Raw genomic sequence first — 50,806 nt, 5'->3', positions numbered from 1 at the left:
TGCAATAGCTCGCGGGCGGCTTCGATCGCTTCCTCGCGGCCGGCTACGGCCAGCACGTCTCCGGCGGCCAGTCGCTCGTGGCCGGCCGGCACCGGCACGACTTGCTCGCCCCGCTGGATGGCCAGCACCGTGGCGCCGGTCAGCCCGCGGAGGTCGATGTCGGCCAGCGTCTTGCCGACGACGGGGCTCGTGTCGGCCAAGCGGACGGGAATCGGCGAGCCGAGCCCTGCGAGCACGCGATTCACGTCCGCACTGCGCGTCTTGGCGGCGACAGCCTGCGAGTGTTGCGTCTCTTGCACCAAGGCCTCGGCCAGGGCCTGGGCCACGGCGCGCGTATGCCCCTGGAAATTCGTCGCCTGGCGCCACAGCCGCACGGCCAAGAGCATCAGCAGTAAGAGCAGCACCACGGCTCCCTGCAAGCGCGGCAAGAACGGTTGCGTGATCGCGACGACCGGAATGCCGACCAGCACGACCATGGCCATTTGCAGCGTCACGACGAACAGCCGCCGCGGCGCGTCGGCCATGTCGGCCTTGTCTTTCCTGGTGCGCGGAAAGGCGCGCTCGGCCAGCTCGAATCCCAGCGCGCGCGACATGCGAATCATGCCCAGCCAGAACGGCGCCGAGAGCGCGGCGGCGCCGAGCACGATCACGAAAATCGCCGCGCGCGGAGCAAGGTTGAATCGGCGTTCCAGCCAAGTCGCCAGGTCGACCATTTCGATCGAGGCCACGATGACGATGGCGGCAAACACCGCGGCATCGGCGACGAGCCACCGCGCCAGTCGCCGCACGCGCGACACCTCTCCGGCAGGCGCGGTGGCGCGCAGCTTTTCGAACCACGAGCCGTACAACGCGGCGTACGTTTGCAGGCTGTGCGGCAGCTTGCGATCGACCAGAGCCGCCGTCGACGCGGCCGAGCGAATCAGCCACGGCGTCAGCAACGTGGTCAGAGCCGAGACGGCCACCGCGATCGAATACAGCACGTGATCCGTGGCGTGCGTCGCCATGCCGATGCCGGCAATGATGAAGGAAAACTCGCCGATCTGCGCCAGGCTCATGCCGCTCTTCAGCGAGGCCTGAATGCTCTGCCCGGTGAGAAAGGCGCTGAAGGTCACCGAGCAGACTTTGCCGACCACGACGGCGCACAAAAACACCGCGACCTCGAACCAGTGCTCCGCGATGTCGGCCGGATCGATGAGCATGCCGACCGAAACGAAGAACACGGCCGCGAACACGTCGCGCACCGGCTGCACCAGATGTTCGACCGTGCGCTCGACGCCCGATTCGGAGACCAGGCTGCCGGCGATAAACGCACCCAGCGCCACCGAATAGCCGAACGTCATGGCCAAAAGCGCAAAGCCGAACGCCAGGCCGACGCTGGCCACGACGGTCGTCTCTTGCCGGCCGAGGCTCACGATCGAGCGCATCGCACGCGGCACGGTGAGCAAGCCAATCACGACCAGCGTCGCGAGGAACAGCGCCAAGCGGCCGCCCTGCATGGTCAGGTCGACGGGCCCCAAGCTTTGGCCAGACGATAGCGCCGTCAGAATAGCGATCAGCAGAATCGCGATCATGTCTTCCACGATCAGGACGCCGAACACGATCTGCGTGAAGTCTCCCTTGATGCCCTGCTCTTCGAAGGCCTTGACGATGATCGTGGTGCTGGAAATCGAGATCACGGCGCCGGCGAACAGGCTGGCCAGCCAACCCCAGCCAAACACCTGGCCAATCAGGTAACCAAGCCAGACCATCAAACTGCATTGCACGATGGCCACGAAGCCGGCCGTGGCCCCCACGCGCGCCAGCTTGCGCAGACTGAACTCGATGCCCAGCGAGAACATGAGCAGGATCACGCCCAACTCGGCCAGCTCGCTGACAATATGGCTGTCGGCCACGAGCGGCACGGGAATGTAGGGGCCGACCAGCATTCCGGCCAGCAGGTAGCCCAGGATGACCGGCTGGTGCAAACGCTGAAAGACGACGGTCGTGACCGCCGCCACGCACAGGACCATCGTCAGCGTTTGCAGAAATTCTTGCGCTTCGTGCATCAGGATCGGCGGCTCGAGGTCATCTATCGTTGGTACAAGGGGTGCCACTGTTGGCTTGTCCAACAGTGCCGAATCACCGTCGTTCGGCAGACCGGTGATGGCTCCTGCAAAGCATACTGCCGGGTGCCATGCTCACGCTTGCGTGAGCATGGAGGTTCAAAACAGTTGCTTGATGATTCCCCAGATCGACATGGCCCATGGCACCCGAACTCCGCTTCGAATACGTAGCATGCGCTAGCTCCTGCAAAGCATACTGCGCGCGGGCCAATGCGGCAGGAGCCCTACAGTCCAGAGGGCGCAGATGCAGGATTGTTCGCCCGACGCCGAAGAATCGTTCGCGGCGCGTCAGCCCGCACGCGGCTCTTTCCCATCGGCCAGTAGCGCCGCGACCTGGGCGTATAGATGCGGCGGGATCGGCTGCTCGGGCTCGGTCGCGGCGAACAGGTCGCTGGCCAATGCCTCGCGCGCGGTGGTTCGAACGCGATGCCGCGCGGCCAGAGACAACAAGCTTTGTCCGCGCGGCCCCTCCCCCTTGGCCGCAACGATCGGTGCGTCACCCGTCTGGTTGTTGTATCGCAGCGCCACGACCTGACCTGAGGAATTGCGAACGACGAGGCTGGCCGCTCGCACCGCCGCGAGCGCGTTGTTTTGCCCCAATTGCCGCCACAGCGCACGGCGGCGACTGGCCGTTTGCGGATCCCCCTGTGTATTGCGCATTTCGGCACGCAGCTCCTGCGGGCTCATGCGCAAATCACGCTCGTGCCGCAGCCGCTGATACGCATAATCCAGACCGGCGAGCACCGCCAGTGCGATGCCGATCTTCAGCACCGTGCTGATCGTGATCTCGGCCATGAAGGCCGCCAGATCGGGCAGTGGCAGTTGCCCACAATGGAGGATTTTGTCTCTTTCGGCCGCGAGGCTGAAGCACGCAACCCCCGCGACGACAACCAGCTTCAACAAGCCGAACCCGAGCCGGCTGAGGTTCGCGAGCGAAAACAAGCGTCCGACGCCCGCCAAGGGATCGACGCGCGAAAAATCGGGTGTCGCCTTGGCGGGAAGAAATAACCATCCCACTTGGACCACGTTACCCAGGACGACCAGCACGAGCATCAGGCCCAAAAGTGGCAACAGGGCCACGCTCAGCGAGCTCATGGTTTCGTGCCACGCCCGCATGACGAACGGAATATCGGCAGCCAGCCACGCTTCACCCCCTAGTTGCCGCACCATCAGGCGGCCCAGGAAATCGACCAGCGGGCGTCCGAGCCACAGGAGCAATCCGCAACTCCCCAACAGCAGAATGACCGAGCCGACATCCTGGCTGCGCGCGACATGCCCTTGCTCACGCGCCTGCTGGCGGCGATGCGTGGTCGGGTCGAGCGTTTTTTCGTCGTCGAGCTCAGCCATCGTGCCCGTTGAGTTTTAGTTTTCGTGATGTCGGCCGGGCGTCATTGCGCGCGGTCCATCGTGGGCGTTGCCTGCAGGGTATCGATCATTTGCTTCACCGTCGGCTGCACTTGATCCTCCAACAGCCATGCCGCGCTGCCGAGCGACATGGCCAGAGCGAACAGCGCGACCACGACATTCAAACCGAAGCCCAGCGACATAACATTCAATTGCGTGATCGTGCGACTGACGAGGCCCAACATGATCGACGCCAACAGCAGGGCCAGCACGGCCGGCACCGCGATACGGATACCCAGCGAGAAACTTTCCGAGACCAGCGACACCAGTACGTGAGGCACGGCTTCGGGCAAGTGGCAACCGCCGATCGGCAGCGCCCGGGACGAATCGAGCAAACCGGCCAGCAGCCAGCGATGCCCACCGATCAGCAAGTACACCGCCACGCCGAACAGGCCGAGCAGTTGAGAAAGCAGCGGCGTCTCGGCGCCCAGGTTCGGATCGAAAACTTCGGCCAGCGACAGACCGCTCAGTTGCGCGATCAATTGGCCGGCCAGTTGCGCCCCGGCGATCAAAAGCGCCGTGCCCAGGCCCAGGGCCAGGCCGATAAGAACTTCGACGCCAACGGCGAGCGCTCCCGCGACGAGACTCTCAGGCTGCGCGGCCGAATGCGCAACCTGAGCGGGCGCGAGCAGCACAGCCAGCGCCAGCGCCAAGATCGCGCGGATATTCTTGGGCACCGCGATCGCCGAAAACAAAGGCGCCGTCGTGACCAGCCCACCGACGCGCCCCAGCACGAGCAGCAAGACATACAGGTGTGTCGAAATCAGCTCGATCGGCGCTGGCATGGCAGCTCGTTTGCCTGCAAGAAGAGATGATTGCCACTGCGGGTGTTGGCTTGCTTGCGTGTGCCACTGGTAGCTTGTCTACCAGTGTTTGTCGAGAGTTCCGCACTGGTGGGCGAGCCACCAGTGGCACCACATTGCGGTTTCGAAACTGCGCCTTGGCAATTTGCGCACGCTCACAACGACGCCGGAATATTTTCTACCAGGTCGCGAAAGTATTCGACCATCCGCGATACGACCCAGGGCATGGTCACGGTCAACACGGCGAGCGCCGCCACGACCTTGGGAACGAACGACAACGTCTGCTCTTGAATCTGCGTCACGGCCTGCAACAGGCCGACGACCAGCCCCACGCCCATGCCGACGATCAAAACCGGCGCACTGACGACGAGCGCCATCATGATCGCCTCGCGTACCAGGTCGACCGCCGATTGAGGATCCATGACTGAGACTCCGTGCGGAAATGGTCTGCGCCGCGCGCCGCGAAGCGGTCAGCGATACGCTTGAAAACTGTTCAGCAGCATGCCCACCACCAGGTGCCAGCCGTCGACCAGCACGAACAGCATCAGCTTGAAGGGTAGCGAGACGAGTGCCGGCGGCAGCATCATCATGCCCATCGACACCAGCACGCTCGATATCACCATGTCGAGAATCAAGAAGGGCAGATAGATCTGAAAGCCGATCAAGAACGCGGTCTTCAGTTCGCTGAGCATGAAGGCGGGCAGTAGCGCGGTCAGCGGCACGTCCTCGTAATACTGATAGTCGCGCTCCTCGGTATTCGGCAGATAATCGAGAAACAGCCGCACGTCGTCGGCGTTGCCCGTCTTTTCCAATTGCATGGTCATGAAGCGGCGCACGGGCTTGCTGCCGATGTTGCACGCTTCTTCCAAGCTGATCTGCCGATTGCTGTAGGGCATCACCGCCTGGTCGTAAACGTCTTTCCACACTGGCCACATGGTCAACATGGTGAGGAACAACGCCATCGAAGTCATCACCTGGTTCGGCGGCAATTGCTGCGTGCCCACCGCCTGCCGCAGCAGGCTCAAGACAACCGTGATGCGCACGAAGCTGGTCGTCATCAATAGCACCGCCGGCGCCAGGCTGAGCACCGACGTGACGAGCATCACCTTCATGGTCGAGCTCAAGCCCTCGGGGCTGGTCCAACTGTCCGGCCCGGCGAGCAAACCTTCGGCGAGTTGCAAGCTGGCCGGCGCGTTGGCGCCGTCCTCGGCAAACACGGGGCGCGCGGCGAACGAGCCGAGCACGATCGTCGCGGCAAGCATTCGTGCAACGCACGAAAAGCCGAATGCGCGGCGCCACGACGAATGGACCGGCTCAGCCATCGGCCACCTCGCTTTTGCCGATCGGAAGTTCCGGAGAGCGTTGCTTGGCGGCCGCGGTCGTCACGCCTGGTCCGCGAAACTGTTGCAGCACGTCGCGGAAGCTGGGCGTTGCGCTCCGCGATGACGTACGGCGACAGAGTGCCGTCAAGCGGTCGACCTCGGCCGCATCGGTCACTTCGGAGAGCGTCTCGGCACCGCTGGGCGACACGTTGATCAGCAGCAGCTTCTGCCCCAGCCGCACGAGTTGCACCTGCTGCCGGTGAGCCAGGGTCGCCTGGCCGAGGACGTCCAGCACTTCCTGGGGCAAACGTTGCGACGAAACTTTCGGCATGCCACGACGCATCATCCACACCACGGCAGCGAACAGACCCAGCACGAGCGCCAGGCTCGCGCCGGTGGCCAATAGTTGCCGGATTCCGCCCGATGCCGAACCCGTCCGCTCGCGCGTCGGCCCCTGGGATGCGAGGCGCGTCTTTTGTTCAGTAACCGGCGCGGCCGACGGCGCGGCGCGCTGGGCCGCCACCGGCGGCTGCGCATTCGCGAATTTTCGATCGGCCGGAACGATCTCGGCGTGCGAAGCCTGCTGCACGTCACGCGCAGGCGGGCTCGCGGGCGGAACCGTGTTGTTGGGGGGCGCGGCAAGTGCCGGCTGCAAAGCCACCAGCATCCCAACGGCAATCCCCAGCGCTGCAACGTGGCGCGCTCGAAGAATAAGGCCGCCCTGGCAGGTTGGCGAAGCAAATTGAGTCTTACGCTCGATGCTCACGCGAGGACTCTCGATCCGTCGGCGCTAAAAAGTTCCGTGATCCGCACGCAAAATCGCTCGTCGAGCACCATCACCTCGCCACGCGCCACGACCTGGCCATCCACGACCAGATCCACCGGCTCGTGTACGAGCCGGTCGAGCGAGATGACCGAACCGCTGCGCAGCTCGGGCAGGTCATCACGGCTGATCTGCGTGTGACCTAGTTCAATCCTCACATCGAATTCCCGATCCTGCTCCGCCATGCCGTCTGGCGTGATCGCGCGCGGCGGCACGTCGGAAAACTCTCGGAACTCGAAATGCCGCACGCCAGGGATGGCCTCTGCCTCCGACAACGGCAGCCCGGCCAGGTCGCTGGCACTTTCGGCAAGCACGCGATCGACGTGGCCCGGCCGTCGGTCCGCCGGACCGGTCTGGCTCGCATTTCCCGTGTCTGCAGACCGATCCGCGGGCTTCATGCCGATCTCTTTTTCATCGCAGAAGGAATGCTGCCAGAATAAAGCTGCGCCGAGCTCGCGGGCGGATAGTTGTCCCGCAATTCCGTGGTCGGATCAAGGTCAACCGCCCGGGACGCAGGCTTCCAGGAAGGGCACCGAGGCAGCGCAAGCATCCGGGGCGAATAGAGCTTCTGCGCAGGGCCGGTCCACCGCCGCTAGCATGCCCGGACGGGCCGATGGGGGCACGCCGCGGCTACGCGTCTTGTTCGGCCAGATGCTTGCGGAGCGCCAGTTCCTCCATGCCGCTCTGCTGGCGGCGGCGCTCCGCGGCCTCGAAGGCTTCGAGCTTTCGCTCGCGCAGGCGTTCGAGCATGCGCACTTCTCGGTCTGCTTCGACCAGCGCCGCCCGGCTCGAGTCGACTTCGGCCGTTCGCTCGCTCCGCTCGACGACCAGACGCTGCCGATCGCGCCGCAACGCGGCGGCGTACTGCTCACTCGCCACGCGACGGGCGATGTCGATGGCGCCTGTGGATCCGTCGTTCTCACGGAGCTTCTGCAATTCACCGTCACAAGCGATTATGCGGTCTTGCGCGAGCTGTTCGAGCCGCATGGCATCGGCCACCGCCTGCCGACGCTGGTCGCGCTCGGCAGTCCGCCAGCGCAGCACGCTATCGAGTGCGAAGGTGAATTTCGCCATGAGCACGTTTCAAAGGGGGAGCCAAGAAGCAGTGCCGGACGCCGACGGTCCGGCGGACGATCAACGAATGCTTTTTGCCAGGGGCTCGGTCGACATCTGCCCGCGCGCTCGTTGCAGCAATTCGAAAAGTTGCTCGCGCGACTGGTCCGCCGCCGAGCGCTCTGTGACGTCCTGCCGCAAGAATTGCTGAATCGGTTCGAGCATGTCGATCGCGGTATCCACCAGCCGATTGCTGCCGCGCCGGTAGGCGCCGATCGAGATCAGATCTTCGTGGTCGCGATAAGCCGCCAGCAGTTCGCGAATCATGGTGGCGGCCTCGCGCTCGGCGGGCGTGGTCACGTCCGACATCACGCGGCTGATGCTGCCCAAGATGTCGATCGCCGGGAAATGGCCACGATTGGCGAGCTTGCGAGACAGCCACAAGTGACCGTCGAGCAAACTTCGCACCGAATCGCTGACAGGCTCGTTCGGATCGTCCCCTTCGACCAGCACCGAGTAAAAGGCCGTGATACCACCGCGCGGGCTCAAGCCGGCCCGCTCGACCAGTTTCGGCAAGGCGCCGAATACCGACGGCGGATAGCCGCGCATGGCTGGCGGTTCGCCGGCCGCGAGGCCAATCTCGCGTTGCGCATACGCAAAACGCGTCAGCGAATCGACGAGCAACAGTACCTGGGCGCCTTGATCGCGAAAATACTCGGCGACGGCGGTTGCCGTATGCGCGGCGCGCGTCCGCAGCGGGGCCGGCTCGTCGCTCGTGGCCACGACCACCACGCTTTTGGCCAGCCCACTCGCCTGCAAATCGCGCTCGAGGAATTCGTTGACTTCGCGTCCGCGCTCACCGATCAGCGCGATTACGTTCACGTCGGCCGTGGAGTGGCGGGCGAGCATGCCTAAGAGGACACTTTTCCCGACGCCCGCGCCGGCCAGGATGCCCATTCGTTGCCCCTCGCCACACGTCAAGAGGCCGTCGATGGCCCGCACGCCTGTGGAAAACGATTTTGTGATGCGCGGCCGGGCCATTGCGCTGGGCGCGGCCCCTTCAAGGGAAGTTCGTTCGGAGAGCGCGGGTGCCCGGCGACCGTCGATCACCATGCCCTGCGCGTCGATCACACGGCCCAAGAGCCCGTCGCCGACGCGCAGCCAATTGCGCGTGCGCCGCAAGCGTACGACGCTGCCGTGATGTGTACCTTGCAGGTCACCCAGCGGCGCGAGCAAACTCAGTTGATCGCGAAAGCCGATCACCTCGGCCGGCACGGGCGGTCCGCCGGCACGCTCGATTTCGACCATGGCTCCCAGCGGCGCACGGAAGCCGGTCACCGCGGCGGCCATGCCGACGGTGCGCACCAACCGGCCGGTCATGGCCGTGGGTATGATCTCGGCGAGTTGCTCGCTCATGTCGTTCATGCGGCGCGTCTTTCCTGATCCGGTTTCAGGTTAGCTCCTCGCTGATGCGGGCCAGCTGCGCCGTAAACTGCTGATCGATGGCACCGAACTCGGTTTCCACGCGGCAACCGCCAGGCTCGATCGACTTGTCGCTGACGAGTTGCACAGGCACACCCGATGCATCGGCGCTGAGCACTTGTTGAATTCTGTCGGCCAGGCCCCGCACGTCGGCCGGATTCATCAGTAGCTTCATGCGCGTCGCGCCGGTCGCCAATTGCAAGGCCTCTTGGGCGAGCGTTACGGGGATCTCGGGTTGGGCGGCCAGTTCGCGGCGGATGACGCGCCGCGCGATGGCGAGCGAAAGCTTCAGACCTTGCTCCTGCCACGATGCCACCCAATCTTGCCGGGCAGCCTGCGCCTCGTTCTTGATGGATGCAAGCGCGCCCTCCAACTGTGCGAAGCGCGCGGCCACTCGCTCTTCCACCATGCGGTCGATCGCTTCGGCGGCGGCAGCGCGTCCGGCGGTCTCGGCCTGGGCGCGCACCGCTTCGGCTTCCTCGGCGGCTTGCGTCAGAATCTGCGCCGCCTCCAGCCGGGCTTGCGCCACGCAGGCCGTGGCCTGGGACGCGACGTCTTCGAAATTGAATTGCGCGGCCTTGTTGAGACCCGCGCGAATGATCCTTGGCATCAGTAAGCCGCCTGTATTGCCTGGTTGTGCGTGCTCAGGCGGGGTTCGGCAACTGGTGGGCAAGCCACCCGTGCCACCCACCCCATGCGAGTTGTGCAATTAGGTACTATTGACGTCTACTCGGCCGTGCTCAGCGGTAGCGGCGACACGACGGCGTCGTGGTCGTGGAAAAGTTTCTCGGCAATCCTCGTCAGTTCGCGCTGCGCGGCTTCCACGTCGGCCAACCGTGTGGGCCCCAGAGAATTGATCGCCCGTAACAGCTCGCGTCCGTCGACGGGCGACAGTTGTCGCGCCACGCGCTCGGCAAAGCTCTCGGTGGCGCCGGCCAGGGCCAAGACCAGCGTGCGCGGGTCAGCCTGCCGCAGCAAACCCGCCAGGCCCGTGCCGCTTAAATACTCCAGATCATCGAAAGCCAGTCGTGGCGTGCTGATCGTTTCGGCAGCGGCCGCGTCACAATGTGTCAGGGTTGCCAGCAACTTGCGCTGTGCCGCCGGATTGGCCATCTGCACGACGCCGGCAAGCTGAGCTAAGCCCATCCCGCGCCGCCCCGCAGCATCGGAATGTCGCGACAATCGCGCGCAAAGCTCTTGCTCGATCTCCTGCACGAGGATCGGGTCCGCGACGTCGAGCTCCATCCATCGCCGCATGACTTCCAACTGCACTTCGTCGGTCAAGGCTGTCAGTATGTGCAAGGCGCGCGGCTCGGAAAGCCGCGACAGTACCAGAGCGATCGTCTGCGGTCGTTCGACAGAAAGTAAATCGACTAGCTCGTCCGCTGGTACCCTGTCACATAAAGCCCGCACGTCACTGGCCGACGAACAAGCGCGGGCCATAACGGCCTGGGTCTCGACGTGCTCGGCGGCTGCCGAGAGGCAAAGCTCGACGCCGGCGTTTTCCTGGACGGGCGCGCGGCCACCGGCACTCTCAGCGTCGGGATGCAGAAAACGGGCAATAACTTCTTGTTCTTCGTGCGCGTCGACTTCCGCAAGCTCGAGAACCGCGCGGCGCACTTCGGCCGCATCCTCGGCCGCGAGTTGATCGAGCAATCGATCAGCGCTCTCGGCATCGAGCGTCGCGATGAGGATCGCTGCGCGTCGCAAGATTTCTGGTTCGAGTGCCATTTCCTAGTTTGCATTCCCCATCCAGGATCGCAGGACGCTGGCCGCCGCGGCCGGATCCTCGCGAACCAGGTCCGCCACTTCGTCCCGCATCGATTTGCCGCCGGCCTCGCGATCGCGCATCGCGGCGCGAAACCGAGCCGAAGGGGTGGCGCCCTCTCGGGCCGTATCGAGCGAAGCGCCGGCCCGATGTTCCGCGCGCTTCGTCGACCAGTCGGACGCGCCGCGCAGCGTCGAGCGCAGCATCAGCATGCCGACGACAATCGCGATCGCTGTCGCCAACCGCGGCCACGATCCGGCCAACCACTCCAAGAGCAACTCGGGCACCGACGGCGCAGGCGTTTCCGGCTCGTTGATCGTCGAAAACGGCGTGACGGTCACGGCGGGTCCGGATCCCACCTGGTCCGTCGCCGGAATCAGTCCGGCAACGTGCTGCTTGATCCGCGCGATTTCTTCCGCTTCCAACTGTGCCAGCGCGCCCGCGGGCGGCACCGAACGTTCGCTCTGGGGCGCGGTTCCGTGGCGCTGGCGCCAGACGGTTTCGAAATAGGTGACGGGTACGCCGACCGAGATCGCCACGCGCTTCGGCGTGAGGCCGGCGATCTCGATTTTCGTCTGGCTGTGCGGCGCGGCCGAATCGTCCGAGACCATCGACTCCGCACGTGGACCCTTGCCAAGATTCGCCGGCTGATTGGCGTCGAACTCGATGCGGCGCTCTTCGCGGCGCAATTCGCGGTCCAGCTCGACATCGGCACTCACGGTAATGCCGGGCACGTACATGAGTGCCTTGCGCACTGTCTCTTCGTAGTCGGCCTGGTACTTGCGCTTCAGGTCGCGGTACACGTCGTCGGCGGGGCCCACCGCGCCGCGGCCGCCGAAAATGAGCAGATTGACCTTGTCGGCAACGGTCACGTCATGCGGTGACATGCCCAGGGCAGCCGCGACGGTTCTCTGGAAGAAAGCGGCACGATTTTCGTCGAGGATGTGTCCGGCCTTGAGCCTGAGGGCCACGAAGGCCGTCGAGATATGATCGCGCCGCAAGCCGCGTGGTTCTTCCTTGTCGAAGTCGACCTCGGCACTCTCCACCCCTTGCATGCCGCGCAGCATCAAGGCCAGGCCTTTTTTCTTGGCGATCCGCGCCTGATCGAGCTGTTGCTGCCGCGACGTGAACCAATTGGTCTTGTCCGTAGCTTCGGCAAAAACCTCCGTGAGGGTTTGCGGCAGCGCATTGCCGTCGGCCAGCGCCGCCAGGTAGACGGCTTGCTTGGCGCGCGGTACGCGAATGCGGTTTCCTTCGACCACGAAATCGTTCAGCTTGGCCTTGCCCAGCGCTCCTTGCATGGCCATGACTTCGCTCGCGGCAAGCTCCTGGCCGCCCAGCAAGTAGACGGTGTCGCGGGCAAATTCGCGCCGGCCGACATAGGCCAGGGCGACCACCACGACGGCGATGGCCACGCCAGCTACGATGCGGGCGCGCGGCGTCATGGCGCGCGCCAGTTCGGCTAGTTGACCGTAAAAGCGATTGAGGAAATCCATTCCCTGGCGCCTCGGACACGATTAGCCGAGGTCCCCGATCCTGCCGATTCGTGAATCTATTTCGAACAAATGCGTCGGAACGACGCGGATGTGATTACAGAATGTGGATTCGATCGATCACGCCGTCGGTCGACAACGATCTCGTGGTTAGCCGCGCTGGCCGCGCGGTGTGTGTCCCGTGGCTGTTATCGTCGCGATGGTTAGGCGCTTCAGCATGGTGTCAAACGCCGCCAGAATCACCGCCGATCCCGCCGCCGCGTACGTTCTGAGATTCATGCAGCGACCTCCATGGCGCGGCGCGGAATGCGCAGCGTGAACGCGGCGCCTCCCTCGGCACAGTTCGTGGCGCTCACGCTTCCGCCATGAGCGCTCAACAGTCTTTGGACGACGCTCAAACCCAGGCCGGTGCGATTCTTGGTGCTGAAGAACGGCTCGAATGCCCGCCGCCTGGCTTCGTCGCAGAGGCCGGTGCCGCTGTCGGCGATTTCCAGCTCGACGGCCCCGGCGCCGGTATGCGAAGTTACTACCAATTCGCCCCCTTCGGGCATGGCATCGAGGGCGTTCAGTTCCAGGTTGTAAACCGCTTGCCGCAGCATTTCATAGTCCACCAGCGCCGACGCTTGTTGTGGCACATCGACGGTCGTTGCCACACCCTGCGACAGCAGGCGGGACCGCAGACTGGCGTGCACGTCCTCGACCAGTGATCTCAGGTTCACCGTTCGCAGCATGGGTGGGCGCTCCGCAGTAAGGTGCAACAGATCTTCCAGGCATGCGTCGACGTCCGCACAACAACGGTCGGCTTTGCGCAGCAGGTCGAGCGAGTACTCGTCATCCAGCAAGCGCCGCCTGAGAAGATTGAGATACAGAGAAACGGGGGCCACGCTGCTGCGAACTTTGCGCGCGACGCGGGCGGCAAGCGGCGCGACGTCGGCCGTGCTGTGGCCGGTTTTCTCATCGTGGCCGTGGCTGGCCAATGCCGCGCTCAAGCGGCGCACCTCGGCCTGCAATTGTTCGTGCGCCTGCTCCCAACGCACCGTCGCGTCATGCCAGGCCGTGAGCACGGTCTGCAAATCGGCGTCGATGCCGGGTGTCTTGTCCTCTTGCTCGTTGTGAGCCGCCTTCGTGCGCTTCATGGTCCGAATGCCCGTTACGAACAAGAAAAATAGAGCGAAATGCGCAGCCGCGACCTTGCGTCAGAGGTCCAAGGCTTGAAGACGCGCAGGGCTTGTACCCGAAACGGCGCGAGAGTGTCAATGTGGCTTGCTATCGAATTCGGAACCGGCGAAGCGTCGCAGAAGCCGCGACAGGGCCAAGGATGCTGGCACCCGCCGGTTGGGCCGAAAGCGGCACGCGTTTAGCCGATGGCGCCACGCGTTTAGCGGTCGGCGGCACCCGTTTAGCGGTCGGCGCCGCAGGCGCCCGTTGAATGGAATTCGCGTTCGCGCGCGAAGCGCCGCGATTTAACGATCGCCGAAGCCGGGGCTGGGCCGGGCGCCGGTAACGAGCTCCATCATCCAGCGATCCATATCAGCCAGCATCCCTTCCGATAGCTCCTGGCCGATCGGGTATTCACGCAGCGTCAGATCCATGCCGGCCGAATGCAACAGCTTTAAGTTGTCGCACACGAGCGCCGACGGATAGCGCTCGCTGGTGCGGCCACAGGCCAGAAAGATCGGCACGCGGCGGGCCTCGCTGAGCCGTGATAACGGCGCGCCTCCGACCGGGAACTCGCCTCCCAGCGATAACACCCCCGCAAACCAGCGCGGATGGGCAAGAGCCAGGCGCAGCGCCATCGTGCCTCCGCAATCGAAGCCCGCCAGGAAGACGCGCCGATCGGACACGTTGTAGCGCCCTTGGATGAACGTAATGGCCTCGAGCACGCGTTGACCGGCAAGGGCCGTGTGCGGCTCGGACTGGGTCCAGGCAAAGCCCGTCTTGCCGCTGGCAGCCGCGCAAGGAGTCGTGCCGCGCACGCCCACGCCGACGTAATTCCGCAAGCTCACAAGCGGCATGATGCGTTTTAGCTGTTGCTCGTCATTGCCCGGCCCGTGCAGCCAGACCACCAGCGGATAAGCGTAGTTGGGCTCGTAATGCACGGGAGCAAAGATCGTGAGCGGTTGATCGGTCTTGGTCCGCACGCTGCTGTAGGACGCAGCCTCGACCTGGTGCGACGAGGGAGGAAATGCCGGCGCCTGTGCAGCCGGCGAGCGCGGAACGCGGAGGCGATTCATCATGGCGTACGCTGTTTGCTCTGGGTCTGAGGGGAATCCACGCAACAAGTTGGCGAACGATTCAAGGCGGCACGCCGCCCGTCACGCTTGACTGAGAACTTTCGCCATCCCGGGCCCGACGCTCGACCGGCGCGGAAACCGCCAGTCCTGATGAGAAGACCAGTCCTGATTGGACGAACTGTGGATATCGGAATTCCAAACGCCCTGTCCGGGGTCAACCCGTCCACGGTCAACCTGTCCGCAGTCGACGCAGGCCGCCGCCTCTCGCACACGACGACCCTGGCGAGGAGGGATCGGCCGATCTGGCAACCTATCGAACATGAGACACTCGCTGGAGCGGACGTTGTGTACGCATTCTGCGCGACACGGCTTCTGTTCCCGCCCGCTTGCCCATTCCAATACCTGTCGACGACCGCGACAAAATGACCACGAACTACCGGCACCGGACTCTACTGCAATTCAACCCACGATGTCAACGCTGCAACCGCTCGCCGAGCGAGAAGCGCGACCGGACCGAGGGCTCGACGCGCGAGCGATAGCATTGCTGCCGTCGGCGAAATGATTGGCCTTCTGCCGCGACGCACAAAAATCTACGAGAGCCAAACGGGGGGCACAAACATTCGCGCGCGATTTTTACGAGTGATGCGCTGCGCGGTGCGGCTGCGCCGAGCGAGCCAGGGCTAACCCGTCAGCTTCTTCATCGCCGCCACGAGCTCTTTAACGGCCTCGATGCTCTTCTGCAGGTTCGCGCGTTCCTCGGCTTCGAGCTTCAGCTCGATGATTTTCTCGACCCCCTTGCTGCCGAGAACGACCGGCACGCCGACGTAATAGCCGCCGACGCCGTATTCCTTCTGGCAATACGCGGCGCACGGGATCAGCCGTTTCTTGTCGCGCACGATGGCTTCGACCATTTGCGCCGTGGCCGCCGCGGGAGCGTAATAGGCGCTGCCGGTCTTCAGCAAACCGACGATCTCGGCCCCGCCATTGCGTGCGCGTGTCACGATCTCATCCAGCCGCTTGCGATCGATCAATTGCGTCACCGGGATGCCCGCGACCGAAGTGCAACTGGGCATGGGCACCATCGTGTCACCGTGGCCACCCAACAGCAGCGCCGAAATATCCTCGACGCTGACGCCCAGCTCCATGGCCAGAAACGAACGATAGCGCGCCGTGTCGAGCACGCCCGCCTGGCCCAACACGCGCTGGTGCGGAAAGCCCGTCACCTCGAACGCACGCTGCACCATGGCATCGAGCGGGTTGCTGACGACGATAACGACCGCGTTAGGGCTGGTCTTCTTTACCTGCTCGGCCACGCTGCCGACGATCTTGGCATTGGTCGACAGTAGATCATCGCGACTCATTCCCGGCTTGCGCGCGATGCCGGCCGTGATCACCACGACGTCACTGTCGGCAGTGTCCTGATAATCCGAGGTGCCCGTGATCTTGGCGTCGAAGCCGACGATGGGCGACGCCTCGAACAAATCGAGCGCTTTGCCTTGGGCCACTCCCACAAGATCGGGAATATCCAACAGCACGATGTCTCCCAATTCGGCGGCGGCACACCAATGGGCCGTCGTCGCGCCAACGTTTCCGGCTCCCACGATGCTGATCTTGGCACGACGCATGAACTGGTCCTCTGTGACTTAAGTAACTCTGCGGCTCAAGTAAATCGTTGGGCCAAACAAGAAGAAGCAACTCGATTCGCGCGATGGCGACGCGACCGCCCCGATGCCGGCTTGCGCCTGCGCTTGCCGCCCGGTGCCTGCGACCCTCGTGAGTATCCGGGTCGCACCCCGCAAGTCAAGGGGCCGCGGGCGTGCCCCCACAGAGCGCGTCGCCGGAGGCCTGCGCTTGCTGGCCGCTGCCGACCAGGGGCATTCTCGGTCGACGGATTTCCGACGTGCAACAAGCACTTTCCGATCGGGCACCTTGCGGTTCGTTCATCTGCGTGATGACGACCGGTGGCCTTCGACGTCAGACGCCGGCGTCGCAGCGCGGATTGTGAGGGTCATAACGATTTCCGGCCGCGATTTCTCAGCCCCTTTGCGCCGGCGATTTGCCGCAGCTTGCCTCGTTCTGCACCAGTCTATAACCTGGAATGTGTAAGGAGTTTGGCGCCATCGAGCGGTTCCGGAACCCGCTCGGCGCCATGTCACGTGCGGCCTGGCCCTGGACGATCCGTCGAACCCCGTTGCGCAGCTCCTGAATGGGATCGTGCGAGCGAGTTTACGGCGGGATGAAGCGCGGCCGCGGTGCCTGCCGCGAACGTACATTTCTGAGAAGTCGCCTACATGAGCCTGTTCAGCCGGCAAAACTGTTTCCGCGTGACGCGGATCCTCGCTGTGCTGGGCGCGTTGTTCTTACCGCTATTGCTCGCCCCCCGAGGGTCGGCCGCCGAGGATTACGAGCGGTTCCTGGAAGCGCTGCGCGATCGCGGCTACTACGACGTAGCGCTCGATTACCTGGCCCGCCTCCGCACAAGCGCGCAGGTACCGGCCGAGTTCAAGGCGCGGATTCCCTACGAAGAGGGCGTCACCTCGATCGCCGCGGCGATCGCCGAACGCGACGCCGATCAGAAGTCGCGCCATTTGAACGTCGCCCGCGAAAAGCTCAACGAGTTCATCAAGACCGAAAACGATCCCTCGCTGAAGGCCGAGGCCGAGAGCCAGCTCGGAAACGTGCTGGTCGAGCGCGCGAAGATGCTGTTACAGCGCGCCGGCTCGCCGCGCTACGCGTCGCAGAAGACCGCGCTCACCGAAGAAGCCCGTGGACTGTTCGCCGAGGCCGAGAAGGTCTTCACCTCGGCCGAGCAGAAGTTTGCCGACTATCTGAAGCAGCTTCCCAAGCCAGGCGAGAAGGGGGGCGCGACCGAAGTCCGGCAGGAGGCGCGGACCGATTTGCGCCGGGCCCGGCTGTTTGCCGCGCAAGCGCTGTACGAATCGTCGAAGGCCTATCCGGCCGATGCGGCCGAGCGTAAGAAGCTGCTGGAAAGCGCGGCGACAAAGTTCGGCGACCTGCACGAGAAGTACCGGACGCAGTTGTTAGGGCTCTTGGCCGCAACGTCGCAGGGGCACTGCTATCTCGATCTGGGCGACACCAAGCGTGCGCTGGGCGCATTCACCGAGATCTTGGCGCAGCCCGACGAGCCCGAGGAGCTACGCCGCCTGAAAGCGCATGCGATGCACCTGGCGATGCAGGCCTGGACCAGCGACGCCGAGAAGAACTACGAGACGGCCGCGCAAAAGGGAGCAGAATTCATCGCCAAGGGGGGCCGCGGCGCCGAAACGCGCTCGGGCGATTGGCTGGCCGTACGCTACTTCACGGCCGTGGCCCTGCGCAAGCACGCCGAGTCGCTCGGCAAGAAGGACGACGCGCAAAAGAAACAAGAGCTGCGCGACGCCCGCAAGCAGGCCAAGGAAGCCGCTTCGTTCCAGGGCGAGTATCAGGATCAGGCCAAGCAGCTCTTGCAGGAGCTGGCCGGCTCGGCCGACGCCGACGAGAAGCCGCCCGCCAATTTCGCCGAAGCCTTCGAGCGCGCCAAGGAATCGCTCGACACGATGCAGGCGAAGCTCGCGCAGATCAAGGCCGCGCCGTCGCTGAGCGATCAGGCGAACATCCCGACCTACGAAAAAGAGAGCCGCGAGGCGCGCGACAGCGCCCGCGAGCAATTCCGGCTGGCTCTCGAGTTGCACGATAGCTCGACGCCGCTGGAGGAAGTGAACAACGCCCGCTATTACCTCTGTTACCTTGCGTATCAGGCGAGCGATTATTTCGACGCCGCCGTGCTCGGCGAGTTTCTCGCCAAACGCCATCCCACCAGCACCGGCGCCCGACAGGGGGCCAAGATCGCGCTCTTGTCGTACATGCAGCTTTATAATGCTGCGACCGCGGACGATCGGGCGGGCGAGAAGCGGCGCATGGAGGGCATGGCCGATTTCATCACGCGCCGCTTTGCCGGCGATGCCGAGGCGGACGAAGCGTGGATGACATTGATGATCGTGGCCACGAACGAGCACGACGTCGATCAGATTCTCGCCTACCTGGCCAAAATCCCCGAGCAGTCCCCGCGTCGCGCCGAGGCCGAGCTGAAGGCCGGCCAAGGCATCTGGATTGCCTCACTCGCCGCAGCGCGACAGCCCGAAGAATCGCGCCCGCCGCAAGACTCGATCGACAAGATGCGTGCCCAGGCCCAGGAAACGCTGGCCCGCGGTGTGGATCGCATCATGAAGTCGGTCGACGCGGTGGGGGTGAACTTCACGATGGCCGCCGCGGCGTTATCGCTGGCGCAGATCTACGTCGAAACCAACCGCGCGGATCAAGCGGTGAAATTGCTCGAAGATCCGAAGATCGGGCCACTGACGCTCGTCGAAGCCAAGAATCCGCTGACGGCCGAGGGTACCTTCGCCATCGAAACCTGCAAGGCGGCGCTGCGAGCCTACGCCGCCACGAAACAGCTCGACAAAGCCGAAAAGGTGATGGCCGCGCTGGAAGCTGCCGTGGCCCAAAACGGCGACGACAAAAGCAACCAGATGCTGATCGAGATCTATCGCAGCCTGGGACGGGAGCTCGAGAATCACGTCGCGGCGCTGCGCAAGGAAAATCGCACCGACGACCTGCAAGCCGTCTCCAATGGCTTAGACGCATTCCTGACCCAGGTCGCCGAGAAGAAATCGGGCAACAACTTCAATTCGCTCAATTGGGTGGCCGAGACGTATTCGCGCCTGGGCACGGCCCACGAAGCGGATGACGACTCCGTTTCGCCGAGCGCGGCCAGGTACTTCGAGAAATCGGCCGCGGCCGATCGCAAAATCCTGGACTTGATCAAGGCCGACTCCGAGTTCGCCGGCCCCGACGCGGCGATGGCCGTCGAGGTGCGCATGGCGAAAAGTCAGCGCCGCGGCGGCCACTTCAAGGAGGCCATCGACCTCTTGACCGATGTGCTGAAGAAGAAGCCGATGCTGCTCGACGCGCAGCGCGAAGCGGCCTACACCTACCAGGACTGGGGACGCGAGAACCCCGCGACGTACGCCCTGGCCATCGGTGGCGGCCGTAAAGAGAAAGATGCCAAGGGGCAAGAGTATAACGTGCTGTGGGGTTGGACCCGGCTGGCCGCCCTCACGCGCCGCGACAAGAAATTCCAGGACGTCTTTCACGAAGCCAGCTACAACCAGGCCAAGTGCTACTTGTTGCACGCGCAGCAGCAGAGCGGCTCGGAAAAAGCCGCTTCGCTGAAGAAGGCCGAGTCGGCCGTGCTCTTGATCGCCCAGCTGCACCCCGACCTGGGCGGCGGCGAGTGGCCCAAGAAATACGACAAGCTGCTGCGCCGCATTCAAAAAGAAGCAGGCCAGCCTGAGACCGGTATCCCACACAAAACCGAACCGGCCACGGCCAAGCCGCAAACCGACGCTGCCGCCGCCGCCAAGTGATCACCATCAACTTGCGTTTCTACGATCGCATGAAAACGAAACACTTCTCCCGTACCTCGCCTCGAATGCTCGTCGCTGTTTTCCTGTTGCTCGTCGTTGGCGCGCAAGCGCGGGCGGGCGATGACACCGTGCGCATGCGTCCCAGCGGAACGGCCAAAGGGTCGATCAGCTTGATGACGTCCACGGAAGTTGCGCTCGATATGGCGGCAGGCCAGAAGAAGCAGATTCCGGTCAACGAGATCGACTCGATCAGTTACGACGGCGAACCGCCGGAACTCAAGCTCGCGCGCAGCGAATCCTCGAACGGCAACTACGAAGGCGCGCTCAAGTCGCTCGACAAGATCGACCCCGCCAAGGTCAATCGCCCCGAGATCAAACACGATCTGCAGTTTTACCGCGCCTTCTGCCACGCCCGCCTGGCGCTGGCAGGCTCGGGCGATATTCCCAAGGCCGGCAGCGAAATGCGCCAGTTCGTCAAAGAGAATCCGACCAACTATCACTTCCTGGTCGCCGCCGAGACGCTGGGCGATTTGTTCGCGGCGATCGGGCGTCCGGAACTGGCCTTCGAACAATACGCGACCGTCGAGCGTGCTCCCTGGCCCGAATACAAAATGCGCGGCGGCGTCGCCAAGGGGCGCATTCTCGTGGCGCAAAAGAAATATCCCGAGGCGCTCGCCACCTTCGATGCGGTGCTGAAGCTGACCGGCGATGAGAAAGGGCCGGCCGCAAGTCTGAAGCTCGCCGCGCAGCTGGGCAAGGCCACGTGCCTGGCCGCCACCGGTCAACCCGACCCGGCCATCGCCGCCGTGCAAGCGGTGATCGATAACGCCGATCCGGAAGACAACGAACTCAACGCCCGCGCGTATCTCACGTTGGGCAATTGCTACCGGCAAAAAGAAGGGGCTACGAAAGACGCCTTGTTGGCGTATCTGCACGTCGATCTGTTATATCCCAGCAACCGCGAAGCCCATGCCGAGGCGCTCTCCAACCTGGCCCGGCTGTGGAACGAGCTGGGCAAGCCGGAGCGCGCTTTGCAAGCCACGCAACTGCTCAAAGATCGTTACGCGAGCACCGTGTGGGCCAAGCAGTAGCGCCGCCGCGCAAACGCCGGGCAAGCCCGGCGGCTAATGAAAACGATTCGTTCCTCGTACTTAACCGCCGAGCTCGCTCGGCGCTTCTTCGGTTGTGCACGGGGCGCGACTAAGTGCTAACGCGCTATCCGCGCGGATGAAATTGCTTGTGGACCGCCTTCAGCCGCGTGGGATCCACGTGCGTGTAGATCTGCGTCGTGGCGATGCTGGCGTGTCCGAGCATCTCTTGCACCTGGCGCAGATCGGCCCCGCCCGACAGCAAGTGCGTGGCGAACGTGTGCCGCAATGTGTGTGGGCTGACCGATTCCGGCGCGCCTGCCGCGACGGCGTATCGTTTGACCAGTTCCCAGATGCGCTCACGGCGCAATTGCTGGCCGCGCCGCGACAATAAGAGCCACGGCGGCGGCAGGATGGAAAACGCCGCGAGCGTCGGCCGCTCGTGTTCGAGATATTGCCGCACCGCGTCGATGGCCCGCCGCCCCAGCGGCACCAGGCGCTGCTTGTCTCCCTTGCCGTGGCACAAGCAATGCCCTTCGTCGAGGTGCATGTCGCGCAGCTGCATGCCCGACAGCTCCGAGGCCCGGCATCCGCTCGCGTACAGCAACTCGAGCATGGCGCGATCGCGCCGCCAGCACGGCTGTCCGGCCACCGGGCCCTCTAACATCTTCTCGACGATCGTCGGCGACAGCACCTCGGGCACGCGCTGCCACAGCTTTTGACTGCCGAGCAACTCGGCCAGGTTCTCGGTCAGGGCTCCTTCCAATTGCAGATACCGGAAAAAAAGCTTGAGCGAGACCAGATGCCGCGCGAGCGATGCGGGGGCCAATTGCTGGTCGTGCAACCAGCCGGCGTATTCGGCCAGCTCCTGGATCGACAGCCTGGCCACGTTGCGCTTGCCCAGCCAGTCGTAGAATCGTCGCAGGTCGCGGCGATAAGCGGCCACGGAGTTGGCCGCCAGGTGACATTCGCTCTGCAAATAGCCGGCGAAAGCTTCGACCCACGGATGTTCGGAAGCCGGCACACCCTTGGCCGCGGCCCGCAACAGTTTTCGTTTGGAAGGAGCCATGCTGTGTAGGGTGCACTGCGTGCACCAGAAACCGGAACGCTGGGTGCCGAGTGCCAGTGCTCACGCTTGCGCGAGCATGCGAAGCAGCACCGTCAATTGATCACAATCCCTTTGCATGGCCACCAGCTTGGGCCACGGCACCCACTCACCTCCACCAGCCCGAAGCGCGAGCGACGGTTGAGCCGCGAGCAGTGTTTCATCCCTCGCTGGTGTTTCGGGCTAATGGCCACCCTGGACGAGCCCCTTGCCTTTGCTTTCGGGATTGCCACCGTGCGGACTGAAACACGGCTCAGTCACGGCCTATACGCCTTCCCAACCACACCATTGCCATTTGGCATAATCGGCGCAGATGCTACGCTTTGCCTGACAGAAGTAAGGTCAGAGGGGGCGCCGGCACACCGCCTTGCGCTCGGCCCCTGGACCTGTCCATCGGAGGATCGGCCGCGTGAGGATACTAGTAACCGGCGGAGCAGGCTATATCGGCAGCCATGCGTCGCGTCTGCTGGCGCGGGCTGGGCACGACGTGTGGTGTTACGACAATCTCTCGCGCGGCCATCGCCAGGCTGCTCTGCCGGGGCGGATCATCGAAGGCGAAGTCGCCGACCAGGCGAAGCTCACCGCCGTTTTGCGCGACAAGCAGATCGAAGCCGTGATGCATTTCGCGGCCTTTGCCCTGGTGGGCGAATCCGTGGCCGAGCCCCACAAATACTATCAGAACAATGTCGTCGCCAGCCTGGCCTTGCTGGAAGCGATGCGGGCCGCGGACGTCAAACGCATCGTCTTTTCCAGCACGACGGCCACCTATGGCGTGCCGGATCGCGTGCCCATCACCGAGGACACGCCGCAACGCCCCATCAATCCCTATGGATTCAGCAAGCTGGTGATCGAGCAGGCGCTGTTGGACTACGCGCACGCTTACGATTTCGGCTTCGCGGCGCTCCGTTACTTCAACGCGGCCGGCGCCAGCCCCGACGGCGACCTGGGAGAAGTCGATCGTTCGAAGTCGCGCCTCATTCCGCTGGTGCTGAGCGTGGCGCTCGGGCAGCGCGAGGCGATCACGATTTTTGGCGACGATTATCCCACGCCCGATGGAACCTGCATTCGCGATTACATCCACGTCGACGATCTTGGCGCGGCGCATTTGAAAGCCATCGAACGACTCAGCCCCGGTCAGAAGCTGCTTCTGAACCTGGGAACCGGCCGCGGGCACAGCGTGCGGCAAGTTGTCGACGTCTGCCGCCGCGTCAGCGGGCGCGAGATTCCCGTGCGCCTGGCGCCGCGCCGGCCGGGCGATCCGGCGGAACTCGTGGCCGATGCCTCGCGAGCGCGGAGCGTGCTCGACTGGCAGCCGCGCTATCCGGAGCTGGAACAAATCGTCGAGACCGCCTGGCGCTGGCACAGCACGCATCCGCAGGGATTCGCTGCTCCGTAGCCAAGGACACCGGGCGCCATTTTTTTCTTGACGGCCCCCCTGCGCCGCCACAAAATGCGCTGCTCGCAGCAGCGGACGCGTTCAGGGTGATTCGGGCACGCGATCGCGGCGGCGTTTTGCCAGCCGAGTTCTCTTTTTGATCGCCACGGCCGGGGGGCCGCGCACATGAAACCACGCACCGGGCCCATCTTCGCGCTTTGCGTCCTGTTCGCCATCAACATGATGAACTTCTTCGACCGGCTCATCATCGGAGCCGTCGGCGAGGACATTCGTGATGCTTGGAAAATCAGCGACACCGATCTCGGCAATCTCGGCACCGCATTCATCCTGCTTTACGCGGCGATCGGTATCCCGCTGGGCCGCATTGCCGATCGTGGCAACCGCTCGCGCATTCTGACGGTCGGCGTGTTCTTCTGGAGCCTGTTGACCGCGGCTTGCGGACTGGCGCGAAATTTCTGGCAAATGGTCGTGCTGCGCCTCGCCGTGGGCGTCGGCGAGGCAACGTGCGCGCCGGCCTCTTCTTCGCTGATTGGCGACCTGTTCCCGGCCAACCGCCGCGCCAAAGCCATGGGCTTTTTTATGCTCGGCCTGCCGCTGGGGAACGCCGCCAGTTTTGCCGTCAGTGGATACATGGCCGCCAATTACGGCTGGCAATCGGCCTTCTTCGTCGCTTTCATCCCGGGCTTGCTGTGCGCCGCGGCCGCGCTCATGATCACGGAGCCGGTGCGCGGACAAGCCGAAGAGCACGCCGTCAGCACGCGCCGCCGCGAAGGTTCGCCCTACTGGCTCGTGCTTAGCATCCCGACCATGTGCTGGATCATCGCCTCCGGCGCCCTGCACAATTTCAACATGTACGCCATTGGCGGATTCCTCAAATCGTTTCTCGTCCGTTACCACGAATTGGATAAAGCTAGCGCCGGAAATGTGGCAACGGTCGTCTACGGACTGGTCGGTGTGCCAGGATTGTTTCTTGGCGGCTGGCTCGGCGACCGCCTGTACAAGACCCGCATCAACGGTCGATTGCTCGTGGCCGCGACCGCGCTTGGGCTGAGCGTGCCTTTGATCTACTTCGCGCTCGAGCAGCCCACCGGCCAGGTGCTGCTCTTCAGTGTCCTGTTCGGTTTTGGCTGCGGGCTGATGTACACGTATTATTCAACCGTCTATTCGACGGTGCAGGACGTCATCGAACCGTCGCTGCGCGGAACGGCCATGGCCCTCTATTTCTGCGCCATGTACGCTCTCGGCGGGGCGCTAGGCCCGGTGGGCTTCGGCAAGCTCAGCCAACATTTCACGACGCAAGCGGCGCTCGATGCCGGCGTCTCGCTGGCCGGCAAGACGAAGGTCGAGATTTTCGATGCTCTTGCCCCATTTGCCGGCCAGGGCATTCATCAGGCAATGTACGTGATGCCGCTGGTGAACCTCGTACTAGCGGTCGTCCTCTTCCTCGGCACGCGCACCGTGGCCGCCGACGCCGAACGTTTGCAGAAGTGGATGCGCGAAGCGGCAGAAGAAGACGCGGCCGAGCGAGAGCTTCAGCGCACAGGCGCTTAGCGGCGAATCACCACGTCGCCGCAGTTTGCAAGCCTGTGCCTGGCCTGTTGCTACCGCGTGGGTGGCCCTGACAACTCGTTGTCAGGGCGCCGCAGGCGCTTCAGCGTAAACCACGACAAGGTTTTCGCTAACTTCGCAGCACGGACAAGCAAGTTGTCCGCGCCACCCCCGATCGATTGCACCCGACGTCGCGGACCCCGGCTTCAGAACGTGACGCGACCGAAGAAACCGCCTTGCCTAGACCAGCCCCTTGCGCACCGCCCACACGGCGGCTTGCGTACGGTCCGAGACGCCAAGCTTGCGCAGGATGTGCTGCACGTGCTCCTTCACCGTCTCGTAGCTGATCTGCAGCGATTGCGCGATTTCCTTGTTCGTCAGTCCGTAGCTGAGCTGCCGCAGCACTTCGCTTTCGCGCTGCGTCAGCGGCACGTCGATATCCGATGCCAAGCGCGGCGTGGCCAGGGCGCCGGTCACGCGACGCAGCTCATCGCGCGTCCAGGCGTTTTCGCCGCGGGCCACGGTATGAATGGCCAGCAGTAGCTCGTCCTTGGTCGCTCCCTTCGACACGTAGCCATTGGCGCCCAGTGCCACGGCACGGGCGACATATGTCGGATTGTCATAGGTCGAAAAGACCAGCACCGGCATTTGCGGCCGATCGAGCTTCAGACGGCTCAACGCGTTCAGCCCGTCGCCGTCCGGCATGCGGATGTCCAAGAGCACGACGTCCGGGTTTAGTTCTTGGACGAGACGGACGCATTCACCGCCGGTGGATGCTTCCCCCACGATTTCGATGTCGGTAGTGGCTACCAGGCTTTTCAACCCGGTGCGGACGACAAGATGGTCGTCGGCAATCAACAGTCGGATGGACATGTGAACCAGATTCCCGCGGGTGAGTCAGTGGTCAAAAACCAATCAGCCAAGCCACCCCGAACCACTGGCTCCACCTACCGTCTGGGAGATTGATCCCCCTCCGCGGGCGATGGCGATCCGTCGCAAGCTGACCTCTCGACAAGTATAGCATCCGCAGCCCCCCCTTTTGACCCCCCTCGGATTGCGGTCGGCTCCGGCCGCGGGACATTGAAATAAACAGAGAAGCGGTAGGCATTTACGTGGGTGCAAAGGATGGTTGCCCTGGTAACTTTGTCCCCCCTCGACACACCGGCGGACGTGACCCGCGGGTCATTTCACGTCTGGCTTCGTGTGAACGGCCACTGACGTGCCCGCGCGCTCCACACCAGGAAGATCCCAGCACCGGCCGCGATCACGAGCAAACCGAGGAGCGCTTCCTGCTTGTACCAGGGATTCGCGATCTGCCCGACGAGCTTCGATCCAAAGATAAACATCCAGCCGGCGAAGGCGATCCAGCACGGCAAGGGATAGAGCCACATGCGAAAGGGCATCGCGCGCTGGGAATGCGTCCGTCGATAGTGCATCAGTCCCGCATTCTGTCCGACGAACTGCACGAGGATACGGCAGGCAAGGATGGCGTTGATCACGTCTTCGAGCGTCCACAGGCTGGCGAGCATGGTGATGACTCCCACCACCAGCAGCGATCGATCCGGGAATTTCTGCTTCGGGTGTAAGTGATCGAAGTAGGAAAAGAACGTTCCGTCGCGCGCGGCAGCGTACGGAATCCGCGAGTAGCCCAGGAACATGGCGAAGATCGACGCGAAGGCCGTGAGCGCGACGAACAGCGTGATCAGGCAGGCGGCGCCTGGTCCATAGAGTTTCTCGACGAACGTCGTCGCGACGGTGTCGCCTACTTCCTGCCAGGGAATAACGCCGATGAAGCTGATGTTCATCGTCATGTAGATCACGGCCACGGCCACGACCGAGATCATGATCGATCGTGGAATGTTCTTTTCCGGATGCTGCACCTCGTCGCCGATGTAGCAAACGTCGTAATACCCCAGGTAGTCGTACATGGCGATTCCCATCGCCGTCCCCAGTCCGAACAGGAACTTGCCGTCCACGTGAAAGGCATTTTCGGGAAACGGAACGATCAGGTTCTTGTCGAAGTGCATCAAGCCGCTGACGATCATGAACAGCACGGTGCCGAGCATGGCGAGCCATAGAAACAGCGTCAGGCGCCCGATGGCGGTGATGCGGCGATAGAGGAGCATGACCGCCACTGCCGAGACGCCGAAGGCGATCGCCCGTTCGGCGATGGCTTTGCTGCTCCAGGCCTCGGGCACGCCGGCCTCGATCGCGGCGGCCGACTCTTCGTCGCTGCCGAGCGCATCGTCATTCGGACGAGCCCCTTCGACCCAGCCGAAGTGGACCAGCGGATAGGCGGCGTACTTGCTCAGGCCGATGGCGCCACTGGCGATTTCCAACGGCCCGCTGAGCAGGAACTGCCAGATGAACATGAAGGCCATGAAGCGACCCCACCGCTCGCGGCCGAAGCACTCGCGGAGATACAAGTAGCTACCGCCGGAGCCAGGCATGGCCGCCGACAGCTCGCTCCATACCATGCCGTCGCAGATGGCCAGAAGGACGCCGACGATCCAACCGAGAATGGCCTGCGGGCCTCCCATCGCCCCCAGGATGAGATTCATCGTGATGAACGGCCCGATGCCGATCATGTTCGACATGTTCAAGGCCGTGGCCTTGGCCAGACCAAAATCGCGAATCAGCTCGTCATGGGGCGCGTCGGCACTGGTCGGCAAGTGATCCATGAAGTGATTCGGCGCCGATGCCTGTCGACGATCAAAGGGAGGGATCGAACCAACGTCGAATTCGCGGGGCGCATGCGCGAGTCTTTGACAGTAACGCCCCCTCGTCGCGGTCGCAACCCTGTCAGGTCGTGCCAAGCGCCCGCAGTATCCCGATGCGTTACGGCCCAGCGACGTTGGCCGTCTCCGGCATCGGACGCAGAAACGGCGTAATGCGCTCCAAGGTGCGCGGGCCGATGCCGCGCACGCGGCGCAGCTCCTGGTGATCGGCGAAAGGGCCTTCCTGCTCGCGCGATTCGACGATCCGCCGCGCCAACGCCTCGCCGATGCCGGGCAACTGCGAGAGCTCGGGCCAGGCCGCGGAATTTATATCGACCTGGAACTGTGCCGTGCGCGCCGGGAGCCGTTCGAACTCGACCAGCCGGCCCCTCAGCCCTCCCTGGCCGGCCCACCACAGACCCATCGCCACGAGCGCCACGGCCACCAGCCCGGCTACGACGGCCTGATCAGCGCGGCGCAACAGCCAACGCGGCTCCGGAGGTTTGGCGCGAGGCGACATAGGCAGGCGATTCAACCGTGGCGATTCTCACACACATTTAGCCGCCGAGCTTGCTCGGCGCTGGGCAGCTATCGCGGCGCGCCGGCGGCGATGTCGCGCGCGTAACCATATTTTTCAATATAACCACGCCACCGCTGAGAAATAGCTTCGCGCAGCTCCGGAGCCAGGTCGCGGTACTTGTTCGTTTCGTAACCCTTGGTCGAGGCTACGTAGTCCTGCAAGGCCGGCAGCACCTGGTCGAACCCTCCCAGGCCCAGCTTTTCGTAGACTTCCTTGATGCCGGCCACCGGATCGGCCACCAGCGTCTCGTAGCGCAGCTCGCAGAAATTGCCCTGGGGAATCAATTCGCGATCGATCTCGAACCGTTCGTACATGCGCGTGAGATTCGCCAGCACGTATTCTTCCAATCCTTCGAAGCGCGCCTTCTGCATTCCTTGGGTCGAATAGAGCGTTTTCCACAGGTGCACGGTCGAGGGAAAGATCACGAACGGATCGCGCACGATGTGAACGAACTTCGCGTCCGGGAACATCTCCAGCAGCACCTTCACCCGGCCGGTATGTGGCGGCGATTTCAAGACGATGCGCTGCGGCGTCTTGGTGCGCACGTTGATGTACTGCAAGAAGCGGCGAAAGACGCGCTTCCAGCGCTCGACGTCGGCGCGGGGGACGTGCTCGAGCGTCCAATACTCCTGATCCTGCGGCGGCTCGTTGGGAAAGGCGATCGTCAGGTACGGAGATGGTAAGCCCAGGTTGCACAGCGCGAATTCGTCTTCCTGCGGACGCTGCCAGCCGGCGGCCATGTTATCCATGGGCCGTCGCGTGGGCACCATGTATGCCAGCAGCTTGGTCCCCAGCGATTCGGTGATCACGAAGTGATTCGGCGCGAAGCACTCATAGGTCGTCGGGTACGTGTGCCGCTTGTCGAGCACCAACAGCTCGTGCAAGAGCGTCGTGCCCGAGCGCCAATGCCCCAGGATGAACAATGGCTGGTACTCGAACTTCTCCTTGATCCACCAATTCACCAGGATCCACTGCCACGCGCGGTAAGCCGAGTGAAACAGGCTGAATGCGGTGACCATCGGCAGCATGTACCACCACTGCCAGCCCAGGCGAAAGCGGTTCTTGATGAGCAGCCGGGTCCAAGCCGGAAAGTTCATCCCGTCCCAGAACATCGGCATCCAGTCGCGCGCTTTGGCGGGCTTCTTAGGCGGCTGGGGATCGCTGGCAGGGGATTGCGTCATGAGATATCGCTGACGAGCACGCTGGATCGCCGTCCGGGCTGGGGGGCGACCGGCCCCTAGCAAGTCGATGTGTCCAAGAACACGGACGGCACGGGCCCTATCGTAACGTTCCAGAGCGAGAACCAGCAAGGACCGTGCCGGCCATCGTGGGGCGGTAACCTTCTTGGAGGCAGATAGTTGCGAATTCCAAGGCATGCGTCACGCGCGCTCCTTCACGCTTGCCGGCGATTGTTAAATCGCCCTGGACACTCCCCGGGCTTTTGTCTAATGTCCCCCCCTCACTTCTACCGTTTTTGCGTTTCTTTCTATCCCTGCGACCGCGGGACAAATCCGTGTCACCTGGATCACCTCCAGGCGTGGGCACCGATCGTGTGCTTGCGCGCCTCACGACGCTGGTCTTGCCGGCTGGCCTGATGGCCAGCTTGCTGGTGATCCTCGTTCCCATGCCAGCGGCACTGATGGATTTGCTGCTGTCGGCCAATATCGCGGTCGCCGTCGTCCTGTTGCTTACGACGGTCTACGTGCGATCGCCGCTGGAGTTCAGCGTCTTTCCTTCGCTCCTCTTGGCCACCACCCTCGGCCGGCTGGTTTTGAACATCGCCACCACGCGCCTGATTCTGACGCGCGCCGACGTCGACGGCCTGGATGCCGCCGGCGGCGTCGTGCGCACCTTCGGCGAGTTCGTGGCCGGCGACCGCCTGGTGGTCGGGCTGATCATCTTCTTGATCATCATCGTCATCCAGTTCGTCGTCATCACCAAGGGAGCCGCGCGCATCAGCGAAGTGGCCGCCCGCTTTGCCCTCGACGGCATGCCCGGAAGACAGATGGCCATCGATGCCGATCTGAACGCGGGCGTGATCGACCAAAAGCAAGCCCAGCGGCGCCGCGCGGACGTCACGCGCCAGGCCGATTTCTTCGGCGCCATGGATGGTGCCAGCAAGTTCGTTCGCGGCGACGCGATCGCCGGCATCGTTATCATTCTGGTCAACATCGTGGGCGGTTTGTTCGTCGGCGTGGTCGAATCGGGCATGAACCTGGCCAATGCCGCGTCGATCTTCACGCGGCTGACGATCGGCGACGGCCTGGTTACGCAGGTGCCCGCCCTTTTGATTTCCTTGGCCGCGGCGCTGTTGGTGACGCGCTCCAGCGAAGAGACCGATCTGCCGGCGCAATTCGTGCGGCAACTGTTCTCGCGCCCCGAAGTGCTGTTGGTTACCGCCGGCTTTCTGGCCCTGTTGACGTTCACGAGCTTGCCGCTGGTGCCGCTCTTGGCCATCGCGGGCGGGGCCGCCGCGCTGTCGGTCGTCTTGTCACGCCGTCATCGCGAAGCCGAGGCCGCTCTGGCGCAGCAAGCCACGGAAGCCAAGAAAACCGAGCCACGCGTCGAGCAGTACCTGGCCATCGATCCCTTGGAGATCGAAATCGGCATCGGCTTGATCCGCCTGGCCGACACCAAGCGCGGCGGCGACCTGCTCGCGCGCGTGCAACAAATTCGCCAGCGCATCGCCGCGGAAATCGGCATCGTGCTGCCAAAAGTCCGCATTCGCGACAACACCCGTTTGGAACAGAACGAATACCGCATCAAGATTGCCGACATCGCCGTGGCCGAAGGATTCGTCCGTCCCGGGCTGTTGGCGGCAATCGAAACTTCGGCCGTCGTCGAGCCGATCGCCGACGCGTCGCACGTAGCCGCCTTCGATCGTCCCGGCATTTGGATTCCGACCAGCGAGCGCCGCGAAGCGGAATCGCACGGCTACGAAGTACACGAGCCGACACACGCTATCGCCACGCATCTGGCCGAAGTCGTGCGCGAGCACGCCGAAGAGCTGCTCACCCGCGATGCGACCCGCCATTTGCTCGATGAATTACGGGCAAGTTCGCCCGCCGTTGTCGACGAACTGGTGCCGGACGTCATGAAGCTGGCGGAAGTGCAGCAAGTATTGCGACTGCTGTTGCGCGAAAGCGTGCCGATCCGACAGTTGGGCCTGATCCTCGAAGCGCTCGGCGATCATGCACCGCAGGACCGGGATCCGCTCGTGCTGGCCGAGCATGCCCGGCAGCGGCTCGCTCGCGCGATCTCGACCCGCTATCGCGACCGCGAGCAGTGTCTGCACGTACTGACGCTGGATGCCACGTGGGAAGAGCGCATTCGCGCCGCCAGCGAGCAGGGCGAAGCCGGGCTGGCCGTAAAACTGCCGCCGCAAGTCGTCGAGCAACTCTGCCAGCAGATTGCCGAGCAAGCGGACATTCTCAAGAGCGAACACCGAACGCCAATACTCCTCGTGAGCGCCGGTATCCGCGCCGTGGTCAAGCAGGTTACGGCGGCCCGATTACCGAAGCTCGTCGTGTTGAGTTTCCAGGAGATCACGTCCGACACGCGCGTCGAATGCGTCGCGGTCGTTGCCGATAGCGTGGTGGGCGCAGCGGCATAACGAGACATGGATAGCCGAGCCATTCTTCAAGAAAAAACGAGTTCGTGGCAGGTCAAGGAATGAGCATGGAAATCAGGACTTATCGTGCCAGTTCGATGCAGGAAGCATTGCGGCTCGTCCGCAGCGATCTAGGGCCCGGCGCCGCCGTGCTGCATACGCGGGAAGCGCCGCTGGGCCGGCTGCTGCGATGGCTGCCGGGCGTGCGAAGGATCGAGGTCACGGCGTCGAACGACGTCGTCGTGCCGCACCGGTATCCCGCGCCAGCGGATACAAGCGACGACGCGCCCGCGCCGCACAACCACGCCGAGCCTAATGCCGCTCCGACGGGAGACCTGGCGCGCAAGATCAACGAATTGCAGGCGATGGTCGAAGACCTGTGCCGGCGCAGCCGCGGCCCCTCGACGCCGGAGCTGCCCGAATCGCTCTTTGGCCTGTATGCCGAGCTGATCGATTGTGAAATGCCTGAGGACGTGGCGCGCGACCTGATGGAGCGCGTACGGAGTGAAGCGCTGCCGCACGAGCTGGGCGATGCCGCCGCGCTGCGGACGCGCGTCGTGCAAATCATCGAACGCGAAATCGCGGTGCAGCCGCCGATTGCGCTCGCCCCGGGTCGCTGCCGCGTGGTGGCCTTGGTCGGGCCGACCGGCGTCGGCAAGACGACGACCATCGCCAAACTGGCCGCCAATTTCCGGTTGCGCGAAAAATGGAACGTCGGCCTGATCACGGTCGACACGTACAGGATCGCGGCGGTCGAGCAGCTGCGCACCTACGCCGACATCATCGACCTGCCGATGCAAGTAGTGAGCACGCCCCGTGAGATGCGCGAGGCCGTGGATCGCATGGCACATCTCGACCTGGTGCTGCTCGACACGGCAGGCCGCAGCCCGCGCGACGAAGTCAAGATTCGCGAGCTGCGGGCGCTGTTGTCCGAAGCGCGGGCCGATGAAGTCCACCTGGTTCTGTCCAGTGCCGCCAGCGGCGCGAACCTGATCAACACCGCCGATCGCTTTGCCGCCGCCGGCACCACCTCCCTGATTCTGACCAAGCTGGACGAGGCCAGCGGACTGGGGCACTTACTGCCGGCCTTGCGCAGCGCGCGGTTGCCCTTGAGTTATCTGACCAACGGACAGAACGTACCGGACGACATCGAAACGGCTCAGCCGCGTCGCGTCGCGCAGGTCGTGCTGAATGTCGCTGCCCGTTCTTAAAAGTACATCGTTTACCGGTTCTGCGTGGATCGAAACCATGTCTGATCAAGCCTTTCGCCTGCGAACACTCATGCACGAGGGAGCGCGCCGCAGTCATGCGAGCGCGCACGCTGCGCCCGTCATGCTGGCCGTGGCAGGGGGCAAGGGGGGCGTCGGCGCCACGACGCTGGCGGTGAATTTGGGAGTTGCCCTGGCCCAGGACGGCCGGCGCGTCCTGTTGGTCGACGCCGACGCCGAGCGGGCCGACGTCGCGGCGCAGTGCGGACTGTCCGATTGCCCGACGATCGCCGACGTCTTGTCCGGCCTGCGCTCTCTGCACGAAGCCATTCAGCGCGGTCCGTCCGGGCTGCAAGTCCTGCCCGGTCGCTGGCGCGCGCAGGCTTCGGTCGAATGGACTTCGCGGAATCAGGAATCGTTACTGGACGGTTTGCGCGGCCTGGGCCAGCACACCGACGTCGTGCTGTTGGACGTCGGCGCGAGCATCAACCCGGTTTCACGGACCTTCTGGCGTGCCGTCGACGAGGTTTTGCTCGTGACTTCGGCCGACAGCGTGGCGGTCATGGATGCTTATGCCACGGTCAAGGCGCATGCCACCGAAAAACGCGTCCTGCGGGTCGCCACGATCATCAATCAAGCGGCCGATTTGCACGCGGCCCAAGACGCGCATACACGCTTGCAACGTGCGTGCCGGCGTTTCCTGGGCGTCGAAACACGCGTGTTGGGATCGATCCCCTTCGACGCTGCCATCCGGGATACGGCGGCGGCGCAACCCTTTGTGGTGCAGGCACCCCGCTCGGCGGCCGCCGACGAGCTATCACGTATCGCCGGCCGCGCGCTCACGTCCGCGGCTCGATCGTTCGCACCGGCGGAGGGCACGCGAGAGTTGCAGACCGCAGCGGCGATGTCCGCACGATGAGACGTCACTCGCTGCGGCCAGAGCTGGCTCAGCGCGAGAAAGCAATACACCGATGCGAATTCATTCAACTCACACGAACCGAACTGCCGATATCAGGACCGAGTTTCGCTTTATTCCGCTTAGTCAATCTGGAAAGGCTGCTGGAACTCTAACGGCGCGATCGCGGGAACGCTTTCGCCCGAGTGGCGGACAATTTCCACCGATCGCCGTCCGAGTTCAAACGCTTACCCCAAGCAGGCGGGACACAAATCGCACGGAAGCGATTGTCTCGCCGGCCGCGAAGAGCGCGGGCTGAAACGCATTGAGCGCCACGCACCGCCAGCGGATTAAGGCTCAAAACAATTCGTACACGCTGCCGGCTGATTCACGGAGGATGGCATGGTAACGACGATGGCTGCCGAAGAGGTGACCCAGATCTGGGAGGCTTTCAAGGCAGATCCCAATAATCAGGACCTGCGCAATCGCCTGGTCGAAATGTACCTGCCGCTCGTGAAATACAACGGCGAGCGCATCTGGTCCCGACTGCCCGAAGGGGTCGAACTCGACGACCTGGTATCGGCGGGCGTCTTCGGCCTGATGGACGCGATCGACGCCTTCGACCTGACGCGCGGCGTGAAATTCGAGACCTACTGCGTGCCCCGGATTCGCGGCGCCATGCTCGACGAGCTGCGCACGATGGACTGGGTGCCCCGCCTGGTGCGCTCGAAGGCCAGCAAGCTCAACGAAGGGATCAAGACGCTGGAAACGAAACTCGGCCGCCAGCCGTCCGAAGCCGAACTTTCGGAGCACATGGGCATCAGCGTCGCCGAACTCGAAAAGATGATGCTCGACGCCAGCGCCGTCAATCTGATCAGTCTGAACAAGAAATGGTACGAGACCGACAGCTACAAGGATGTCCGCGAAATCGACATTCTCGAAGACAAGAAGGGGGAAGACCCCACGCGCCGCATCCAGAAAAACGACCTGATGCGACTGGTCACCAAGGGCCTGAATCGCAACGAGCGGTTGATCATCATCCTCTACTACTACGAGGAGCTGACGATGAAGGAGATCGGCGCCACGCTCGATCTCTCGGAAAGCCGCGTCAGCCAGATGCACAGCTCGATCGTGCAGCGGCTGCAAAGCCAGCTCGAGCGGCGCCGCCCCGAGTTCAGCACGTAGTCCGCGCGGCGAACTGCCAACTACCCAACAATATTCAAGGACGGCCGGAACTCCGGCCGTCTTTTTTATTTCAGTCGCTTTATTTCAGCAGCGTGCTGAAGTACGCGAGAACGACGAACACCGCCGCCCCCAGGGCGACCGCGGCCACCGTGACCCGGTCGTTGAGGTACTCGACCGTTTCCGGCGGTTCCGTCTCGCGCCCGTGGCCAAAATCGTGGCCGCACCAGGCACAACGCCGGTAGTATTCCGGCTCGAACGGTTCGTCGCACGTCTGGCAGATCACCAGGCCTGGCACGTCGTCCGCAGCGCGCAGGCCGGTACGATCGCCGGCCGGAAACGTGGCGCTGGCCGTGTTGCAATAGGGACAGACCGTCATCCGGGGCTTGCCGCACTCAGGGCACAGAACAATCACGCGCTCGGCGGGGGCCACGTCTTCGTCGGCAACCGGGCCGGCGCGCCGCGCTACGGCCGTGCTGCTCGCGTCTTCCGACTCGCGACTGATGACCGCCAGCGCGCCGAACGCCTCGCGCCGGAAGTCCGCCACGACCTGGTGCGCGTCCTCGGCATCAGCCTCGGCGACCACCACGCGCGGCATGATGGCCCCGGCGGGCAAGTCGCCAGCGGCCTGCCCCAGGAATTCATTTTCGACGAACGATTCGATGCCGGCTTCGGCCAGCCGATTGTGTACCAGGCTGGCCAACGTCGGCCGCGCATCGGCAAACACCACGACCTGTCGCTCGTTATGGCTCATGCACGAATTGTAGATTCAGAACTCGTTGTAAGAGAAGATGTCAACGTGGGTGCTCGGAACTGCAAGGTCTGTAGCCGGGGCTATAACCCCAGACTTTGTAGGGTGCCCTGTGGGCACCATAACCCGAGAACTTTCGTTCGTGGTGCGCATAGCGCACCCTACAGTCCCCCGCCTCGCAGATCGCAGAGGCCGGGGACAGAAACCTAGCGCCGATCTTCAACGTCGCAGTTCTCTTGCGCGGGCGCCGATGCTCATCGCATCGCCTTCCTACAGCCGCTCCGGCTCGCGCACGGTGCGTTCGCTTTCGACATTGCCGGTGTTCAGCGTCGAGGCGGGTTCAAAGAGCAGAACGTGCGCCTCGGTTTCGGCCACCGGGCGATGTTCGACGCCGCGCGGCACCACCAGCAGCTCCCCCTCTTCGACCCACTCCGCATGGTCGCGGAAATCCATCCGAAAGCGTCCGCGAACGACAAGAAACAGCTCGTCCTCGTCGGCATGGTGGTGCCAATCGAATTCCCCCAGCAGCTTCACGAGCTTGACGTGCTGCCCGTTCAGCTCGGCAATGATCCGCGGGCTCCAATGCTCGGCGAACAGCGCGAGCTTGTCTTTCAGGTTTACCTTGCGAGGGCTGTTGCTCATCACCGATGAAACCCCATAGCGACTCGCGCGCCCGATCGAGAAGATCTGTCGGGCCGAGCGCTACTCCAGCCCAGCGCGAATTTCCAGAATCTCGAATTTCATCGTCCCGCGCGGAACCTGGATCTCGACCTTGTCGCCCACCTTGTGTCCGACCAGGCCTTGGGCCAGGGGGCTCGTGATCTGGATCTTACCGTTGTCATAGTCTTCGTCACCGGCGCCGACGAGCGTGAACTCTTCGGTGTCGCCGAAGTCGAGGTCTTTGACGACCACCGTCGAGCCGAACACCACTTCGTCCTTGGGGAGCGTGGCCGGGTCGACGATGCGCGACCGACTCAGCTTGTCGCGCAGCAAGTTGATCTTGGCCTGCATCATCGCCTGCGATTCGCGGGCGCCGTGGTATTCGGCGTTTTCGCTCAGATCACCTTCGCTGCGCGCGGCGGCGATTCGCTGGGCGATCTTCGGCATTTCCACCTGTTCCATGTGCTCGAGTTCGGCTTTGAGCTTGTCGTAGCCGCCGCGGCTCATGGGGATGACGTCAGACATGTCTCTTCACTCCCAAGGCGAAAAAAATGCGGCCCCCGTTTGGGAGGCCGCACGACGATTGGTCATTTTGTCGGGCCGTAACAGCCGTGTAAAGTGGTGTTTCGAGGCACTCGAGCCGACCTTGCTAAAGTGACAGTCAGGCGACCAGCGCCGCGGAATGAACGGGCGGCGATTCGTCACTGCCGGCGACCGAGACGCTGTTTGAAAAATGCCTGACGAACGCTCCCGCAAGTGTGCCACTGGTAGCTTGTCTACCAGTCTTTTATCGAGACTTCCTCACTGGTGGGCGAGCCACCAGCGGCACCCGACCACGGTTTTGAAACGGCGAATAGCGGCCTGAATTCCGCTCGGATCACTTCCGCGGCAAGCCGCACTCCTCGCCCGCACCGCGATCAAACCCGCACCGCGATCAAAATCGCCGGATATCAGCCAGCCCCGCCCGGCGAACGATCCTCGGGCAGGTAGAGCAATCGCCCACACGAGCCCTGGCAGAAAACGATGCGTCCCATGAGCAAGTTGTTGTTCATGTTTTGCGTGATCTGCTGGTAGCAGCCGGTGCAGCAGCCATTTTCGACCTGGGCCATGGCGTCCGAACCCTTGCTCTTCACGATGCGGTAATAGGCTTCGCGAAAGTCGTCGGGCAGCACGGCCTCGGCGGCCTTCAACTCCGCCTCCAGGCGGCGGACGTCCTCGGCCAGACTGTCGTGCTGATTCGCGACTTGCTGCTTGATCTTGGCAAGCTCTTCTTTCCCCTTGGCGACCTTCTGCTCGGCCTCGCCAACGCCGCCGGCGACCTCGTCGATCTTTTCCATCGCTTCCAGGATCTCGTCGGCCAGGACGCTGTTGGCCATCTGGTCGGCAGCGATCTGGTCGCGCAGCGCCTGATATTCGCGGTTGCTGCTGGCCTGGTTGAGCTTGGTCTTGAGGTCGGCGATTTTACCTTCCCCGGTTTTGAGGAGCAGTTGCTTCTGGTCGACCGTCACCCGCGCCGCCTTGGCGTTGGCTTTGACCTGGTTCAATTCGCCTTCCAGTCGAGCGACATTCGCCTCGCGGGCCTTGATCTGCTTGGGACCGCGTTCCAAGCGGTCGCGCAGGTCGCCCAGTTGCTGATGAATCCGATGCAGGTCGCGCAGCACGTTGGTCGTGGCGGGCATGGGGCGTTGGTTCCCGTCCTTTTCAAGATTTGCCTGATTCATAAATGAAAAAACCGCTGGCCTTGCGGCCAGCGGTTGTGCCTTTCGGTATCAACTCGCGATCCCCTCGAGGAATCCTTCGAGCTGTTTGCTCCGCACCGGGTGCTGCAGCTTGCGAACGGCTTTGGCCTCGATTTGTCGCACACGTTCTCTCGTCACTTTGAAGATCCGCCCTACCTCTTCCAAAGTATAGGTGTAACCGTCGCCAAGTCCATATCGTAGCCGGATGATCTCCCGCTCGCGATAGGTGAGCGTCTTCAGCAAATTCTCGATACGGTCGCGGAGCATGCTCTGCGCGGCCGTCGAGAGCGGGCTTTGCGAGGCATTATCCTCGATGAACTCCCCAAATGAGCTATCCTCGCTCTCGCCCACCGGCCGGTCGAGGCTGATCGGATGCCGGCCGATGTTCAGCACGCGACGTGTCTCCTCGACACTAATGTCGGCGGCGTGGGCGGTCTCCTCGGTCGTCGGCTCGCGTCCCAGTTCCTGCACCAGCCGCTTCGACACGTTACGCAGCCGGCTGAGAACGTCGATCATGTGGACCGGGATGCGGATCGTGCGGGCCTGGTCGGCGATGGCGCGGGTGATCGCCTGCCGAATCCACCAGGTGGCGTAGGTCGAGAACTTGTAGCCGCGGCGATACTCGTACTTGTCGACGGCCCGCATCAGCCCCGTGTTACCTTCCTGGATCAGGTCCAGGAAGCTCAAGCCGCGGTTGCGGTACTTCTTGGCGATCGACACGACCAACCGCAGGTTGCCGCCCGACAGCTCGCGCTTGGCATTCTCGTAGTCGCGGAACTGCTCGCGCATCAGCTCGCAGCGCTTCCGCAGGCTGGCGGGGCTTTCCAGCGTGATGAGCATCAGGTCGCGCAGCTCCTTGCGGAGGTTGGCCCGCTCGTCCTTGGCCGCGCCCAGGGCGCCGGCGGCGTCGATCCGGGCGATCCGCGCCTGCAGCTCGGTCATGCGATGCGCGATCTCGGCCAACTGCTTGAGTAGCGGCTGCACGCGGCGCGTCCGCAGGCTCAATTCCTCGACCAGCGTCAACGCCTTGTGCCGGCGCGACAGGAAGCGGCGGCGGGCCGCGATCCGCTCCTCGCGCGACGCCTTGCGGCTGATCACGACGCGGAAATCGCGGCGATTCTCTTCCAGCAGGTGGTTCAGGGTCTTCAGGTTGTGCGGCATACGGGCCATGATCTGCTCTTTGGTCAATCGCTCGGTGAGCGAGACCTTGATCGTGCGATCAAAGGGCAAACTGCCGTCGTGGACGCTCGCCAGCGTGTTGATCGTGGCCTGCATGGCGTAATCGCAAGCCAGCACGGTGCGGCGGAAGCGCTTGCGCGTGACCTCGATCTTCTTGGCCAGCGAGATTTCCTGATCGCGCGTCAACAGCGGGATTTCGGCCATCTGCGTCAGATACATCCGCACCGGATCTTCGTTCCAGCGCGAACTATCGTCCAGCAGAATGCGCGGCGGCTCCTTGGCCGGCGCCTCGTCCTCGAAACGCAAAGAAACTTCCACCGCGCCGTTGGCCGTTACCTCGGCCGGCTCGCCCGCGTCCAGCTCGGGCGGCTCGTTGTAAAGAGAAATGCCCAGGTCGTCCAAGGCGACCAGCAGGCTGTCGAGCTTGTCGGGATTGACGGCCTCGTCGGGCAGATACTCGTTGACCTGATCGTAGGTCAGATAGCCTTGCGCCTTGCCCAGCGCTACCAATTCTTCGAGGTCGATATCGGAATGATCCACTGACATCCTCCCGCGCGTCGCAGCGCGCGTCTCGGACAACGATTATGATCTCGGCCGCGAGGTCCAAGCAAGGGTCATGATTGGCCACCTCGCGCTTCGATCAATCGGCAGGGCATCCTCTACCCATCCGTGGGCACGGAAATACCTTGCCGACTCCGCTCACGCTCACAGATCTGTCGCAGAATCTCCGCTTCTGCTTGTTCGTCCACTCGTCGCTCCGCCAGCGCAGACATCCCTCGGCGCTGTTCGATTTGGTCAGCCCGATGGCGATGCGCCGCCAACAGCTGCTCGAGTTCTGCAGCGATCTCCGTCCCCCCCTTCGCACGCCCGCGCTCGTCGAGATCGACGATCAGACTTTTCAGCTCGGGCTCGTCAAACTGTACGAGCAGGTGGTCGAATAAAGATGGGCTCGCGCCACACCACTCGTAGCTGCATGTCAGAATCGCGCGGGCCGACGCCGAAGTCAACTGTTCCGTCAAAATTTCTTCGCGCATTCTCGGCAGGAGCTCGGGCGCGACGATCGCAATCTCCAGCAAACGGCGTTCCCACGGATCGAGGACCGCCGCTGCGACTGCTTCGTTCCCGGCGGCGGCTCGCTTCGGCTGTCGCGCGGTCTGTCGCAACGACGTCAGGCGGGCTCGTACCCGTTCTTCCGAAATACCGAACTTCGCCGCCAGCCGGTTCAGAATTTGCTCTTCCTTCAGCCGCGCGGCGCCGGCGGACGCGGCCGCCAGACGGGGAGCCTTGGCCAGCGTGCCCAACACCTCTTCCAGGGCCTGATTCGCTTCGTGGACGCCGCTTTCGGCCGAAATCGACTCGGTGGCCGTGCGAAATCTGTGCTCCAGCGCATCGGCCGCCCCGGCCAGCAAGGCTTCGAAGGCCGCGCGCCCCCGGGCCAGAAGGAAATCGCACGGATCCAATTCGTCGGGCAGCGTCAGCACGCGCAAATCAATCGGCTCGGCGATAAACATCTCGAGCAACTGGTTCGTCCGGTCGCGGCCCGCCTTGTCGCCGTCGAGGACCAGCACGATGCGGTCGGCGTAACGCCGCAGCAGTTGCACGTGCCGCTCGCCGAAGGCCGTTCCCAAGGCCGCCACGGCATTCGCAATGCCGAACTGCTGCGCCATCAAGCAATCGGTATACCCCTCCATCACGATCGCCGTCTTTTGCTTCGTGATCGCCTCGCGAGCGACATCAAGGCCATAGAGCAGGCTGCTCTTGGTGAAGAGCGGCGTCTCGCGCGAGTTGAGATATTTGGCCGGCGGGGTCTGTTCCCCCTCGACGGGGATGACGCGTCCGCCGAATCCGACCGGACGGCTTTGCGTATCGCGGATCGAAAACAGAACCCGCCCGCGAAACGTGTCCCAATGCCCCGGGCCGTTGGCGCGCCGACGGATCAAGTCGACCGCTTCCAGGATTTGCGGCGTGAAGCGCGTCCCCCGGGCTTGAGTGACAATCCACTCCCAGTCATACGGCGCGAATCCCAAGTGGAAGCGGCGCACGCTCTCGTCCGACAGCCCACGCTGGGCCAGGTAGTCACGGGCCCCGGCGGCGGCCGGCGCTTTGAGCAAGAACTGGTGGTACAGTTCCTCGGCCCAGGCCATGGCCTGGTGCAGAAGTTTCTTATCGTCCGTGGGCCGCCCCGAGCTGGCCGTGCGCACCAGCGGAATTCCCGCGCGCTCGGCGAGCATGGCCAGCGCCTCGGGGAACTCGACTTTCTCCATCCGCATGACGAAGCTGAAGACGTCGCCGCCGACGTCACAAACCCAGCATTTCCACGATTGCCGCTCGGCATTCACTTGCAGGCTGGGGCGCGAATCGTCGTGCCACGGGCAGAGCGCCTTGTAACCGCGCCCTTCGCGGCGCAACTGCACATAGCTGCCGACCAGGTCGACGATGTCGATCGACCGTTTGATCTGCTCTTTGATCTCGAACGACGATCCAGCAGACACGGCAACTCCGCGGCCTGGCGGCCTGGCAATCCGTTACACGCGCGTCGTTGGCGAATACGCCTGGCGGCGCACGCCGCGGCGCGCGAACGGTCAACAAGAAGCGCGGGAGATCAACAGCTGCAAAAAACACGACGACAGGCACGTGTGGGTCAAGCGCTGTCGCCGAAAAACGTTCACGGACAATCCGCTTTGGGTCAAAAGCGGGCGGGATTATAGCCCTGCAAAAAATAGGGGTCAAGCTAAGCCTGGATTGGACTTCGGACACAAAAATCGCATGCCAAATCGCGCGCTCTTCGCGGACATTTCTCGGCGCTTGGTCCCACTATTCGCCGCGCGATCCTGGTGCTATCACGGCCCCGATCGGGTGCGAGCAAACTGCCGACAAGTTGTTAACGCCGGTTGTCAGCCTCCCTTGGTATCTCGCTTGTTACCGACGCTTCGCGATCCGAAGTGCGGAAGGCTACCGTCCCCGCATGCGCGGTCGCACGGGCCTGCGCCCTACCTTTGCCTCGATCGTTTGTCGTTCGCCTTTTCGCCAGATCACCAGCTTTGCCGTCGAGCCGATTTCCGTGCCCGCCACGGCCCTCGCCAGATCCGTGGGGTCGATGACTCGCCGATCATTCCATTCGAGAATCACGTCCCCCTCTTGAATGCCAGCCGCATCGGCGGGGGAACCCGGCGCGACTTCCGCGACGAGTGCCCCCTGGTCACTCTGTAGTCCCAAGCCTTGCACCAGCTTCGGATTCAAATCCTGAAAGCCGACGCCCAGGTAGCCGCGCTCGACGTGGCCGTTCTTGATGATTTGATCAAAGCTGTTCCGCGCCACTTCGCTGGGGATGGCGAAGCTGATGCCCTGGTACGAACGCCCCACGATCGCGGTCGTCACGCCGACGACTTCGCCGAACATATTTACGAGCGGCCCGCCGCTGTTACCCGGATTCACCGCGGCGTCAGTCTGGAGGAAGTCTTGATAGGTGCTCGAGGGCGCGATTTTGCGCCGCTGCGTGGCGCTGACGATCCCCGAGGTCACCGTGCGATCGAGTCCGTAAGGGTTGCCGACCGCCAGCACCCAATCGCCGACGTCCAAGGCGTTGCTGTCGCCCCACGAGGCCACGGACAAATCACTGGCGTTGATTTTCAACACCGCCAGATCCGTCAGCTCGTCATCGCCCACCAGTGTTACATCCTCGATCATGCGGCCGTCGGCCAGGTTGACGCGAATCGCGGTGGCCCCTTCGACGACGTGCCGATTCGTCACGATGTGCCCGTCCGCGTCGATAATGAAGCCCGACCCCTGCCCTTGCGTGACCGGGGGACCGTGTCCGGGAATGCGCAGCACGATTTCGTCCGGCCGGCTGCCGGGCAATTGCTCGACATCGATGTGTACGACGCACGGCTCGACCTTGCGCGCCACCAGGTTGAAGACGTGCGAAGTGTCGGCCAGCGAAACCAGGCCCGCCTTATCCTTCAGCTTGTCTAATTCCTCGCTGGCCGTGTCGGCCCGCGCCCGCAGCTTGCCGCGCGTGGAGGCGTACTGGATGCGCTCGACCAGGAACGGGGCGGTCGTCACCACGACCAGCATCGCTAGCAAGAAGAAGAGCGCCAGCGGTCGTCGCGGTGGAGGCGGCGCCGGTGGTGGTGGCCGCGTATAGTCGAATTCCTGCATCGCCACGGAAGCTCCAGCAATGGTGCCGCAAAACTTTGGGTCGCTGTCGTGATTATAGATGCTGCGCGCTAACGGAACAGCTAACGGCAACGCGCTTCTTGCGCGCCGCGCTTGTTGCTGCTCAGGCGCCCTGTTAGAGTGCAATAGAGATAGAGACGGACTTTCCTTCACCCTTCAGACCGTGTCGTGACGCATGGTCGCAGGCTCTCACCGCGCCGCGGTCGCTCGCGCGCCGCGCCACTTTCCCCCGGCCGCTTACGCGGATTCCGCCGGCTTGATCGGCGTCGGCGGTGAACTTTCGACCGATTGGCTGCTCGACGCATACCAGCACGGCATTTTTCCCTGGCCGCTTACGGATGGGTTGCTCGCCTGGTGGTCTCCTGACCCACGGGCCGTGATCGAATTCGCCGACTTTCGTCCGTCGCGCCGCTTGCTGCGCACGTATCGCAGCGGGCGATTCGACGTGACGGTCGATCGCGACTTTCGCGGTGTCATCACTGGCTGCGCCACGGCGCAAAAGCGCGCCGACAGTACCTGGATCACTCCCGAGATGCTACAGGCGTATGTAACGTTGCACGAGGAAGGCCACGCTCATAGCATCGAAGCCTGGAAGGAGGGTCGGCTGGCCGGCGGGGTGTACGGCGTGGCACTGGCGGGCTATTTCGCGGCCGAGTCGATGTTCTACCAGGTGCCCGACGCCTCGAAGGTCGCACTGGTCGCGCTGGTGGAACGTTTACGCGAGCGCGGCTTCGAACTGCTCGACATCCAGCAGTTGACGCCGCATACGACACGCTTCGGCGCAAGCACCATTCCCCGCGAGGAGTTCTTGAGCCGACTGGCGAGCGCGCTTGCTGCGCCGGTGAAATGGAACGGCGAAGAAGTGCGGAGTGATGAACGCTGAGTGATGAGCGAAAATACGGCTGCGAGCGGCAACGCCTGTCTCTTCGTCTTCTTCCGCTCATCACTCATCACTCATCACTTAGCGCTCAGCGCTTCTCACCTTCCGCCCGACGTCGCTGCGGCGGATTTCTCGACGCGCCGCAGGCCGCTGGCCAGCCAGCCGCGCTCGTTCGAGTTGCGACACTTGGCCAACAGCGCCTTGAGCGCCGCGGCCCGGGCTTGGGTCGCGGCAGTGCTATTTGGCTCGGCCGCAAGTGCGGCGCCGGCCAGGCGCAATCCTTGCACGTGCTCGCCCGCCTCGACCATTTCCATCGCTCGCTTGGCGACGGGCCCTGCACCGCCGGCCATGCGTACCAATTCCACGTCGGCCTTTTGCGGCGCTTCGGCATACATCGTGGCCGGATCGCCGTCGAACCAGCCGACGTAGCCTTCGTAGATGCCGCGCACGCTCCACGAAACTTTCCCGTAGGCGTCCCCCACATCCAAATCGGCCGGCAGGACAATCTCGCGCATGAGCGTATAAACGTCCTTGCCGTCGTTCATGCCTTTGACCGTCGCGTCGTGTACGTATTGAATGGCGTCGCGGTAGCGGGTTACGGCCGTCGCGACCTTCTCAGCGCCGACGATCGGATTGCCGTGGCTCGGCAATAAGATTTCCGGCTGCAAGGCCAGCACTTTGTTCAGCGAATCGATGTAATCCAGCGCCCACCGCGGTCGGCAGCCTCGCAACGTATACATATTCGGAAACGAGGCGTAGAAGTTGTCGCCGACGAAGGCCGCCTTGTATTGCGGCAGCCAGACCGTCAGGTGGTCGTACGTTTCGCCGGGCGTGTGCAGAAGCTCGAACTTCGTGCCCCCCAGCTCGAATTCATGTTTCTCGTCGAAGAGTATCGTGGGCTCGATGCGTGCCGGGCGATTTCGCGCGGCTTCGCGAGCCCGCTCTTCGTCGAAGCCGAATTGCGCGGCGTTGCGCCGCGCGAAGAATTCACCGAAGCGGTCCTGGTATTGCCGCATCTCGACAAACTGCCGCTGCGCGATCACTTGCGTGTCAGGCTGCTTCCACAGGCCGGCGCCGCTCGTGTGATCCTCGTGGGCGTGCGTGAAGATGATGTACCGCGTGGGCGCCTTGCTGACTTCCGTGAGCACCTGGTGATGCCGCCTGGCCATATCGGGTAGCGACGTGTCGATAATCACGTTCCCTTCGTCCGTCAGCACCATGAAGGTGTTGCCAAAGCCCGACGCCAGGTAGATTTTCTCGTGAACTTTTTCAGCCGGGCGGTTGGCCGCGCCCAAGACGCCGTCAAACTGGGCATGACTTTCGTTCGTCACAAGCGTGATGGTCGCCAGTATCGCCAAGTGCGTCAGGGTACAGCGAAGCGGCACGACGACTTTCTTGCAGTTACTGTTCATGGCTCTAGTTTCCGGCAAAATATGTCATGGGGCGGCGAATTCCGTTCTGCACGCGGCGTCTACCCCGACAGGATTCTTCTGCAACGGAATGACTGCTCCGCGGAGCGCTCACTCCTCAATATTCGAGCATAGACCATCAACGTTCCGCCTGACAATTCTGGTTTCGTAACCCTGGCCCGATGGCCCCGCCCGTGGCCGCGTTGCCGGCCACTTCGCGTCGCACGACATTAAACCCCGACATGGTCTTTTCCGGATCGATTTCCGCGCCGCATTCCGGGATCGTCAACATCGACAAGCCCGCCGGCAAGACCTCGCGCGAGGTGGTGGACGTGGTCAAGCGCCTGGTGCGGCCCGCGCGCACGGGGCACGCGGGCACGCTCGACCCGCTGGCCACCGGCGTGCTGGTGGTGTGCGTCGGCGCGGCGACGCGACTGATCGAATACGTGCAGCGCGCGCCGAAGCGGTATCGAGCCACATTCTTGCTCGGCCGCGCAAGCCCCACCGAGGATATCGAAGGCGAAGTCACGATCCTCCCCGACCCACCGCGCCCCGAGCGCGCCGAAATCGTGGCCGCCGCCGCGCGGCTGACCGGCGCGATCATGCAACGGCCGCCGGCGTTCTCTGCCTTGCGCGTCGGCGGTAGGCGTTCGTACGATCTGGCGCGCGCGGGTCGCGCGGTCGAACTGGCGCCACGTCCCATCACGATCCACGCGATCGAAGTATTGGAATACGAATACCCGCAACTCGTGCTCGACATCCGCTGCGGATCGGGCACGTACATTCGCTCGCTGGGACGCGACCTGGCCGAATCATTGGGCACGGCCGCCGTGATGGCGGGGCTGGCGCGCACCGAGATCGGCCCGTTCCACCAGAACGAGGCCTGGCGTTGCGAAGCGCTTGTGTCCGCAGATTGCCACGCCTGGCTGCGCCCGATGCGCGACGCCGTGCGCAACTTGCCGGCCGTTACGCTTACCGCCGAGCAGATCGACATGATCGGCCATGGGCGGTTCTTGGATCTCGCCGACGTGAGCGATGCTCGTGGATCGGAACTGGCCGCTCTCGATGCACACGGCGAACTGGTAGCGATTCTGCGCGAGCGCGCGCCGGGGCAGTATGGACCAAGGCTGAATCTTCTACCCCGCGCTTGAACGGCGGCACGCATGGACAAGCCACCCGTGGCACCCCCGTGATCTGCTTCGCTTGGTGTGCCGTGCTTTTTCGCCTGTGGCGAATAAGCGTGCACCTCGCCTGCGTTCGACTCGACGCGAGAAAACTTTGGCCAGCCGTCATAAACGGACCATCGTTCGCGTGCTGGCATGACTTCCTGCGTTGCGCGGCCGTAGCCGCCGCGCCACTCGGCGCTACAGTGACTAAAGAGCGGTCGCGCGAGCGCCTGTCCTGACGATTCTGCCTGCGCGGCCGAACTTTCCCGCCCTACGCTTCAGGCAATTCAATCCGCCACGAGAAATGACCCTCGCGACAAGCGCCAAAACCGGTCGATCTAATCCGACAGACCCGATTGCCGCGCGGCCCACGGGCCACGCGAGGTTCCACAGGACGATTGACGGGCATGGATGCGCCCACGAAGACGCCGCTGCGCCACGCGCATGGCGTCAGTCTCTCACCCGAGACTTTTGGTCGCACATGTCTGAAAACCGTAATCTCAAGCGCGACATGCTCGCGCTCGCCCTGGTCGCCTTGGCCGTGTTCCTGGGCCTGTCGCTCGCGACGTACGATCCGGCCGATCCACCGGCGAGGCTCACGTTCCCGCCGCAGACCGAAACGCACAACGTGTGCGGGCCGCTCGGAGCGCGGGCGTCACACTTGCTTTTAGAAACGCTCGGGCTGGGTGCTTACTATTTGTCGATCTCGCTCGGCGCCGTGGCCTTCCTGCTGCTCGCGCGGCGACCGCTCGATGCGGCGTGGATGCGCGGCATGGGCTGGTTGATTTCTCTGGCCGGGTTGACGACCTTGCTTGCCATGGCCGTCCCCTGGCTATCGCCGGGGCCCGTCGCCGGTTCCGGCGGATACTTGGGCGCCGTCGGCCGGACGGTTCTGCAAACGCACCTGGCCACCGCCGGCGCTTACGTGGTCGTCCTCAGCGTGCTGCTCTGCGGCTTGCTCTTGTGCAGTGATTACCTGGTCTTTCGGGCCTCGGCCCTGGTGCTGGGCGTGCCGGCTCGCGCTGCGGGGCGCGGGCTGTCGCGCGTCCGCGGTGCCATGGCTCAGAGCAGTAGCGAAAGCAAGCCTGCCGCGCCGCGCACCGACCTCGACGATGCCGAGGCCGAAACGCGCGACCTGGCCGTCGTGAAGATCCGCGGCAAGGCTATCGACAAGTTGGCCGCGCCGGAGGCCGCCGCCGAGGAAGACGAAGTCGTTGCCGATGACGCCGCCGCGGAACAACCCGAAACCGATGAGGCCGAGGGCGAAGAGGAAGAACCGGCCGCCGGCGCGCTGCGCATCAAGCCACCGGTCAAACGCGGCGAACGGCAGGAAGTCATGGCCGCGCTCGACGCGGCGGCACGCACCGAGGACAACCGTCCGTACGAGCTGCCGTCGATCGAAATGCTGGTCGAAGGCGAGCCCATCCATTTCGAAGAGCACGAGAAGGACGTCCGCCGCAAGGCCAAGATCCTGGAAAAGACCTTCCTCGACTTCGGCTTCAACGTCAAAGTCGTCGAGATCGAAACGGGGCCGGTCATCGCCCAGTTCGAAATCGAGCTGGAAGCCGGTCTAAGGCTCAGCAAGATCACGGGCCTGGCCGAAGACCTGGCCATCGCCCTGCGCGTCCCCAGCGTGCGCATCGTGGCCCCCATCCCCGGCAAAAACACCGTCGGTATCGAAGTGCCGAATGCCGAGCGGCAGATCGTACGTCTGCGCGAAGTGATCGAAGAGGCCAACGGCAAGGCCAGCAAGATGCGCATCCCCATCTACCTGGGCAAGGACGTCGCCGGCAATCCGCTGGTGGTCGACCTGACCACGCTGCCGCACTTGCTCATCGCCGGGCGGACGGGCACCGGCAAAAGCGTGTGCCTGAACACGTTGATCGTGTCGATGCTCATGACGCGCCGTCCGGACGAGGTGCGCATGCTCTTGATCGATCCCAAGATGGTCGAAATGAGCAGCTACAAAACGCTGCCGCACTTGATGCACCCGGTGGTCACCGACATGCGCAAGGCCGAGGCGATCCTGGCCTGGGCCGTCGACAAGATGGAAGAGCGGTACGCCCTCTTGGCCCGCGCGGGTGTCCGGCACATCTCGGGCTACAACCAGCTCGGCGAGGAAGAGCTCATGGAGCGGTTGCAGCCGGAGAACGACGAAGAGCGCAAGAACATTCCCACGCACTTGCCGTACATCGTGATCGTGGCCGACGAGATGGCCGACCTGATGATGACGGCCGCCAAGGAAGTCGAAACGCACATCATTCGCCTGGCGCAAAAGAGCCGTGCCGTCGGTATCCATCTGGTGCTGGCCACGCAGAAACCGACCGTCGACGTCATCACCGGCCTGATCAAATCGAACTTGCCGGCCCGCATCGCGTTTCAGGTCGCCAGCCGCACGGACAGCCGCGTGGTGCTCGACGAGATGGGGGCCGACAAGCTATTGGGCAACGGCGACTTGTTGTTCCTGTGGCCGGGCACGAGCACGCTGCTTCGCGGCCAAGGAACGTACGTCGGCGACGACGAGATCAACAAGATCGTCGAATTCGTCGGCACCAACGAGCCCGAGTTCGTCAAGGAGCTGGTGCAGCTCAAGCCAGCGGCGCCGACCGAGTCCGAGGGGGCCGCCGAACCGCGCCATCGCGACGAAATGTACGATGCCGCGATCGAAATCGTCATTCGCGAAGGGCGCGGCAGCGTGTCGCTCTTGCAGCGCTCGCTGGGAATCGGCTACGGCCGCGCCGCCCGCTTGATCGACTTCATGGCCGAAGACGGCGTCGTCGGCACGTACAACGGCTCGCAAGCCCGCGAAGTGCTGATCACGATCGACCAGTGGCACGCGATGAACGGCGCTGCGGACGCGGTACCCGAGCCCCCCAAGCCGCGCCGCAACAAGATCCTGCCCGACCCCTCGGAAGATGACGAGCCAGCCCCGCCATTGCCGACCGGGCGAGCCCGGCACTCGGTGATCATGAACGTCGAGCATGCCGACGTCGACGAAGACGAGGAGCTAGACGACTCGATCGATGCGGACGAAGGCGAGGATGAATACGAAGAAGACGCCGCTGATCAACTCGCCGACGAGCAAGAGGACGAGCTCAATGACGAATTCGAAGACGAAGCAAGCGACGAGGCGGACGACGACGACAGCGACGAAGCACATGATTCCGACGAAGAGCTTGCCGACGAAGTAGCCGACGAATCGGACGAAGAAGAATCAAACTCCGACACGATCGCCGCCGAGGATGAGCACCCTGGCGTGCCGCCACCGAAGCATCCCACCGTGCGCCGCTTCAGAACCGAAAGCGCGTAACCCCTCTCCCTTCGGGAGAACAGGGCAGCGCCTAATGAAGCCCCCTCTCCCTTCGGAGAATAGGGCAGCGCCTGATGAAACCCCCTCTCCCTTCGGGAGAGGGCCGGGGTGAGGGGTGAAACGCGCGGCGATCCAATCAGGTCGCTAATCACCGCGGGCCAAAACGGTGAGTCTGCTTTCAACAAGACTCTTGCGCGAAGTCGAAGTCGCGCGGTGCTGCACGCGTCACGTGCCCTAGCCCCTCCCTGACCGGGAGGGGAATTTCCGCGGCCGACGCATCCCACCGTGCGCCGCTTC

The 50,806-nt window shown here is 63.7% G+C and carries 40 protein-coding genes; 11 read left to right on the top strand and 29 right to left on the bottom strand.

Annotation, left to right across the window (positions count from 1 at the left end; all coding sequences use genetic code 11):
- From VHD36_15795 to mdh, 16 genes are all read right to left on the bottom strand, one after another.
- The coding region (locus VHD36_15795) for a cation:proton antiporter (GenBank protein ID HVU88785.1) at positions 1-2,093 on the bottom strand (2,093 nt) is incomplete at its 3' end.
- A gap of 297 nt (positions 2,094-2,390) precedes the next feature.
- On the bottom strand, positions 2,391-3,449 hold the full coding sequence (locus VHD36_15790) for an EscU/YscU/HrcU family type III secretion system export apparatus switch protein (protein ID HVU88784.1): 1,059 nt from the start codon (positions 3,447-3,449) through the stop codon (positions 2,391-2,393).
- Positions 3,450-3,490: 41 nt separating this feature from the next.
- Positions 3,491-4,291, bottom strand: coding sequence for a flagellar biosynthetic protein FliR (fliR, locus tag VHD36_15785; GenBank protein HVU88783.1), 801 nt, complete (start codon positions 4,289-4,291; stop codon positions 3,491-3,493).
- 173 nt (positions 4,292-4,464) lie between these two features.
- Positions 4,465-4,731: a flagellar biosynthesis protein FliQ gene (gene fliQ, locus VHD36_15780; GenBank protein ID HVU88782.1), complete on the bottom strand. Its 267-nt coding sequence runs from the start codon at positions 4,729-4,731 to the stop codon at positions 4,465-4,467.
- Between the two features lie 48 nt (positions 4,732-4,779).
- Positions 4,780-5,631, bottom strand: coding sequence for a flagellar type III secretion system pore protein FliP (gene fliP, locus VHD36_15775; GenBank protein ID HVU88781.1), 852 nt, complete (start codon positions 5,629-5,631; stop codon positions 4,780-4,782).
- Entirely contained in the window at positions 5,624-6,298 is a 675-nt protein-coding gene (locus tag VHD36_15770) for a flagellar biosynthetic protein FliO (protein HVU88780.1), read from the bottom strand. Before VHD36_15770 ends, fliP begins: the two co-directional genes overlap by 8 nt.
- 95 nt (positions 6,299-6,393) lie before the next feature.
- Positions 6,394-6,852 (bottom strand): FliM/FliN family flagellar motor switch protein, encoded by a 459-nt coding sequence (locus VHD36_15765; GenBank protein ID HVU88779.1) that lies wholly within the window; start codon positions 6,850-6,852, stop codon positions 6,394-6,396.
- 232 nt (positions 6,853-7,084) lie between these two features.
- On the bottom strand, positions 7,085-7,528 hold the full coding sequence (locus VHD36_15760; protein HVU88778.1) for a flagellar FliJ family protein: 444 nt from the start codon (positions 7,526-7,528) through the stop codon (positions 7,085-7,087).
- 60 nt (positions 7,529-7,588) lie between these two features.
- Entirely contained in the window at positions 7,589-8,932 is a 1,344-nt protein-coding gene (locus VHD36_15755; protein HVU88777.1) for a FliI/YscN family ATPase, read from the bottom strand.
- A gap of 25 nt (positions 8,933-8,957) precedes the next feature.
- Positions 8,958-9,599 (bottom strand): FliH/SctL family protein, encoded by a 642-nt coding sequence (locus VHD36_15750; GenBank protein HVU88776.1) that lies wholly within the window; start codon positions 9,597-9,599, stop codon positions 8,958-8,960.
- A 116-nt stretch (positions 9,600-9,715) separates the two neighbouring features.
- Positions 9,716-10,720, bottom strand: a complete 1,005-nt coding sequence (locus tag VHD36_15745) for a FliG C-terminal domain-containing protein (protein HVU88775.1) — start codon at positions 10,718-10,720, stop codon at positions 9,716-9,718.
- A gap of 3 nt (positions 10,721-10,723) precedes the next feature.
- Positions 10,724-12,253, bottom strand: a complete 1,530-nt coding sequence (locus VHD36_15740) for a hypothetical protein (protein ID HVU88774.1) — start codon at positions 12,251-12,253, stop codon at positions 10,724-10,726.
- A gap of 147 nt (positions 12,254-12,400) precedes the next feature.
- On the bottom strand, positions 12,401-12,529 hold the full coding sequence (locus VHD36_15735) for a hypothetical protein (GenBank protein HVU88773.1): 129 nt from the start codon (positions 12,527-12,529) through the stop codon (positions 12,401-12,403).
- On the bottom strand, positions 12,526-13,386 hold the full coding sequence (locus VHD36_15730; protein ID HVU88772.1) for a HAMP domain-containing sensor histidine kinase: 861 nt from the start codon (positions 13,384-13,386) through the stop codon (positions 12,526-12,528). The genes VHD36_15735 and VHD36_15730 overlap by 4 nt, the downstream gene beginning before the upstream one ends.
- A gap of 327 nt (positions 13,387-13,713) precedes the next feature.
- A complete protein-coding gene (locus VHD36_15725) occupies positions 13,714-14,487 on the bottom strand; it encodes an alpha/beta hydrolase-fold protein (GenBank protein ID HVU88771.1) in 774 nt (257 codons plus the stop codon).
- Positions 14,488-15,164: 677 nt separating this feature from the next.
- Positions 15,165-16,109, bottom strand: a complete 945-nt coding sequence (mdh, locus tag VHD36_15720) for a malate dehydrogenase (GenBank protein ID HVU88770.1) — start codon at positions 16,107-16,109, stop codon at positions 15,165-15,167.
- A gap of 666 nt (positions 16,110-16,775) precedes the next feature.
- Between mdh and VHD36_15715 the strand changes: the two genes are divergently transcribed.
- Positions 16,776-19,910, top strand: coding sequence for a hypothetical protein (locus VHD36_15715; protein ID HVU88769.1), 3,135 nt, complete (start codon positions 16,776-16,778; stop codon positions 19,908-19,910).
- Positions 19,911-19,975: 65 nt separating this feature from the next.
- Positions 19,976-21,001, top strand: a complete 1,026-nt coding sequence (locus tag VHD36_15710; GenBank protein ID HVU88768.1) for a tetratricopeptide repeat protein — start codon at positions 19,976-19,978, stop codon at positions 20,999-21,001.
- Positions 21,002-21,125: 124 nt separating this feature from the next.
- Here the strand turns inward: VHD36_15710 and xerD are convergent, their stop codons facing one another.
- The gene (xerD, locus tag VHD36_15705) at positions 21,126-22,067 is read right to left on the bottom strand and encodes a site-specific tyrosine recombinase XerD (protein HVU88767.1); all 942 of its coding nucleotides are present in this window, start codon (positions 22,065-22,067) and stop codon (positions 21,126-21,128) included.
- Positions 22,068-22,512: 445 nt separating this feature from the next.
- Between xerD and galE the strand changes: the two genes are divergently transcribed.
- Both galE and VHD36_15695 read left to right on the top strand, forming a co-directional pair.
- Positions 22,513-23,499, top strand: coding sequence for a UDP-glucose 4-epimerase GalE (gene galE / locus VHD36_15700; protein HVU88766.1), 987 nt, complete (start codon positions 22,513-22,515; stop codon positions 23,497-23,499).
- 165 nt (positions 23,500-23,664) lie between these two features.
- Positions 23,665-25,050, top strand: coding sequence for an MFS transporter (locus VHD36_15695; GenBank protein ID HVU88765.1), 1,386 nt, complete (start codon positions 23,665-23,667; stop codon positions 25,048-25,050).
- Between the two features lie 237 nt (positions 25,051-25,287).
- Here VHD36_15695 and VHD36_15690 read toward each other — a convergent pair whose 3' ends face one another.
- The 4 genes from VHD36_15690 to VHD36_15675 all read right to left on the bottom strand — a co-directional run bounded on the left by VHD36_15690 (position 25,288) and on the right by VHD36_15675 (position 29,525).
- Positions 25,288-25,920 carry a response regulator transcription factor gene (locus tag VHD36_15690; protein ID HVU88764.1) on the bottom strand — a complete coding sequence of 211 codons (633 nt, stop codon included), beginning with the start codon at positions 25,918-25,920 and terminating at the stop codon, positions 25,288-25,290.
- Positions 25,921-26,234: 314 nt separating this feature from the next.
- A complete protein-coding gene (locus tag VHD36_15685) occupies positions 26,235-27,728 on the bottom strand; it encodes an APC family permease (protein ID HVU88763.1) in 1,494 nt (497 codons plus the stop codon).
- A 157-nt stretch (positions 27,729-27,885) separates the two neighbouring features.
- The gene (locus VHD36_15680; GenBank protein ID HVU88762.1) at positions 27,886-28,284 is read right to left on the bottom strand and encodes a helix-hairpin-helix domain-containing protein; all 399 of its coding nucleotides are present in this window, start codon (positions 28,282-28,284) and stop codon (positions 27,886-27,888) included.
- Positions 28,285-28,352: 68 nt separating this feature from the next.
- A complete protein-coding gene (locus VHD36_15675; GenBank protein ID HVU88761.1) occupies positions 28,353-29,525 on the bottom strand; it encodes a sulfotransferase in 1,173 nt (390 codons plus the stop codon).
- A 356-nt stretch (positions 29,526-29,881) separates the two neighbouring features.
- Between VHD36_15675 and VHD36_15670 the strand changes: the two genes are divergently transcribed.
- The 4 genes from VHD36_15670 (at position 29,882) to VHD36_15655 (ending at position 35,242) form a co-directional block, all read left to right on the top strand.
- Positions 29,882-31,957: a flagellar biosynthesis protein FlhA gene (locus VHD36_15670; GenBank protein ID HVU88760.1), complete on the top strand. Its 2,076-nt coding sequence runs from the start codon at positions 29,882-29,884 to the stop codon at positions 31,955-31,957.
- 65 nt (positions 31,958-32,022) lie between these two features.
- Entirely contained in the window at positions 32,023-33,165 is a 1,143-nt protein-coding gene (flhF, locus tag VHD36_15665) for a flagellar biosynthesis protein FlhF (GenBank protein ID HVU88759.1), read from the top strand.
- 37 nt (positions 33,166-33,202) lie between these two features.
- Positions 33,203-34,081: an AAA family ATPase gene (locus VHD36_15660; GenBank protein HVU88758.1), complete on the top strand. Its 879-nt coding sequence runs from the start codon at positions 33,203-33,205 to the stop codon at positions 34,079-34,081.
- 378 nt (positions 34,082-34,459) lie between these two features.
- Positions 34,460-35,242 carry a FliA/WhiG family RNA polymerase sigma factor gene (locus VHD36_15655; GenBank protein HVU88757.1) on the top strand — a complete coding sequence of 261 codons (783 nt, stop codon included), beginning with the start codon at positions 34,460-34,462 and terminating at the stop codon, positions 35,240-35,242.
- Between the two features lie 79 nt (positions 35,243-35,321).
- Here VHD36_15655 and VHD36_15650 read toward each other — a convergent pair whose 3' ends face one another.
- From VHD36_15650 to VHD36_15620, 7 genes are all read right to left on the bottom strand, one after another.
- On the bottom strand, positions 35,322-35,993 hold the full coding sequence (locus VHD36_15650) for a DUF2007 domain-containing protein (GenBank protein ID HVU88756.1): 672 nt from the start codon (positions 35,991-35,993) through the stop codon (positions 35,322-35,324).
- Between the two features lie 267 nt (positions 35,994-36,260).
- Entirely contained in the window at positions 36,261-36,632 is a 372-nt protein-coding gene (locus VHD36_15645) for a cupin domain-containing protein (GenBank protein ID HVU88755.1), read from the bottom strand.
- A gap of 60 nt (positions 36,633-36,692) precedes the next feature.
- Complete coding sequence (greA, locus tag VHD36_15640) at positions 36,693-37,175, bottom strand: transcription elongation factor GreA (protein ID HVU88754.1); 483 nt, start codon at positions 37,173-37,175, stop codon at positions 36,693-36,695.
- Positions 37,176-37,600: 425 nt separating this feature from the next.
- A complete protein-coding gene (locus VHD36_15635) occupies positions 37,601-38,329 on the bottom strand; it encodes a phospholipase (GenBank protein ID HVU88753.1) in 729 nt (242 codons plus the stop codon).
- A gap of 90 nt (positions 38,330-38,419) precedes the next feature.
- Positions 38,420-40,108 (bottom strand): RNA polymerase sigma factor RpoD, encoded by a 1,689-nt coding sequence (gene rpoD, locus VHD36_15630; GenBank protein ID HVU88752.1) that lies wholly within the window; start codon positions 40,106-40,108, stop codon positions 38,420-38,422.
- A gap of 119 nt (positions 40,109-40,227) precedes the next feature.
- Positions 40,228-42,060 carry a DNA primase gene (gene dnaG, locus VHD36_15625; GenBank protein ID HVU88751.1) on the bottom strand — a complete coding sequence of 611 codons (1,833 nt, stop codon included), beginning with the start codon at positions 42,058-42,060 and terminating at the stop codon, positions 40,228-40,230.
- Positions 42,061-42,520: 460 nt separating this feature from the next.
- Entirely contained in the window at positions 42,521-43,726 is a 1,206-nt protein-coding gene (locus tag VHD36_15620; protein ID HVU88750.1) for a trypsin-like peptidase domain-containing protein, read from the bottom strand.
- Between the two features lie 193 nt (positions 43,727-43,919).
- Here VHD36_15620 and aat point away from each other — a divergent pair, with 193 nt between their 5' ends.
- The gene (aat, locus tag VHD36_15615; GenBank protein HVU88749.1) at positions 43,920-44,627 is read left to right on the top strand and encodes a leucyl/phenylalanyl-tRNA--protein transferase; all 708 of its coding nucleotides are present in this window, start codon (positions 43,920-43,922) and stop codon (positions 44,625-44,627) included.
- Positions 44,628-44,722: 95 nt separating this feature from the next.
- Here aat and VHD36_15610 read toward each other — a convergent pair whose 3' ends face one another.
- Complete coding sequence (locus VHD36_15610) at positions 44,723-46,036, bottom strand: alkyl sulfatase dimerization domain-containing protein (protein HVU88748.1); 1,314 nt, start codon at positions 46,034-46,036, stop codon at positions 44,723-44,725.
- A gap of 179 nt (positions 46,037-46,215) precedes the next feature.
- Between VHD36_15610 and truB the strand changes: the two genes are divergently transcribed.
- Both truB and VHD36_15600 read left to right on the top strand, forming a co-directional pair.
- Entirely contained in the window at positions 46,216-47,184 is a 969-nt protein-coding gene (gene truB, locus VHD36_15605; GenBank protein ID HVU88747.1) for a tRNA pseudouridine(55) synthase TruB, read from the top strand.
- A 496-nt stretch (positions 47,185-47,680) separates the two neighbouring features.
- The gene (locus tag VHD36_15600; protein HVU88746.1) at positions 47,681-50,509 is read left to right on the top strand and encodes a DNA translocase FtsK; all 2,829 of its coding nucleotides are present in this window, start codon (positions 47,681-47,683) and stop codon (positions 50,507-50,509) included.
- The last annotated feature ends 297 nt before the right edge of the window (positions 50,510-50,806 follow it).

Source organism: Pirellulales bacterium (assembly GCA_035546535.1).
In the GTDB taxonomy this organism is placed as follows: Bacteria; Planctomycetota; Planctomycetia; order Pirellulales; family JACPPG01; genus JACPPG01.
The sequence above is the reverse complement of the archived record's forward strand: the minus strand, read 5'-3'. Positions and strand labels throughout refer to the sequence as shown.

Bases quoted from the DNA above. Each gene is read 5' to 3' on its own strand.
- VHD36_15790 (HVU88784.1), bottom strand. From the start codon at position 3,449: ATGGCTGAGCTCGACGACGAAAAAACGCTCGACCCGACCACGCATCGC.
- fliR (HVU88783.1), bottom strand. From the start codon at position 4,291: ATGCCAGCGCCGATCGAGCTGATTTCGACACACCTGTATGTCTTGCTG.
- fliQ (HVU88782.1), bottom strand. From the start codon at position 4,731: ATGGATCCTCAATCGGCGGTCGACCTGGTACGCGAGGCGATCATGATG.
- fliP (HVU88781.1), bottom strand. From the start codon at position 5,631: ATGGCTGAGCCGGTCCATTCGTCGTGGCGCCGCGCATTCGGCTTTTCG.
- VHD36_15770 (HVU88780.1), bottom strand. From the start codon at position 6,298: ATGCTGGTGGCTTTGCAGCCGGCACTTGCCGCGCCCCCCAACAACACG.
- VHD36_15765 (HVU88779.1), bottom strand. From the start codon at position 6,852: ATGAAGCCCGCGGATCGGTCTGCAGACACGGGAAATGCGAGCCAGACC.
- VHD36_15760 (HVU88778.1), bottom strand. From the start codon at position 7,528: ATGGCGAAATTCACCTTCGCACTCGATAGCGTGCTGCGCTGGCGGACT.
- VHD36_15755 (HVU88777.1), bottom strand. From the start codon at position 8,932: ATGAACGACATGAGCGAGCAACTCGCCGAGATCATACCCACGGCCATG.
- VHD36_15750 (HVU88776.1), bottom strand. From the start codon at position 9,599: ATGCCAAGGATCATTCGCGCGGGTCTCAACAAGGCCGCGCAATTCAAT.
- VHD36_15745 (HVU88775.1), bottom strand. From the start codon at position 10,720: ATGGCACTCGAACCAGAAATCTTGCGACGCGCAGCGATCCTCATCGCG.
- VHD36_15740 (HVU88774.1), bottom strand. From the start codon at position 12,253: ATGGATTTCCTCAATCGCTTTTACGGTCAACTAGCCGAACTGGCGCGC.
- VHD36_15735 (HVU88773.1), bottom strand. From the start codon at position 12,529: ATGAATCTCAGAACGTACGCGGCGGCGGGATCGGCGGTGATTCTGGCG.
- VHD36_15730 (HVU88772.1), bottom strand. From the start codon at position 13,386: ATGAAGCGCACGAAGGCGGCTCACAACGAGCAAGAGGACAAGACACCC.
- VHD36_15725 (HVU88771.1), bottom strand. From the start codon at position 14,487: ATGATGAATCGCCTCCGCGTTCCGCGCTCGCCGGCTGCACAGGCGCCG.
- mdh (HVU88770.1), bottom strand. From the start codon at position 16,109: ATGCGTCGTGCCAAGATCAGCATCGTGGGAGCCGGAAACGTTGGCGCG.
- VHD36_15715 (HVU88769.1), top strand. From the start codon at position 16,776: ATGAGCCTGTTCAGCCGGCAAAACTGTTTCCGCGTGACGCGGATCCTC.
- VHD36_15710 (HVU88768.1), top strand. From the start codon at position 19,976: ATGCTCGTCGCTGTTTTCCTGTTGCTCGTCGTTGGCGCGCAAGCGCGG.
- xerD (HVU88767.1), bottom strand. From the start codon at position 22,067: ATGGCTCCTTCCAAACGAAAACTGTTGCGGGCCGCGGCCAAGGGTGTG.
- VHD36_15695 (HVU88765.1), top strand. From the start codon at position 23,665: ATGAAACCACGCACCGGGCCCATCTTCGCGCTTTGCGTCCTGTTCGCC.
- VHD36_15690 (HVU88764.1), bottom strand. From the start codon at position 25,920: ATGTCCATCCGACTGTTGATTGCCGACGACCATCTTGTCGTCCGCACC.
- VHD36_15685 (HVU88763.1), bottom strand. From the start codon at position 27,728: ATGGATCACTTGCCGACCAGTGCCGACGCGCCCCATGACGAGCTGATT.
- VHD36_15680 (HVU88762.1), bottom strand. From the start codon at position 28,284: ATGTCGCCTCGCGCCAAACCTCCGGAGCCGCGTTGGCTGTTGCGCCGC.
- VHD36_15675 (HVU88761.1), bottom strand. From the start codon at position 29,525: ATGACGCAATCCCCTGCCAGCGATCCCCAGCCGCCTAAGAAGCCCGCC.
- flhF (HVU88759.1), top strand. From the start codon at position 32,023: ATGGAAATCAGGACTTATCGTGCCAGTTCGATGCAGGAAGCATTGCGG.
- VHD36_15660 (HVU88758.1), top strand. From the start codon at position 33,203: ATGTCTGATCAAGCCTTTCGCCTGCGAACACTCATGCACGAGGGAGCG.
- VHD36_15655 (HVU88757.1), top strand. From the start codon at position 34,460: ATGGTAACGACGATGGCTGCCGAAGAGGTGACCCAGATCTGGGAGGCT.
- VHD36_15650 (HVU88756.1), bottom strand. From the start codon at position 35,993: ATGAGCCATAACGAGCGACAGGTCGTGGTGTTTGCCGATGCGCGGCCG.
- VHD36_15645 (HVU88755.1), bottom strand. From the start codon at position 36,632: ATGAGCAACAGCCCTCGCAAGGTAAACCTGAAAGACAAGCTCGCGCTG.
- greA (HVU88754.1), bottom strand. From the start codon at position 37,175: ATGTCTGACGTCATCCCCATGAGCCGCGGCGGCTACGACAAGCTCAAA.
- VHD36_15635 (HVU88753.1), bottom strand. From the start codon at position 38,329: ATGCCCGCCACGACCAACGTGCTGCGCGACCTGCATCGGATTCATCAG.
- VHD36_15620 (HVU88750.1), bottom strand. From the start codon at position 43,726: ATGCAGGAATTCGACTATACGCGGCCACCACCACCGGCGCCGCCTCCA.
- aat (HVU88749.1), top strand. From the start codon at position 43,920: ATGGTCGCAGGCTCTCACCGCGCCGCGGTCGCTCGCGCGCCGCGCCAC.
- VHD36_15610 (HVU88748.1), bottom strand. From the start codon at position 46,036: ATGAACAGTAACTGCAAGAAAGTCGTCGTGCCGCTTCGCTGTACCCTG.
- truB (HVU88747.1), top strand. From the start codon at position 46,216: ATGGCCCCGCCCGTGGCCGCGTTGCCGGCCACTTCGCGTCGCACGACA.
- VHD36_15600 (HVU88746.1), top strand. From the start codon at position 47,681: ATGTCTGAAAACCGTAATCTCAAGCGCGACATGCTCGCGCTCGCCCTG.